The 41,612-nt window shown below is 63.0% G+C and carries 34 protein-coding genes, 1 other RNA gene and 1 pseudogene (1 of these 36 only partly in view); 15 read left to right on the top strand and 21 right to left on the bottom strand.

The annotated features are described in order from the left end of the window. Positions 1-569 precede the first annotated feature (569 nt). From RCH11_RS10995 to RCH11_RS10975, 5 genes are all read right to left on the bottom strand, one after another. Positions 570-1,310 carry a hypothetical protein gene (locus RCH11_RS10995; protein ID WP_327057030.1) on the bottom strand — a complete coding sequence of 247 codons (741 nt, stop codon included), beginning with the start codon at positions 1,308-1,310 and terminating at the stop codon, positions 570-572. Positions 1,311-2,237: 927 nt separating this feature from the next. Next, positions 2,238-3,470: an MFS transporter gene (locus RCH11_RS10990; RefSeq protein ID WP_327057029.1), complete on the bottom strand. Its 1,233-nt coding sequence runs from the start codon at positions 3,468-3,470 to the stop codon at positions 2,238-2,240. A 139-nt stretch (positions 3,471-3,609) separates the two neighbouring features. Beyond that, on the bottom strand, positions 3,610-4,443 hold the full coding sequence (locus RCH11_RS10985) for a nitrilase-related carbon-nitrogen hydrolase (protein WP_327057028.1): 834 nt from the start codon (positions 4,441-4,443) through the stop codon (positions 3,610-3,612). Then, positions 4,440-5,888: a purine-cytosine permease family protein gene (locus RCH11_RS10980; RefSeq protein WP_327057027.1), complete on the bottom strand. Its 1,449-nt coding sequence runs from the start codon at positions 5,886-5,888 to the stop codon at positions 4,440-4,442. Before RCH11_RS10980 ends, RCH11_RS10985 begins: the two co-directional genes overlap by 4 nt. A 419-nt stretch (positions 5,889-6,307) precedes the next feature. Beyond that, positions 6,308-8,347, bottom strand: a complete 2,040-nt coding sequence (locus RCH11_RS10975; protein WP_327057026.1) for a DUF262 domain-containing protein — start codon at positions 8,345-8,347, stop codon at positions 6,308-6,310. A 124-nt stretch (positions 8,348-8,471) separates the two neighbouring features. On the opposite strand from RCH11_RS10975, the gene RCH11_RS10970 reads away from it, so the two are divergent. Next, on the top strand, positions 8,472-9,245 hold the full coding sequence (locus tag RCH11_RS10970) for a hypothetical protein (protein WP_327057052.1): 774 nt from the start codon (positions 8,472-8,474) through the stop codon (positions 9,243-9,245). Positions 9,246-9,339: 94 nt separating this feature from the next. Here the strand turns inward: RCH11_RS10970 and RCH11_RS10965 are convergent, their stop codons facing one another. Continuing rightward, positions 9,340-9,969: a hypothetical protein gene (locus tag RCH11_RS10965; RefSeq protein WP_327057025.1), complete on the bottom strand. Its 630-nt coding sequence runs from the start codon at positions 9,967-9,969 to the stop codon at positions 9,340-9,342. A 250-nt stretch (positions 9,970-10,219) separates the two neighbouring features. On the opposite strand from RCH11_RS10965, the gene RCH11_RS10960 reads away from it, so the two are divergent. Continuing rightward, complete coding sequence (locus tag RCH11_RS10960; protein ID WP_327057024.1) at positions 10,220-11,179, top strand: sigma-70 family RNA polymerase sigma factor; 960 nt, start codon at positions 10,220-10,222, stop codon at positions 11,177-11,179. Between the two features lie 152 nt (positions 11,180-11,331). Here RCH11_RS10960 and RCH11_RS10955 read toward each other — a convergent pair whose 3' ends face one another. Then, positions 11,332-11,652: a DUF7882 family protein gene (locus RCH11_RS10955; RefSeq protein WP_327057023.1), complete on the bottom strand. Its 321-nt coding sequence runs from the start codon at positions 11,650-11,652 to the stop codon at positions 11,332-11,334. A 243-nt stretch (positions 11,653-11,895) separates the two neighbouring features. On the opposite strand from RCH11_RS10955, the gene RCH11_RS10950 reads away from it, so the two are divergent. The 5 genes from RCH11_RS10950 (at position 11,896) to rnpB (ending at position 17,307) form a co-directional block, all read left to right on the top strand. Then, the gene (locus RCH11_RS10950; protein ID WP_327057022.1) at positions 11,896-12,708 is read left to right on the top strand and encodes a DMT family transporter; all 813 of its coding nucleotides are present in this window, start codon (positions 11,896-11,898) and stop codon (positions 12,706-12,708) included. A gap of 31 nt (positions 12,709-12,739) precedes the next feature. Further along, complete coding sequence (locus RCH11_RS10945) at positions 12,740-15,247, top strand: cytosine permease (RefSeq protein ID WP_327057021.1); 2,508 nt, start codon at positions 12,740-12,742, stop codon at positions 15,245-15,247. Positions 15,248-15,308: 61 nt separating this feature from the next. Next, complete coding sequence (locus tag RCH11_RS10940; RefSeq protein ID WP_327057020.1) at positions 15,309-16,142, top strand: Nif3-like dinuclear metal center hexameric protein; 834 nt, start codon at positions 15,309-15,311, stop codon at positions 16,140-16,142. Positions 16,143-16,161: 19 nt separating this feature from the next. Beyond that, complete coding sequence (locus RCH11_RS10935) at positions 16,162-16,902, top strand: zinc ribbon domain-containing protein (protein ID WP_327057019.1); 741 nt, start codon at positions 16,162-16,164, stop codon at positions 16,900-16,902. Positions 16,903-16,932: 30 nt separating this feature from the next. After that, positions 16,933-17,307: RNase P RNA component class A (gene rnpB / locus RCH11_RS10930), an RNA gene on the top strand. 22 nt (positions 17,308-17,329) lie between these two features. On the opposite strand, the gene RCH11_RS10925 is transcribed toward rnpB, so the two are convergent. From RCH11_RS10925 to map, 5 genes are all read right to left on the bottom strand, one after another. Further along, the gene (locus RCH11_RS10925; protein WP_327057018.1) at positions 17,330-17,965 is read right to left on the bottom strand and encodes a nucleoside/nucleotide kinase family protein; all 636 of its coding nucleotides are present in this window, start codon (positions 17,963-17,965) and stop codon (positions 17,330-17,332) included. Between the two features lie 477 nt (positions 17,966-18,442). Next, a complete protein-coding gene (locus RCH11_RS10920) occupies positions 18,443-19,123 on the bottom strand; it encodes a response regulator (RefSeq protein ID WP_327057051.1) in 681 nt (226 codons plus the stop codon). Next, on the bottom strand, positions 19,123-21,651 hold the full coding sequence (locus RCH11_RS10915; RefSeq protein WP_327057017.1) for an ATP-binding protein: 2,529 nt from the start codon (positions 21,649-21,651) through the stop codon (positions 19,123-19,125). Before RCH11_RS10915 ends, RCH11_RS10920 begins: the two co-directional genes overlap by 1 nt. A gap of 6 nt (positions 21,652-21,657) precedes the next feature. Then, the gene (gene ppgK / locus RCH11_RS10910) at positions 21,658-22,407 is read right to left on the bottom strand and encodes a polyphosphate--glucose phosphotransferase (protein ID WP_327057016.1); all 750 of its coding nucleotides are present in this window, start codon (positions 22,405-22,407) and stop codon (positions 21,658-21,660) included. A 40-nt stretch (positions 22,408-22,447) separates the two neighbouring features. Continuing rightward, complete coding sequence (map, locus tag RCH11_RS10905; RefSeq protein WP_327057015.1) at positions 22,448-23,314, bottom strand: type I methionyl aminopeptidase; 867 nt, start codon at positions 23,312-23,314, stop codon at positions 22,448-22,450. Between the two features lie 33 nt (positions 23,315-23,347). Here map and RCH11_RS10900 point away from each other — a divergent pair, with 33 nt between their 5' ends. Beyond that, the gene (locus RCH11_RS10900; RefSeq protein WP_327057014.1) at positions 23,348-23,518 is read left to right on the top strand and encodes a methionine aminopeptidase; all 171 of its coding nucleotides are present in this window, start codon (positions 23,348-23,350) and stop codon (positions 23,516-23,518) included. Between the two features lie 106 nt (positions 23,519-23,624). On the opposite strand, the gene panB is transcribed toward RCH11_RS10900, so the two are convergent. Both panB and RCH11_RS10890 read right to left on the bottom strand, forming a co-directional pair. Beyond that, the gene (gene panB, locus RCH11_RS10895; RefSeq protein WP_327057013.1) at positions 23,625-24,461 is read right to left on the bottom strand and encodes a 3-methyl-2-oxobutanoate hydroxymethyltransferase; all 837 of its coding nucleotides are present in this window, start codon (positions 24,459-24,461) and stop codon (positions 23,625-23,627) included. Between the two features lie 29 nt (positions 24,462-24,490). Continuing rightward, positions 24,491-26,221: an NAD+ synthase gene (locus RCH11_RS10890; RefSeq protein WP_327057012.1), complete on the bottom strand. Its 1,731-nt coding sequence runs from the start codon at positions 26,219-26,221 to the stop codon at positions 24,491-24,493. Positions 26,222-26,279: 58 nt separating this feature from the next. On the opposite strand from RCH11_RS10890, the gene RCH11_RS10885 reads away from it, so the two are divergent. After that, a complete protein-coding gene (locus tag RCH11_RS10885; RefSeq protein ID WP_327057011.1) occupies positions 26,280-27,635 on the top strand; it encodes a glutamine synthetase family protein in 1,356 nt (451 codons plus the stop codon). Positions 27,636-27,673: 38 nt separating this feature from the next. Then, positions 27,674-30,646 (top strand): bifunctional [glutamine synthetase] adenylyltransferase/[glutamine synthetase]-adenylyl-L-tyrosine phosphorylase, encoded by a 2,973-nt coding sequence (locus tag RCH11_RS10880; RefSeq protein WP_327057010.1) that lies wholly within the window; start codon positions 27,674-27,676, stop codon positions 30,644-30,646. 3 nt (positions 30,647-30,649) lie between these two features. Here the strand turns inward: RCH11_RS10880 and RCH11_RS10875 are convergent, their stop codons facing one another. Both RCH11_RS10875 and glnA read right to left on the bottom strand, forming a co-directional pair. Beyond that, positions 30,650-30,799, bottom strand: coding sequence for a hypothetical protein (locus RCH11_RS10875; RefSeq protein WP_327057009.1), 150 nt, complete (start codon positions 30,797-30,799; stop codon positions 30,650-30,652). A gap of 101 nt (positions 30,800-30,900) precedes the next feature. Then, positions 30,901-32,325, bottom strand: coding sequence for a type I glutamate--ammonia ligase (gene glnA / locus RCH11_RS10870; protein WP_327057008.1), 1,425 nt, complete (start codon positions 32,323-32,325; stop codon positions 30,901-30,903). 139 nt (positions 32,326-32,464) lie between these two features. On the opposite strand from glnA, the gene RCH11_RS10865 reads away from it, so the two are divergent. Beyond that, entirely contained in the window at positions 32,465-32,875 is a 411-nt protein-coding gene (locus tag RCH11_RS10865; protein WP_327057007.1) for an RDD family protein, read from the top strand. A gap of 24 nt (positions 32,876-32,899) precedes the next feature. Here the strand turns inward: RCH11_RS10865 and RCH11_RS10860 are convergent, their stop codons facing one another. After that, a complete protein-coding gene (locus RCH11_RS10860; RefSeq protein WP_327057006.1) occupies positions 32,900-33,616 on the bottom strand; it encodes a DUF4191 domain-containing protein in 717 nt (238 codons plus the stop codon). A gap of 120 nt (positions 33,617-33,736) precedes the next feature. On the opposite strand from RCH11_RS10860, the gene RCH11_RS10855 reads away from it, so the two are divergent. Further along, on the top strand, positions 33,737-35,254 hold the full coding sequence (locus RCH11_RS10855) for a protein kinase (protein WP_327057005.1): 1,518 nt from the start codon (positions 33,737-33,739) through the stop codon (positions 35,252-35,254). A gap of 465 nt (positions 35,255-35,719) precedes the next feature. On the opposite strand, the gene RCH11_RS10850 is transcribed toward RCH11_RS10855, so the two are convergent. Further along, positions 35,720-36,331, bottom strand: coding sequence for a hypothetical protein (locus tag RCH11_RS10850; protein WP_327057004.1), 612 nt, complete (start codon positions 36,329-36,331; stop codon positions 35,720-35,722). 213 nt (positions 36,332-36,544) lie between these two features. Further along, complete coding sequence (locus RCH11_RS10845; protein ID WP_327057003.1) at positions 36,545-37,360, bottom strand: phytanoyl-CoA dioxygenase family protein; 816 nt, start codon at positions 37,358-37,360, stop codon at positions 36,545-36,547. 71 nt (positions 37,361-37,431) lie between these two features. Here RCH11_RS10845 and RCH11_RS10840 point away from each other — a divergent pair, with 71 nt between their 5' ends. Further along, complete coding sequence (locus RCH11_RS10840) at positions 37,432-38,298, top strand: helix-turn-helix domain-containing protein (protein WP_327057002.1); 867 nt, start codon at positions 37,432-37,434, stop codon at positions 38,296-38,298. Positions 38,299-38,350: 52 nt separating this feature from the next. After that, a complete protein-coding gene (locus RCH11_RS10835) occupies positions 38,351-40,375 on the top strand; it encodes an alpha-L-rhamnosidase-related protein (RefSeq protein WP_327057001.1) in 2,025 nt (674 codons plus the stop codon). 355 nt (positions 40,376-40,730) lie between these two features. On the opposite strand, the gene RCH11_RS10830 is transcribed toward RCH11_RS10835, so the two are convergent. Together RCH11_RS10830 and RCH11_RS18185 are read right to left on the bottom strand one after the other, a co-directional pair. Further along, complete coding sequence (locus RCH11_RS10830) at positions 40,731-41,228, bottom strand: hypothetical protein (protein WP_327057000.1); 498 nt, start codon at positions 41,226-41,228, stop codon at positions 40,731-40,733. A 77-nt stretch (positions 41,229-41,305) separates the two neighbouring features. Then, positions 41,306-41,473, bottom strand: coding sequence for a transposase domain-containing protein (locus RCH11_RS18185; RefSeq protein WP_442789042.1), 168 nt, complete (start codon positions 41,471-41,473; stop codon positions 41,306-41,308). Between RCH11_RS18185 and RCH11_RS18180 the strand changes: the two are divergent. Then, positions 41,429-41,612 (top strand): annotated as a pseudogene (locus tag RCH11_RS18180) (Tn3 family transposase); its annotated part runs 35 nt beyond the window's last position; the annotation flags it as partial. The gene RCH11_RS18185 and the pseudogene RCH11_RS18180 overlap by 45 nt on opposite strands.

The following is a 41,612-nucleotide window of genomic DNA, read 5'->3' as shown; positions in this document are numbered from 1 at the left end:
CCGGGCGCCAACACCTGCCCACACCCCCCGCCCGCCCTGTCACTGCAATAACGCCGGGGGGGGGGGGCCCCCGGGGCCCCCCCCCCCGCGACAGCCCGGCACCGAAAGGCAATACCGGCGGCCCCCGAAGGCAATGTTCAACGGCCCCCGAACTCGCAAATACTCACCACAGCATATGACCCATCCCCCCACCGATGCAACGGTTTATCTTCCCTTGATATTTGTTCAATACGGGGTATCGCGCGCGCAAAAAAAAATTCCTGCAATTCTCGACTGTCTGAAAGATTATTGAAAATTCACCCTGGGTCGACTCCGCGCGCTCACGATTCAGCGCTCCCGACCTTCTGCTGGCGGATCCCCGCAACCGACCGCTGAACCGGAAAACGGCGCCCCAACTACGCCAACCCAGCCCACAGAATCCGCCGTGTTTTTTATTCCGTTTCGTGAGCTGACCCCAAGCTCACAAACGAGTGTCAGCGGAAAACGATCGAGTGTCACACCCTGGGGCGACGATCGGGACTAGCCGAAATGGGGCCTTCGAACACCCGGCCGGAATTATCGAAAATCCACTAACCAGAAATGATGATGGAAAAGATCTTCGGATTTTTTTGAATCGCAACGAATTCTTGAGCGTACCCAATCGCTTTTGCACGGGTCCAACTCTGCTGTGTTCTCAAATCGATGTTGGCGGGCATTGGCCCGATGTTCCAGTAGCCGCCCGGACGCGGAGCGTCGTTTTTTGTGAAGAACACCATGACTATCCGCTTCCCCGTAGCCGCGTTTTCCCGCAGTCGGACTCTGCCGAGCGCGACGCCAAGCTTTCCCGACTCGGCGCTTGAACTCGCATGATCCCAGTTCGCTTGTATCGCTTGAATCTCGGTGAGAATTCTCGATTGCACGACGTCGGGGAGGGGCTGTGACTTGTCGACGACCACGAACGACCCATTAGCAAGCTTGTATACCAGCTGGCCTGGGCGAAGAAGAGTGTCGGCTGAGACCACATCGCCGGGTGCGTGAGCAGCCATCGTTGGCTTTGGCGTGCCAGCATTCGGGATATTTGTCGGTTTTGGTACCCCAGTAACGGGGACGGGCGGTGGATTTGGCGTGCCGACAACGGGGTCGGGCGGTGGATTTGGCGTACCGACAACGGGTACCGGCGGCGGATTTGGCATACCAACGATAGGGATATGCGTCGATTCTGGTCGTGTATCCGACGCCAACGTGGTGCAACCCGAGACCCCTCCGATGAGCGCGACCGCGAGCAGTGCAACTGCGGCGAGTCTGACCATGCCGTGCGCAATCTCGATCACGTTCGCAGCCCCTCCGCACGGTCTCGTCTACTCGAGCGTGAGCTTATCTGGCACCCATTACTGGGTGGGTAGCACAGGCCAGTGAGTCTGTGACTGATCCGTTTGATTGGAGTGGCTGACTTCCCTGCCTGGCGTGGAGAAAGCATGCGGAATGCGGAATAAGAAATGCGGAATGCGGAATGCGAAGAAGAATACTGATCGCGGTGCGAGAGTCGCTGCATGAGCGAATGAGTGTCAACGCGGTGACCGTGCTGTGCGACCAGATCGTGATCACCGAACGAATACGAAAATGAACACTCCGTTGCTCTCGTGACCGCTTCGTTCCCCCGAGAGTGGTGAGAGCCACATCAGCCCCATTTTCTCTGCGTTCTGACGTGTGCAGAGATGACGAACAATGAGAATTGCGCGACACGGTACCCATGACTTTATCGACCGGATTAGACCTTGATCCAGGGGAAATGCGGGTCGCCACAGTACCCGTGACTGGTGAACTCAGCCGAACAGACCGAGAACACCCGTGGAGACTGCAGCTCCTCAATCGAGGGACCTTCTCCGACTAGTGCAGTGCTGCTTGCGGTATCTGCCGGGTGACGTCACCGAGGGTCGCTGCCATGAAGCGACCGTGATCCTCTCCAGGTTGGTCCGGACGCGACTGGTTCGATCGCCATTTCCCAGTGACAGAGCTTCGTTACGCCTGTCAGAAAGGTCTCTGGCTTTCGACCTGTCACGCTGGCTGTCTCTCATTCGAGAACCTGACCGCCTGTGATTCACGCTCGTGATTCAAGGTCGTGATTCAAGACCACAGCGCCCAGATCATCTCGCGCAGCAGCTTCGGAGTATTTTCGTCGATCGGGCGTGGCCGAAGGCGCTCATCGGCGCGTCAGCTCACTGCCGTGTATGGCTATCGCCTCGCCGATGATTCATCGTTCAGGTGCGGCGTCCCTGCACGAACGTTAGCGGTAGCGTCGCGAGCGAGATCGCGGCGGCGACCAGCAATGCCGGGGAAAAGGACAGTCCCGCAGCAATAGTGCCAACGAGCACAGAGCCCACGCCGGTGCCAGCGTCGAAGCCAATGTTCCAGAACGCACTTGCGGTGCCGTATTCCCTACGTGAAACAGCGCCAAGTGACAACAGCAGGGTGAGATTTTGAATGCCGCCATATCCGATTCCGACGAGAGCTAGCGCGATCAGGAAGAGAATGACTGTGGTGCCGCCGGGGTTCTCGACGGCGAGGGCGGTGAGTGCGAGTCCTGCAACGGTCATGAGCACGAGGGGCCACAAAAAAACCCGGGTCCCGTAGCGATCAGCGAGGGACCCGATCCGCCACCGGCTGACCGCTGCGGCAACGGTGAATAAGGCGAGACCTCCCGCCGTCGCCAGCGGTGCCGAACTCATTTGCGGAGCGAACGTGATGATTCCGCCACCCGCCAGAGTGGCACCGAGCAGGATGATCGTCGGTCGGGCCAGCCTGCTGGCAACCCGACGCCGCGACGGGTCGTCGAATACCCGACGCGAAAAGTCACTATCCGTGGCGTCGTCGGACGTATCGGCGAATTGCAGCCGTTCGACATCGTTCTCCCGCAGTGCCCGTGCGAGCCAGGGAGTGGCTGCGATTCCCAGGATGGAGGTGCTGCCAAGGGCGAACACGATCCAGTATCCAATCCCATCGACGAGCGATGGCCCCGCGGGCAGAAGTACGACCTGCGGGATGGCGATTGCCGCACCGTACGCTCCGATCGCGGCACCGTGTCGTGCTGGCGGGACGAGTTGGGCGAGGGTAGTGGATCCGGCGACGGTGAGAATTCCGAATCCAAACCCTCGGAGGACTGACATCGCAAGGATCCACCCGAGTTGGTCGGAGACCAGATGCAGCATGGAGGGGCCACCCAGAAACAGCAGGCCAGCGGCCAGGACCGGTGCGGTACCGAAACGCGCCAGTAGCCGAGGAACGAAAGGCTGGGTGGCGATTGTGGCAAGCAGGAGGAGCCCGTTGACGACGCCTGACCCGGCTGCATCCGCACCGCCATGTACCGCCCACAGCGGAGAGACCGGAAGGAGTGCTGCGTAGCCCGAGAATCCGGCAGCGGTAATCAGGAGCAGCGCCGGCATCCCCCGCTCACGCCACACCGGGATGCGCGGTGCTGGGTAGCGTTGGCTCACGATGGCCAACCCTATCTGGCCGTCATGGCGCGGCCGCCTCACCAAGAACAGGGGAGGGGAAAACCTGGAGTTGGCTCGCGAAGCAGGTGTGTGCGAAATCATGGCGGCGCCAACGCCTGCGGCGCTTCGACAGTGGAGATCAGCGTCTGTTGTAGAGATCCAGTCGACGGTCGGCGTGGACGTCGTTCAGCGGGCTTATTGATTTGTCGCGAGCGAGGGCGAGGTCGACCGTGACCATCGCTGTGTGCTCCTCGCCAAGCTGGATGGAGGTTATCGGATATCCGTCCGCATCGACTATCACGGTTCCACCCAGCCAGTCCTGGCCACGCTCATGCCCGACTCGGTCGGCTACCGCGATGAACATGCGATTGACCGCTGCATCAGACTGCACCCGGACGATCTCCCCGGGACGCTCAGCAGCCGGTCGCGGGTAGAGCGGCCAGTTCACCGGTGCACACAGGAGATCTGCGCCGTCGAGTGCGATCCGGCGCACCCACTCCGGAAATTCGAGGTCGTAACAGATCATCAGTCCAAGGCGGCCGTACTGCGTATCTACGACCGGGGGATACCCGTCGCCCGCTATGAACCCGCAGCTCTTTTCGGTGTTCCACAGGTGTGTTTTGCGGTAGCGGGCCAACACGCCGTTTCGGTCAACAATCACAGCCGAGTTGTATACCTCGTCGCCGGCTGCGAGTTCGCTGAAGCCGCTTACGATCACGATGCCGAGCTCCGACGCTGTGCGCACCAGCTCGCGGATATACGGCCCGTCGAGGGGCTGGGCCGACGCGAGCAACTCTTCACGGTCTGCGAACATATAGCCGCAATTCGCGAGCTCTGGGAGCACCACGATATTGGCACCCCGACCGGCGGCATCCCTCACCTCCACGTCAATGCGTTTCAGCGACTCGGCGGCGTCACCGATCACGGGCGCCAACTGGATGCAGGCGATCGTGACCAGCCCACCCTCCGTCATTGTGCCGCGCCCTCGAGTTCTGCGTCACTTTTCACGCGTGCTTTTTCCTCTTCCTTACGGTCGAAGCTGCGTGAGAAAAGCAGGTACAGCCCTCCCGAGACCACGAGCCCGATCGCGAATGAGAAGTCTGCGCCACCCAGCATTTGCGCGATAGGGCCGACAAAGAAGCTCACAGAGAAAAAGGGAATCATCACAAGGAAGCCGACCGAGTACGCCACCATACCGCGCCACGCCCACCGTCGATAGAGCCCATTAGGCTTCAGGATCTCCGCAATCGCATACTTGCCGCGCCGAACGAAATAGAAGTCGACCAGGTTGACGGCAGTCCACGGCACGAGGAAGTACAGCATGAGCAGAACGAAGCTGTTGAAGCTGCTCACGTAGTTGTTCGGGATGACCAGAGCGATGACGACAGAGGTGACGCCCACCACGATGAGGCCGATGACCCGCAGCCGCACGGTGGGCCGCACGGCAGTGAATCCGTCGATCGCGCTCGATCCCGTGAGCATCGCGCCATAGGCGTTGACACCCATGATCGAGATGAGTGCGAGCACGGAGACAAGCACAGTTATCGTGCCGAAACCGGGGAAGAGCAGGTCGCCGATTTGGTGAAGGGCGAGGATCGGATCGGCGTTGGGAATATAGCTGGCCAGCAGAGCGCCGAGCGACATGAGCCACACCGCGGACAGGGCTGCTCCCGCATAGACGGAGGTGATGAGTTTCGGAGCCGAGACGTCCGCAGGGAGGTAGCGCGTGTAGTCAGAGACGTAAACGGCATAGCTGATGTTGTAGCCGGCAGCGATTGAGAATTGCACGAGGAACGCGACGGTGTTCCATCCGGATGTCGCCACCGCGGCCCCCTGCACGACAGGTACAGAGGAGAAATGGACGATCGCGACGATGGTGATAATCGTGAAAACGACGATGAGCAGGTAGGTGAGCCAGCGCTGCACGAAATGCAGCAGATCGTGGCCGACCACGGCGATGATGATGGAGACCGCGATAAGTAGCGGGTACCACAGGATTTTGCTGGCCGGCGCGATGAGCCCGATACCCTGCGTGGCGAGGATCGTATCGAACACCATGAAGCCCACATAGACGAAGACGGTTGCGGCGAACGGGACAATGGCCCCGCGGCTGCCGAATTGAGCGCGCGACTGGATCATCTGCGGTAAGCCCATGCGTGGCCCTTGATTGGCGTGGAAAGCCATGAAAAAGGTTCCGAAACACGCGCCGAGCAGAATAGAGAGCACGCTGAACCACACGCTCAGCCCCATCGACGGGCCAATGAACCCGGTGACCAGCGTCGGCAGCACGAAATTGCCGGTGAACCAGAAGGGCCCCTGGTGCCAGACCTTGCCGTGGCGTTCGGAGTGTGGAATGTAGTCGATTGAATGCTGTTCAATCACACTCTCGCGTTTGCTGTCGAGGGTAGTGTCCGACATCTTTGTCCTTTCGGGTTCTGGTCGTCAGCACATCGCACAGCGAAGAAAACGCCAAGCACCACGATGTTGGCGTCCGGAACATCGCGCAACTGGGTACGACGAGCGAACGTCTCCACGCCGGCGTACCGCGGGTTAGCGCTCGCATCGGGTGGACCGACTGGTGGGTGGGACATCGGCGTTTCCCGCTCGTTTTCTCGGACAGTGAAGTACTTATGTGCAACAGGTGATGCGTAACAGACAACTCTGATCCCGCCAGCATGATCGTGGCAGATGGAGAAGTCAAGACCCCGAGCCGCTCACCCGGATCAATTGGTGGGAGGCGTCGGCCGAGATCATCTGGATGATCCTGCCCACATCGTGGAGTGGGTCTTCGCACTCACCGGCTGCAGCTACCGATGCTTGTGCCCGAAAAACCTCTGCTACATCGCGTCGCCAATGTAGGAGTATTTGACGAATACCTCGGAGGCGAGGCCGGATTCTTCGAGCACTCCCTGCACCGCGGTGAGCATGTACTTCGAGTCCCAGCCCATGTAGAGAAAATGTGATTCGTCCAGCTCGTCCCACTGGCCGTTCCATGACTTGGCGCCGAAGATCGGCCCACTGCGTCGCGCGCTGAAGGCCACAACATTTTCGTGCGAATCGGCCCAGAGCCGCTTGAATACCCGATTAAACAGCGACTTGACGTCGTGGACCTCCCAGTGTTCGCCACGGTATTCCACGTATTCAAACTCCCGCTGCCAGCCGCGCGGCCATCCGCGCCTCCGCTGGGCGTCGAGAATCGGTGTGAGCCCGTCATCGTCGATATCGACGGTCGCCGGGCGCGCCCAGATCGCCAGGAAGTCGATGCTGAGCCGGGCAGTGCGATCGCTGATGCCGGCGGTTCCCCATGCGGGTATGTGGGCGAGCATACGGGTGGACGGGATGCTGCTCTTCTCGTACAGTGCGCGCTTCTCGGGGAAGGATTCGTCGAGTGCGCGCTCGGCTAACGACGACTCGAGGAGCGTGAGATTACCGAGAGTCTCTGCGAGAGCACGATGGCTGTTCTGCTCGTCGTCGGTGTATTCCGCCCACGCTCGGGACCCGTCCCCGCTCCAGGTGTCGGCCGGTGCCAGCGGGAAGATGTGCTCCACGTCCAGTTCGAGAGGGCCATCAATGCCAGCGAGCCGCCCCAGAACGTACGTGCTGTGCGGGAGGACTCCGTACTTGAGCGCGACGCGCACCCGCGCATCTGATGGGGTGATTCGGGCGATCGCGCGAGCCAAGGTATCCGCTCTCGCTTCTCGTGCTCGGCACAGGCGTCCCACCAGCCGGTCGTTATCAAGTCCGACGATCGTGCGTCTTAACAAAAGGGACTGAACCTGTTCCAGCGTTTCGATGAGGGCGTTCGCGTGCTCCGTGCCGCGCGAGTGGTCGCGGTAGGCGCGCATCATGAGCGGGTACATCCCCCGACCGAAGGTGTTGGTGAAAGCGAGCTGACGGGCTACCTCACTGTCTGCCGCGTGCGCCGGTTCCAGCAAAATGCGGTAGATCTCCGAGTACTCCCGCCACTCGGCGGCATGCTCTCGAAGGGACTCGAGGTCCAGTCGGGGAAACCTTTGCCGAAATGCGGCGTAGACGCCACGTCCGCCAGTGGTACCCACCTCGTGGCCCGTCGTCATGACCAGATAGTGCTGCCAGAAGCTGGCGATCGACTCTCCGGTGTTCTGTTCGATCGGTACCCAGAACGAATCTTCGATCTCGCTCTGCTCCGCGTGCGAGAGTCCCATCAGCACGTAGTTATGGATCAACTCGTGATCCCGCAGGGGCTCGCCGGTGGAGTTCAGGCTTTCGAAGATCTGCTGGGCGTTCGCATCCGCGCCAAGAGTGATGGCGACATGCTCCAGCCGCTGTAGTCCCGTCCAGATGCGTACCACCTCAGCCGCAGGAACCTGGCTTCGGAAGAAGGCGTAGTTGTCGTCGAAGCGCGAGTCGCGGATGTCGGTGTCCACCAGTCGACGGTCGAGCACGACGCTCTCGAATATCTGGGCCCAGGCACGGTGCGGTCGGAGCTTGGTGCGCGCGGGGTCGGCGTCGCGCACCAACACCTTTTCGAGGTCGGCGGCGAGTGCCGGGTCGGCGGCCAGCACCGGGTCGTGCAGCACGCTGTGATGTAGGGCGGCGACAAGCAGCATGAGGGTCGTGATGCGCTGCTGGCCGTCAATGAGTACGAGCTCGAAGGCAGCCCTTCCGGTGCTGTGGGACGGCTCGGTGCTGGCGGAGGACAGGATCGATCCGATGAAATGCATGTGGCGCTCGTCCGAGTCGGCGGCGGTTCGTATGTCGGCGAGCAGTTGCTCACAGGCGCCGATGTCCCAGCGATACTGGCGTTGGTAGACGGGAACGACGATCGTTGTATCCGCGGCGGAAAGCCAGCGAATCGTGTTGACCGCGGTCGCGTCGATATTCGTGGCAGTTCCCATAATTGACTCCAGCCTATTCTGACGACGGCGCGGATCAGAGCCGACAGGGTGCCAAATGTTAGGCTTACCTAAGTTGGGCCTGTTAAAACGTGCTGGCCCCTGACGGAAGGTCATGATTCGCATCATGGGTTATATCAAGTCCGCCGCTCTCGAAGAGACCGGTTATGTCGTACTAGATCGCTACAACCAGGAGCTCGACCCCAAGGAATGGCAGGATATCGAGTTCGTCGACTGGAAGTCGTCGGGTGAGACGCAATTCGCACCCCTCACCAGTGCGAAGGGTGAGATCGAGGTCAACGGTTTCTGGAACCACAAGCCGCCGCGCACCGACAAGGACGGCGTCTGGATTCCGTCGCAGGTCGAGAAAGCGCCGAACCTCGTGCGTCGCGCGCAGGAACCTGCCGCGAACGTCGGCCGATGCCGCGTCATCGAGTTGCAGCCGAATGTGTACGCTGACACCCTGTACAACCTGCACCAGGACGATAACAACCGCCTGAATCCGGATGGCACCGGCTGGGTCGTGCGCGGATTCTTCAACCTCACCGACGACAAGGACAGCTACTTTGTGCTGCGCGAGAACCGCACCGATCCCAGCGTCGAATATCGGATCGCGCTGCCGGCCGGTTCCCAGCTGATCATAGACACGCAGCGTCTGTGGCATGCGGCCACCCACGTGGGCAGCGAACCGCGCTACTGTCTGATCACCTCGTGGGAGTCGGGCCCCGCGCTCGATGCCTACATCGCGAAGCACAACGGCGTCAGCCGCGTGCCCAATGTCGAAGTACCCCAGGACATGCTGGATGCCGGTCAGGCCGAACAGGCCAGGCGCATCGCGGCACGTGCAGCCTTCTATGCGGCCAAGGGCCAGGCGGAGAAGACTGCGATGAGCGAGGCCTGATCCTCCGATAGTTCGTCAGAAAGGCCCTGGTCGCAAGACCGGGGCCTTTCGTCGAATTCCCCGAGTTCTGCCGAGTTGGGGAATGGGTGCCTTGTCACCATGCGTTGGCGGGGGAAGCTACGACCGCCACCGGGGATGTGTGCCACCGAGAGCCGTTGCCGTAATGGCTTGACGCCCAGGGTGACGCCCAGATGGCCTGCTCGGTGATGGACGTCGGGGCGGAAACCGCAAAAGCTTCGACGATTGTTGCAAACGACGGATTGCGCTGCAGGTTTTCTGCGGCCTTCTGGGCGGCAATCACAAGATTTGCATAGCTGCCGGTGCCACCCCCACCGCCGGACCCGTAGCCGTTGTTCATGGGGTTGTTACGGTTCCACCAGTTGTCGGCGCCGTTCTCCTGCCGCATCCAGCGCACCATCACCGTCACGTTCGCTTCGGACTGTGGCCAGCCGCCGGAGAGCAACACCATTTTCGCCCAGTCGTAGTTGGTGCCGCTGGATGCGAGGGATTCGACTCCAGCGGTCGCCGAGTAGCCGTCGCGAGACCCGACGCCGATCGAAACCCGTTCCGACACGCGGAGGGTCTGCGGGTGAGCGGCGATGTAGAGCGCGAGCTGGCCGGAGGCATCCGGGGTGGCGGGCGGCGCGATGGCGAAGAGGGCGAACAGCGAGAGCGCTGCGAGGGATGCACCGACGGAAAGCCACCTCCGCCGTGGCGCTCGCACGACCCGACGTGGCCGGAGTGCAGCACATCGTGAGGAGGGAATGTGTCGAGGAGAGGGCATGGTGTGTCGCTCGGTAGGACCCCGCTGGATCCACCCGGCTCAGAGGAGGCTACCAGAGGACGTTGCACGCTCACGATGTGGACCAGTAACAGCACGCGGGCGCCTAGCGGGATACCGCCTTCGATGTCAAGCCCTGGGCCCGAAATTCTGCATTCCCATACTCTGAAGCCAACGAGAAAAGGGGTCAGTCATGACGATCAATGCTTACGAAAACGATGGGTCCGCCATCGAATGGCCCCGCGGCGCGGCGCAAGTATCCGTCGACCCCCTTCGCGATTACCTTCAGCGGATCGGGCGCGCTCAGCTCCTCACTGCCGAAGAGGAAGTGAGCCTCGCGCGCCGAATCGAGATCGGAGTGCTGGCAGGGGAAAGGCTCGCGGCGCTGCCTGAGCTCGACAGCAAGTCGAAGCGGGAACTCCTCTGGCTGGCCCGTGACGGGGACGCCGCCTACCAGCAGTTCGTCTGCGCGAACCTTCGGCTCGTCGTGAGCATCGCCAAGCGGTATGCGGGACGGGGGCTGCCGATCATGGACGTGATCCAGGAGGGGAACCTTGGCTTGGTTCGCGCTGTCGAGAAGTTCGATTACTCGATCGGTAATAAATTCTCTACCTACGCCACCTGGTGGATTCGCCAGTCGATCCTCCGCGGGATTGCGGACTCGAGCCGTATCATCCGCATTCCCGTTCACACTGTCGAGAAGATGGACAAGCTGGACCGAGTGCGCCGCGACCTCACCAACGAACTCGGTCGCACTCCCACAATCGAGGAGGTGGCGGACTCTGCCCAAGTCACCGTGGCGGAGGTCATCAAATTGGCGAAATCAGACCACGACACCATTTCGTTCGGCATCCCCATCGGTGACGACGGTAATACGGAGCTCGGTGACCTCATCGAAGACACCGACACTCCACAACCTCACGAGTCCGTTGAGCTCGACCTGCGGCATGACGACATCCGGCGCAAGCTGGACGCACTGCCGCCTCGCGACGCCACGGTGATCCGTCTACGGTTCGGTCTTGAAGGGCGCCAAGCACTTACGCTCGACGAGGTTGGGGAGCTCTATGGCATCACCCGCGAGCGGGTTCGCCAGTTGGAGACCCGCAGCCTCAAGCGCTTGCGCAGCGAAGACCTGCATTCCTACCTTGCTTAGGTCCGAGCGCTAAAGGGGCGGTTCGGTGTTTTCCAGTCCCGTGCCGTCTTGCTCGGCGATGGTCTCTTCGAACGTGAGGTCGCCACTCGCCGAGGTGTGTGAGAGTTCCACGTTCGATTGGGCGCGGCCATCGCCCCCGCGGCCCACGTCTCTCACTCTTCGGGTGTCTTGCTGAGAGCACCGACCTCTTCGGTGAGCTGGAGGCCCTGGGCGCTGTTGGAGGAGAGCGTGAGGGCTTCGAGCCACTCGCGGTTGATCTTGGCCATCCGTCCACCGTCGTAGCGGAAAACCAGAGGGATGGCCGGGTCGAGCCAGATCACGCTGCGTCCATCCCCGACGCTTTGCTCGTCACGCCAAGAGAAGAAGAAGCTTTCGTCGCGCCTCAACTTGAGACCGATGACCAGCTGCAGGTGCGCGAGAACGCGGTCGTCGAAAATCACTTCGATAGTCTGGCCGTAGAGCAACTTACCCACGCGTGGTCTCCCATTGTGCCGGTGAATCGAGGAGCGCCGCCCTCGGTCGTGAAGTGAACATTACTACGTCGACCATCGGGGAAAAATGATTGGCGGAGAACTCGACTTTGGTAATCCTTCCAGCTCGCAACTCGTGCTGCCATTCCCGGTCAACCTGCGCTGCGTAACGCAGATACGGGGCAGCCCATAGAGTCGGACCTCGTGGGAATGACTGTCTGGGGTGCGCGCGAATCCAGGCCGCCGATGAATCGAGCGGCACTCGCACTCGTTCTCTCGTCGATCCTCTGGGGGACCACCGGCACGGCCGCGAGCCTCCTGCCTGCGGACGTGAGCCCCCTCGCCGTCGGTTCAGCGACAATGGGCGTTGGAGGAGTACTGCTCTTCGGTATCTCCATGCGACCGGCCATCTCAGCACTTCAGGACCCCGCTGCCCGCCGCTGGTTGCTTGTCGGAGCCGGCGGGGTCGTCGTCTATCCTCTGGCCTTCTACGGGGCGATGAACTTGGCAGGGGTGGCGATAGGGAATGTCGTCGCTCTCGGCTCTGGTCCGGTGTTCGCGGCCTTCTTCGAGTGGGCCAGGGAACGTCGGCGGCCCGGACGCGTCTGGGTCGCCTGCACGGCGACCGCGATCATTGGCATCGGCCTGCTCGCGCTCGGCGGCTCGGCCCGGGGTGACCGCCCCGAGGCGAATGTCGCCTCCGGGGTGATTCTCGGGCTCGTCGCCGGTAGTGCCTTCGCGCTCTATACCTATGCGTCATCACGAGCCATGACCCTCGGCTTACCGTCGCGTGGCGTGATGGGAGGAATGTTCGGACTCGGCGCGATGGGACTTCTGCCGGTGCTGCTGGTCGCCTACCTGCTGTTCGGTATCGCCCTTGGCACCCTTCGAAGCAGCGCTGCGACCACTATCGCCCTCATTGAGCCGCTCATCGCCACGGTTCTCGCTGTGGTGGTGGTGGGGGAGCGACTCGGTGCGGTCGGATGGGTTGGGCTTGCACTTATCCTCGCGGGAGTAATCGCGCTGAGTACGGCCCGTTATCCTCATAACCGACCGTGAACCCGTATCATCTTGGGCATGGAAACTGGGCATGGATACTGACGCCGATCCGGAGGCCAGCGTCGAAAATGGCGCCCGCCGGGCGACCTTCCTGCCGTCTACTGCAGAATCACGGACAGCCGCTGCGGTCGACAACTCGGAACGTTTCGATGACGACGTGCTCGCGGCGGCAATGGCTGATGAGACCGCACGTCTCGGACTCACCGGCGCTATCTCGATCATCGCTCTTCCCACAACACCGTCCTCCAGCCGGCCTGTCCCTCTGCCACCCGCTCGCTCGGTCGCGACCGGTCTCACCCCCCCGCGCACGCCGACAGGGGAGCAACTCTTCACAGTGGGCGGTCTCGATCTGCCGTCCGTAGACGCCGAGACTGCGCTTGCATCTTCGGTCTCGGTCACTGCAATACCCGCCCTGTCACTGGCCGAACTCCCCGCCCCCTCTGGTCAACCGGTCGTGCTCGACGCAGAATCGGCGCCGGCTGCGAATGGGACGCGGCTTCCGACTCGTCGCTCACTTCGTGACGCGGAACTGGCACGCAGCCGAGAAGAGCACGTGAGGCGAAGTGCGGGTCCCGGTCCGAATGCGGTGTCTACACCAGCTCCAGCCCCTGCCGTCAACGGCACGGCACCGGCACCGGAGGTCGCGATTTCGCCGGATTTTTTCCCGGCGCCGGGCGCTCCTGAACAGGCAGGGGAATCCGGTGACACCCCATCGGTATCCACAATATTTGACTGGGCGGATGGCGCGCCGGCCCCCGCCCCAGCCCTGTCGGCGCCCGAACTGTCGGCCTCGAATCCGCCGTTCTATGACCTCGTCGAGCCACAGCCCTATTCCGCCGGTCCCGCGGTCTTCCCGTTCGAAAACCGTGCGAAGGACTCGGATCTTGCCTCAAGCGCAGAGCCGGCGTCTCAACCCTCACGACAAATAGATCCCTTTGCCGCCCTGAAGGCGGATAACGGATCGCGGGGGAGTGACGGTTCGGGTGCAGAAGACTTTGAAGCAACCGACGCGGCTGCCCTCGCCGCTCGCGCGAAGACGAGTCCCTGGCTTCGACCCACTTCCATCGAGGTCGCCGAGGCCGATCCTGTCCACCTGGGGGCTTTCGCTCCCGAGTCGAGCGGACCGGCCCCGACCCCCTTGGACCAGCGGGTCGGGCGGGCATCCCGACTCTTCTGGCTTTGGTTCGCCGCGAATTCATCGGTGTTGAGCCTCGCCTTCGGCGGTGCACTTTTCTCCCTTGGCATGAGCCTGCGCCAGGCAGTCGTTGCGACGTTCATCGGAGTCGCGATCTCTTTTCTCCCCCTCGGGCTCGGCACTCTCGCGGGCAAGTGGAGTGGGCAGCCGGTCATGGTGGTCTCCCGGGCCACTTTCGGTCATCTCGGCAACATCATGCCGGCATCGATCGCACTCCTCAGCCGACTGTTCTGGGGCGCGGTGCTGTTATGGATGATCGCGGCGGCAACCGCCCGGATCCTGGTCGGCGCGAAGCTGGCCGGTCCGTTCACAGAGTTGCAGGTGATGGTGATTGTGATGGCGGTCGGCTTCCTGCTCGCCCTGGTCGTTGCCTACTTCGGCTATGCACTTTTCGCGCGCATCCAGTTTGTTGTCGGCATCCTCTCGGCCGCGCTCGTCGCCTCTTTCGTCGTCATCACCTGGCCAGCGGTCGACCTCGCGACAGCTCTGACAGTGCGCGACGGACCGGTAACTCTTGTGGTGACCGGGGTCGTGCTCGTATTCAGCTTCGTCGGCTTGGTCTGGGCGAACAGCAGCGGCGATCTCGCACGCTACCAACGTCCCAGTTCGTCGGGCGGCGCATCGATGCTCTGGGCCTCGTTCGGAATGACGGCGCCGGCCTTCCTGTTGATCGGGTACGGCGCGGTGCTCGCCGCGTCGAGCGCAGCGATTGCGAAGGGACTGGGCACGAGCCCGATCGACACCATTGCCGGCCTTCTTCCGAGCTGGTATCCGGTGCCCCTCATCGCCGCCACTGCTCTCAGCCTTCTCTCCGGGGTGATCCTCAGCATCTATTCCGGCGGCTTCGCCCTGGGGGCCATGGGACTGCGAGTCACCAGAAGTGGTGCAACGGTCATCGTAGGAGTGCTGGTATTCGCAATTGCGATCGCCCTCGGGTTTACGGTGAGCAACGTCGTGATGGTCTTCCGCGATTTCGCGACCACGCTCGCGGTGCCGGTCGCCGCCTGGGCGGGTATCTTCTCGTGCGAGATGATCCTGCGGCGTCGACGTTTTGACACAAGGTCGCTTCTTGCCCGTGGGGGGATCTACCGCGACGTCAACTGGCTGAACCTCGCGATGCTGGTCGTGGCATCCGCGATCGGCTTTGGCTTCACCTCGGCAACGCTGATGGGGCTGCGCTGGGAGGGCTACCTCTTCACTGCGGTCGGAGTGTCGGTATCGAGCCCGCTTGGCGAAACTGACCTCGGCGTGCTCGTGTCCCTTGCGCTCGGATTACTCACCCCGTTCGTCGCCGGAGTCTCGACGATCCGCCGCCAGGAGCGTCGGCAAGCGTCACGCGCCTGACAACAGGGGTCATGGCGGTGCTCCCACACCGGCCGCCCTGTTACGAAACTAAGATGGGCGAATGCCTTTCACCGCTGCCGCTAGGACCGTTGCGGATGTCTGTGCCGTCGTCGAACAGCTCTGGCCGATCGCCGGTGCGGAGAGCTGGGATGCGCCCGGCCTGCTCTCCGGGGGGCCCGGTGCGACTGTAACTTCGCTCCACCTCGCCGTCGACGCGGTACCGGATGTCGCGGATGAGGCGGTCGCTGCGGGCGCCGACGTCCTGCTCGTGCATCATCCCCTGCTCTTGCGGGGCGTCACCACCGTCGCCGAAGATCGGTACGCAGGCGTTGTGCTCGCCCGTCTCATCCGCGGCGGGTGCGCGCTGATCGCGGCCCATACCAATGCGGATGTCGTTGAGACCGGTACCTCGGCCGTCCTGGCCGCACACCTTGGTCTGGTCGATGCTGTGCCGATCACCGCCGGTGCGACGCCGTCTCGTGGTATCGGGCGAGCCGGCCGACTTCCGGAACCGACCACGCTGGGCCGACTGGCCCGTCAGCTCGCGGAGATCTTGCCAGCGACGGCATCGGGTATCCGCGTCGCCGGAGATTATGATCGCGTCATCGAAACGGTTGCCCTGTGCGGCGGGGCGGGTGACTCGCTTCTCGCGGAGGCCGCGGTGCTCGCGGCCGACGTCTACATCACGTCGGACCTGCGTCATCATTCCGCGTCCGAGTCGAGGGAGAACGCGAAGGTCGGCGCCGGGCCCGCGCTGATCGACATATCGCACTGGGCGAGCGAATGGCTCTGGCTCGATGTCGCTGCGGAGGAACTTCGCACCGCCCTTCCGGGCGTCACCGTGACGGTGAGTGACCTGCGCACCGACCCCTGGGATTTCACGATCGTCCAATGACTAACCGAATGAGGCACCCATGGCGCTGAAAGCCAGCTCGACCGACCAGGCTCACCTTCTCGAACTGCAAGCACTCGATACGCGAATCCAGCAGCTCGACCACAGGGCGAAGATGATTCCGCAACTGGCGGTACTCGCCCGTCTCGGGAGCGAGTCGACGACGCTTCGGGGAGAGACGCTCAGTGCGACGGGTGCACTCGAGGATGCCCAACGTGAACTCGGTCGAATCGAATCCGATGTCGAACTGGTCGAGGCACGTATCAAGCGAGACACCACCCGCCTGCAGGCCTCGTCGTCGGTCAAGGATGTCGCCGGGCTCGAGAGCGAGCTCTCCGGCCTTAACCGCCGTAAGTTGGAACTCGAGGAGATCGAGCTCGGAGTGATGGAACGGGTGGAGGCACTCGAAGCCGCCTCGCGAGAGCTGCGGGCGAAACACGACGAGTTGCAGGCAACGATCTCCGGCACCGAAGCCGAGAAGGACGAGTCGCTCGGGGGCCTCACCAGCGAACGCAGCCACGCCGCGGCCAACCGTTCGACCATCGCTGGAAAGCTCCCCGAAGAACTCGTCGCGCTCTATGAGCGCCAGCGAGCCCGATACGGCCAAGGCGCGTCCCTGCTGCGGGGAGGAGTGTCCGAGGCGAGCGGCCTTGAGCTCAACGAGTTCGACATGGCGGCGATCCGTGCCGCGGCGCCGGACGATGTGTTGCTCTGCCCGGAGAGCAGTGCGATCCTCGTCCGCACGGGGGAATCCGGCCTATAGCCGCGCGCTGGGCTAGGCTGTCATCTCGAATGGGTCGGCAAGACGGTCGCGTTATCCCTTCGGGGGTACCGAGGAACGTCCGGGCTCCACAGAGCAGGGCGGTGGGTAATTCCCACCCGGGGTAACCCGCGAGAAAGTGCAACAGAAAGCAGACCGCCGGGACTTTTCGAGGTTTCGGTAAGGGTGAAACGGTGGTGTAAGAGACCACCAGCGGCCCGTGTGATCGGGTCGGCTGGGTAAACCTCGCCCGGAGCAAGGTCGAACAGGGAGCGTTACGGGCGGCTCGTCCAGTTTCCGGGTAGACCGCTAGAGGTGTGCGGCAACGTACATCGTAGATAGATGGCCGTCGATGATACATCCTCGGATGTGTCGGGACAGAACCCGGCGTAATAGCCGGCCCATTCACTTCCTCGTCACTCATTCGCCATCAGGCGCCCGAAATCTGGCGATCTGCGCGATACCGGGTCGACTCGATGTAACGGGCGTTCGCTTCATCCGGTCCGGTGGCCCATGCGGTAGCGGCCTCCCTGGTCATTCCGAAGGCGACGTGGCGTTCGATGAGGCGCTCGACCCGGAGTTCACGCGCGGTGTCGATGAACCAGATTTCATCCACCAGGGATCGGATGCGGTCCCAGCCAGGCGCAGTCGAGAGAAGATAGTTGCCCTCGGTGATGACCAAGTCGATGGCGTGTGGCACCGCGATGGAGGCGGCGATCGGCTCCTCGAGACCCCGCCGATAGGAGGGCGCGTACACCGTCGGTTCATCGCGAGCGCGCAGACGCTGGAGGAGCGAGACATAGCCGCCGACGTCGAAGGTATCGATCGCTCCCTTGCGATCGCGGAGCGGGGTTCCCTTGATGATCTCGTTCGCGAGATGGAAGCCGTCCATGGGCACGACAACGCTTCGCTTGATGCCAAGGGCATCCGCCAGGCTGCGAGCAAAGGTGGACTTGCCGGTTCCGGGTGCTCCGGTGATACCGAGGATCTGGCGCGTGCCGGACGAGTGAAGGCGAGCCCGGATGTGGGTGACGAATTGCATCAGGTCGGCGGGTGTCTGGCCCATCGGTCGGTCCTCGATTCGGTGCTGGGTTACGTTGGCGTGGGGCGATAAAGCCTACTCAGGAGTGCAGACAGTTCCGTTTTCCCACCGGGGAAAGGTTGAGCCACGCACCGAACGGCCTCATCTAATGCGCCGTGATGGCAGAAGTGAAGCAAATCGCTGCAAGCTCCCGGCCCTCGACTTGCAATGGCGGTGCAGATTCCCGTGCCGAACAGCGAAAGAGACGCACAGTCGAATGTTTGTGAGCGCCGACTGAAAATAGTGCCACCAGCCAGTACGGAAAGTGCGATGTCAAGCAGGAATTCGCCCCCTGTGTGTGCCGGAGAAGCACTCGGACCGGGAGATCGCGCGTCTGGTCGGGCTGTCGGCAGCGCCGCACGGCCAGGGACGTGACCGGGTCTGCGGGGTGCGAGCATCCATCGGGCAGACGCACTCACGGTGCATCCGTGGCCCATTCTTTCCGGCGTCTAAACGCCGGAGCTATGCATCCGGCGCGAACCGGTAGCCCATGCCCGGCTCCGTCAGGAAAAAGCGTGGTCGGGATGGCTCTGGCTCGAGTTTTTTGCGGAGCTGGCCCAGGTAGAGGCGTAAGTAGCCGTCTTCCTTCTCGTATGTCGGACCCCAGACGGTGGTCAGGAGAAAATGCTTGGTGATCAGGCGCTCTGGGTTGCGCACCAGTATTTCGAGAATGTGCCATTCGGTCGGCGTGAGCTTCACCACTCCCGATTCGGCTTTCGATACCGTGTGCGCCGCGAGGTCTACCGTCACCTCTCCGAATCTCACCACCGGCAGATCCGGCTCGGCGGTGGAGCGACGGCTGAGCGCGCGGATACGAGCGAGTAACTCGTCGATCGCGAATGGCTTCGTGACATAGTCATCCGCACCCGCGTCAAGAGCATCGACCTTGTCAGCGGAGTCGGTGCGACCGCTCACCACGAGGATCGGTACCTCCGTCCAGCCGCGCAGGCCCTCGATCACGCGGATCCCGCCGACGCCGGGAAGGCCGAGATCGAGAACCACGAGCTCCGGTTTGACCCGTGCCGCGACATCCAGTGCCTCGGGTCCAGACTCGGCCAGAAACACCTCGTAGCCCCGGGCGGCGAGGTTGATGCGAAGGGTCTTGAGAATCCGGGCGTCGTCATCCACCACGAGAATGCGCATCATGACTTCTGCCGGATGGGGTACTTTTCCGAAAGATGCAGGGGAGGCGATGGATCAGTCGCGGGCAGCGTCACCACCATGGTCAAACCTCCGCCGGGGGTGTCCTCCGCTTCGAGACTCCCGCCCATCGCCTCCATGAAGCCATTCGAGAGAGCAAGGCCGAGGCCAACTCCGGTGGTGTTGTCCGTGTCACCGAGCCGCTGGAACGGCTGGAACGCCTCGGCGAGCTTCGCCAGCGGGATTCCCGGTCCCCGGTCGATCACCCGAAGCTCCAATCGTGCACCGAAACTGCTCGCCGTGATGATGAGTGGGGCGTCATCCGGAGAATACCGAAGCGCGTTCGCCACGAGATTGACGATAACCCGCTGCAGCAGCACCGCATCACAGAGCGCCTCGGGCAGGTCGGCCGCGACATCCATCTGCACTCGTGTCAACGGCACTCGTAGTTCATCGAGCGCGAGAGGCACGATCTCGTCGAGACCCACCCGCGACAGCGATATCGGCAGCACACCGGCCTGGAGCCGACTCGCGTCCAGGAGATCGTTCACAAGATCGGCGAGGCGGTGCAACGACTCCTCGGCGGTTTGCAGCAGCTCATCGCGGTCGCGGTCGCTCCACGAAACATCCGTGCTCCGAAGACTCGAAACGGCCGCCGTCGCTGACGAGAGAGGAGTGCGCAGGTCGTGACCGACAGCGGCGAGCAGTGCCGTGCGCAACCGGTCCGCCTCCTCGAGTGGCCGGATGCCCTTGGCCGCCGTTCGCAGGTCCCGCTGCACCAGTGCTGCCTCGATTTGGGAGACGAAGGCATCGAGGATACGCCGATCCGAGGCCTGCAGGTCACGTCCGGTGAGTACGACGCTGCCGTCGTCGCCGAAGTCGACGACAGTGCGTTTCCCCTCCCCGGAGCCGGTCGACACGCCGGCTTCGAACAGTCGCTCGCCGCCGTACCTCACGACGACGCTTGCCATGCCGAATACCTCTCGCAGGCGATTCGCCAGCGCTTCGACGGCGTTTTCTCCGCGAATAATGCTGCCGGCAACGGTCGCGAGAGTCTCCGCTTCTGCGGCGGAGCGTTTGGCCGCCCTGCTGCGACTCGCCGCCTGGTCGACGACGAGGCTCACCAGTATGGCAATAACCAGGAAAATTATCAGCGCCAGGAGGTGCAGTGGATTGGCGATCGTGACCGTGTACAGCGGGTTGACGAAGAAGAAGTCGAGCAACAGCCCGGCCAACACCGCCGCCGAGACAGCGGGCCAGATGCCGCCGATGAGTGCGACCACCACGACGAGTAGCTGGAACGCCAACACATCGCTCGGCAGTGATTCGCTGCTGCGAAATCCACTGAGAATCCAGGTGAGCAGCGGAAGACCGACCAGGGTGAGAGCGAAACCGCCCAGCCGTCGCCTCACGGTAAGGGCACCACCGGTGCTTGGCAATTGGAGGGTGCCCGCCGACGCATGCGACACGATGTGCACGTCGATATCCCCGGATGCCCGGATCACCGTCTGGCCGATGCCCTGTCCGGTGAGGAAGGTGGTGAGTCGGCTTCGGCGGCTCACTCCAATGACCAGCTGTGTGGCGTTCACTCCGCGGGCGAACTCCACGAGGGCTGTCGGGGTATGGTCTCCGACCACCTGGTGGTACGTGCCGCCGAGGGATTCGACGAGCGTGCGCTGGTCGAGGAGGGCACCGGGATTTGACTCCGCGAGACCGTCGGAACTCGACACATGCACGGCCAGCAACTGGCCGCCACTCGTGCGGGCCGAGATGCGAGCCCCCCGACGGATGAGGGTTTCACCCTCCGCACCGCCGGGAAGCGCCACGACCACGCGCTCGCGGGCTTCCCACTTTCCGCGGATTCCGTGTTCGTTGCGGTAGGCCTGCAACGCGACATCCACTTCGTCAGCGAGCCAGAGCAGGGCGAGTTCTCGGAGCGCGGTGAGGTTGCCGAGACGGAAGTAGTTGCTGAGGGCGGCGTCTATGGTGCCGGCGGGATAGATATGACCGCCAGCGAGGCGAGTGCGAAGTGCCTCCGGGGTGAGGTCGACCACTTCGATCTGGTCAGCCGAGCGCAGCACGGAGTCAGGGATCGTCTCACGCTGAGCGACGCCGGTGATCGACTGCACCACATCGTTGAGCGACTCGATGTGTTGAATGTTCACCGTCGAGATCACGTTGATGCCGGCATCCAGCAGGTCGTGCACGTCTTCCCAGCGCTTCTCGTGGATGCTACCTGGCGCGTTTGTATGCGCGAGCTCGTCGACGAGAGCCCAGTCGGGTCGACGTGCTATCAGGCCGTCGAGGTCGAGTTCATCGAGCATCACGCCACGGTGGCCGACACTGCGACGAGGGAACAATTCGAGGCCCTCGGTCAAGCGAGCGGTCTCTGTCCGGCCGTGTGTCTCCACCAGCCCGACGACGACATCGAGGTTTTGGTTGAGCAGCCGGTGCCCCTCCTCCAGCATGCTGAAGGTCTTGCCGACTCCGGGAGCCGCGCCGAGGTAGACCTGGAGGATGCCCCGTGTCATCGACTTTTATTTGCCAGAAGCGAGAGCCGCTGCGCCAAGGATGCCCGCATTGTTGCGCAGTGTCGCCGGCACTATCGGAGTATCCAGACTCAAGAGCGGGAGAAAATCTTTGTACTGCTTTGACACCCCGCCGCCCACGATGAAGAGGTCGGGGTGGAAGAGGGCCACGAGCGTGTCGTAGTACTTCTGAAGGCGAACCGCCCATTCCTCCCAGCTCAGGTTCTCTCGTTCCTTCGCCGAATAGGCCGCCTTGGTCTCCCAGTCGACGCCCTCGAGCTGAAGGTGACCGAGTTCGGCGTTCGGGATGAGGACGCCCTTGTAGATGATGGCGGTACCAATCCCGGTACCGAGCGTGGTGAGGATCACGAGGCCCTTGTTCTTCTCCGCCGCACCGTAGAGGGATTCGGCATAGCCGGCCGCATCCGCATCGTTCACAAAGGTGATGTCCCGATCGAGTCCTTTTTCAAACAGCTTCTCCGCTTCCAGTCCGATCCACTTCTTTGAGACATTCGCCGCAGAAAGGGTGCGCCCCTTCACGACGACGGCAGGAAAGCACAGGCCGATCGGGAGCTTCTTGTCGGGAGAGCCGAGTTTCTTCAGCACCTCCTGCACCGTGAGCACGATGTCATCAGGCTCGCCGCCCTCCGGGGTAGGCAGCTTCACCCGGTCGCTGAGGAGCTTGCCTGTCGACACATCGACGATCGCCCCCTTGATGCCGGTGCCGCCAATATCGATGCCTACTGCTTTGTCAGCCATCTCGCCATTCTTCTCGTGTGTGGGATGTGTCTTGGCCCGGTCAGGGGAGTGTCAGCACTTCAGCGCCGCGTTCGGTAACAACCATCGTGTGCTCGAACTGGGCAGTGATGCTGCGGTCCTTGGTGACGACAGTCCAGTCATCCGCCCACATCTCCCACTCGATTCTGCCGAGGGTGAGCATCGGCTCGATTGTGAAGACCATTCCGACCACGATCTCCGTCGAGTAGGCGGGCGCTGCGTCATAGTGCGGGACGATGAGGCCGGAATGGAATGCTTCGCCCACTCCGTGCCCGGTAAAGTCGCGAACCACACCGTAGTCGAAGCGGCGCGCGTAGGACTCGATTGCTCGGCCGATTACATTGATCTCGCGGCCAGGGGCGACGGCCTTGATCCCACGATTGAGTGACTCGCGGGTGCGCTCTACCAGGTCGGTCACCTGCGGGGTGGCCTTGCCCACGATGAAGGTCTGGTTGCTGTCTCCGTGCACGCCGTTCTTGTAGGCGGTGATGTCGATGTTCACGATATCCCCGTCTTCGAGCACGGTGTCGTCAGGGATACCGTGGCAAATAACTTCATTCACGGAGCTGCAGAGCGATTTAGGGAAGCCGCGATAGCCGAGTGTCGAAGGGTAGGAGTCGTTGGCGACCATGTAGTCGTGGCCGATGACATCCAGTTCGTCGGTGGTGATTCCGGCTCGGATGTTCGCGCCGACAACCGCGATGGCATCCGCTGCGATCCGCCCCGACTCACGAATTCGACCGACCGCCTCCGCGCCATAGATATCCGATCCGGTGAAGCGGGAAGGCCCGGGTTTGCCCACGTATTCCGGACGCACGATGTGCCTCGGCACGAATCGGGTGGGGCTGACTCGGCCCGCAACCAGGTGGCCATTCGAATCCTTGGGCATGGGAGTAATTTTAGTAGCGAGCAAGGAGCTGACATGACGCAGTGGTATTACAACACCCGCACCCACGAGGTGGAAGAGGGCAAACAGTCGCTCGCTTCAGAGTTGGACGGTCCATTCGAGAGCAGGGAGGATGCCGCCCGTGCCCCCGAAATCATCGCCGAACGCGCGCGCAAATGGGCGGAGGATGACGCGAAGGACGAGTGACTGCGCCCGGCCCCGTCCGGGACTCTGCCGCCGAAAGTGACACACGTGCCGGAAAGGGCGGGCGCGCGTGGCACTTTCGGGCGCGGAGGCTGCCGGGTGCTGACCCTCAGTCCGTGTATTCGTGCTCCGGAGCTGGGTACTCGCCGCCGGCGACATCCGCGATGTAGGTTTTCGCGGCATCCGTCAGCACCGTGCTGAGATTCGCGTAGCGCTTTACGAACTTGGGGATGCGGCCAACAGTGAGCCCGGCCCAGTCGGTCCAGACGAGCAGCTGGCCGTCGACGTGGGGGCCGGCTCCCACACCGATCGTCGGGATTTGCAGTTCCGCGGTCACCTGCTTCGCGATGAGAGAAGGCACCATCTCGAGCACGACGGCGAAGGCTCCCGCGTCCTCAACGGCGTGGGCGTCGGCGAGCAGTTGCTCGGCACCTTTACCACGTCCCTGGATGATATGACCACCGAGGCCGTGTTCGCTCTGCGGGGTGAAACCAATGTGTCCCATGACGGGGATGCCCGCCGATACGATGCGACGAATCTGCTCGGCACTGCGCACACCGCCTTCGAACTTCACGGCGTGTGCGTGCGTCTCCTTCATGAACCGGAATGCGGTGTGAAGGGCCTCGTCGGGACCGGTCTCGTAGGACCCGAACGGCATGTCCGCGACCACGAAGGCGCGGGTCACGGCCCCCGCGACGGCGCGGGTGAGGGGAATCAGGTCGTCAACGGTCACGGGCAGGGTCGTCTCGTAGCCGAGTACATTGTTTCCGGCGGAATCGCCAACCAGCAGGAAGTCGATCCCTGCCGCGTCGAAGATGGATGCCGTGAGCTGGTCGTAGCTCGTGAGCCCGGTGATCTTCACCCCGTTCTCTTTCGCGCTCTGGAAGTGTCGGGTACGTACTCTCTTGAGGTTTGCCTGAGTTGCCGCTGCAGTGGGGTCGGTCATGCGGGCAATCCTAGCCTCGGGGTGCCCGCCTACCGGGTCGGACGATAGGTGATCGGCAGGCGCCGATCACGGCCGAAGGCCATGCCGCTGATTTTGGGGCCAATGGCTCCCTGTCGGCGCTTCCACTCCGAGTGATCGACCAGCTTTGTCACGAAGTCGACGGTGTCCGTATCGAAGCCGAGGTTGATCACATCCTCCCGGCCGAGCGCCTTGGTGATGTACGCCTCGAGGATGGCATCGAGTATTTCGTACGGGGGCAGCGAATCCTGGTCGGTCTGATCGGGGCGCAACTCCGCGCTCGGCGGCTTCTCAATCGAGTTCGCGGGAATCGGTGGTACCTCGCCTCGGGAGGTTGCAGAATCGTTGCGCCAGCGCGCCAGCTCCCAGACAAGCATCTTCGGCACGTCCTTGATCGGGGCGAATCCCCCGACCGAGTCCCCGTAGATCGTCGAGTACCCCACCGACAGCTCGGTTTTGTTACCGGTGGTGAGCACCAGATGGCCCTCGAGATTCGACAACCCCATCAGGATGATGCCGCGGATCCGTGCCTGCACGTTCTCCGCGGCAGTACCGGTGAGTTCCAGCTGGGTCTCGATCGGCAGCACGAGGTCGGCGATCGCCTCCGTCGAGTAGTGCAGGCCGATGTTTTCGGCGAGCTCGTCGGCATCCGATCGCGAGTGGTCGGAGCTGTAGCGGCTTGGCATGCTCACGCCCCAGACTCGGTCTGCGCCCAGCGCATCGGCGGCGATGGCCGCACAGACGGCAGAGTCGATTCCTCCCGACAGTCCCAGAATCACCGAGCGGAAGCCGTTCTTGTGCACGTAGTCCCGAAGGCCGAGCACGAGGGCGTTCCAGACCTGTTCGCGATCCTCCGGAAGGATGGCGAGGTCGGTCTCGAGGGCAGGCTGCTGGCCCGGCCCATCGGCGAGCGTGACGCGCGTGACACTGTCGGGCAGCTTCGCTTCGGTCGCAGCGGAAACCTCCACATCGACGACGAGCAGATGTTCGACGAATTGCGGCGCCCGAGCGAGGATGGTGCCCGCGCCGTCCACCACCACACTGTCACCGTCGAACACCAGGTCGTCCTGCCCGCCAATGATGTTCACGTAGGCCACGGTCGTGTTGGTCTCGATGGCCCGCCGGGTGACCAGCGGAAGTCGTACCTCGTTCTTATCCCGCTCGAACGGCGAGGCGTTGATCACGACCAGGAGTCCTGCATCGACCTCGAGTACCCGGGCGACGGGGCCGCCGTCGCGCCAGAGGTCTTCGCAGACGATCAGCGCAACATCCGCTCCCTTGATGCGCAGGACGAGCAGTTCGTCGCCCGGAATGAAGATGCGGTACTCGTCGAACACGGAATAGTTGGGGAGGTGGTGCTTGGCGTATCGAGCGGCGACATGGCCATGCTGGAGTACGCTCGCGCAGTTTTGGGCGATGGCGGTCGGCGCATTACTCGTGCCGGTGAGTCGAGGCTCGAACGGCCCGTCCGGATGCCCGACAATTACCGCGAGATCGCCGAGGCCCGCGTCCTGCAGCTCTTTCGCGAGCTTGTACACGGCGTTGTGGCACTCGGCGAGGAAGCTTGGCCGAGAGGCGAGGTCTTCGATGGGGTAGCCGCTGATCGCCATCTCTCCCACCGCCAGGAGGTCTGCACCCTGGGCGGATGCGCGATGAGCGGCAGCGAGAATCTGGGCGGAATTGCCGACCAGGTCGCCGACGACGGGGTTGGTTTGGCCAAGCGCCAAGCGGAGTCGGGGCATAGCCACTAGCCTAATAGCCGGGGAGGAAACGCCCCGCAGTGAGCAACAAGAGGAGCCCATGGACAAGCAGCGCGACTTCGTTCTCCGCACCATCGAAGAACGTGGCGTCAAGTTCATCCGCCTCTGGTTCACGGATGTCGTCGGTACTCTCAAATCCGTCGCGATCGCCCCGGCTGAGGTCGAGGGGGCCTTCGCTGAAGGTCTTGGTTTCGACGGTTCGGCGATCGAGGGCCTCACCCGGTCCTACGAGGCCGACGTGCTCGCGCATCCGGATCCTGCCACCTTCCAAATTCTGCCGTGGCGTGGAGAGATCGATCCCACCGCCCGAATGTTCTGCGACATCACGACTCCCGACGGCCAGCCCGCCGTTGCCGACCCTCGCAATGTGCTCAAGCGCACCCTCGCGACCGCCGCCGAGCGCGGCTTCACGTTCTATACGCATCCCGAGATCGAGTTCTACCTGCTCAAGAGTTCGCAGTTTGGCGAGGAAGGTCCCCAGCCCGTCGACCGCGCTGGCTATTTCGACAATGTACCGGGCGGCACGGCTCACGACTTCCGGCGCCGTTCGGTACGGATGCTTGAAGACCTCGGCATCTCGGTGGAATTCAGCCACCACGAAGCCGGTCCCGGGCAGAACGAGATTGATCTGCGGTACGCGGATGCCCTCACTACGGCCGACAACATCATGACTTTCCGAACGGTCGTCAAGGAGGTGGCGATCGAGCAGGGCGTCTACGCGACGTTCATGCCGAAGCCTCTTTCGGGTGAACCGGGCTCGGGAATGCACACGCACATGTCACTCTTCGAGGGTGACACGAACGCCTTCTACGACGGGGCCGGTCAATACCAGCTCTCGAGGATCGGGCGCCAGTTCATTGCCGGGCTGCTCAGGCATGCCCCGGAGATCACGGCGGTCACGAATCAGTTTGTGAACTCCTACAAGCGGCTCTGGGGTGGCTCATCCCAAAACAAGCTTGGTGAGGCTCCGAGCTTCGTCACCTGGGGCCATAACAACCGTTCCGCTCTGGTGCGTGTGCCGCTCTACAAGCCAAACAAGGGCCAGAGTGCTCGGGTGGAGTACCGAGCAATCGACTCCGCGGCGAACCCGTACTTGGCGTTCTCGCTGTTGCTCGCTGCAGGGCTCAAGGGTATTGAGGAGGGCTACGAACTGCCGGCGGAGGCCGAAGACAACGTGTGGGAGCTTTCGGATGCGGAGCGCCGCGCCCTCGGCTACAGCCAGCTTCCGGCAAGCCTCGATCACGCTGTTGCGCTCATGGAGGAGTCCGAGCTCGTGGCGGAGACTCTCGGTGAGCATGTGTTCAACTTCGTTCTGTTGAACAAGCGCCAGGAATGGCGCGAATACCGCGCGCAGGTCACTCCCTACGAGCTCAAAAGCAATTTGGAGATGCTGTAGGGGCACTCCCGGACACTGAGGTTTAGGACTCGACGTCAATGGCGCGCGAACAATCAATCCTGACCGACCTCGCGAAGCTCGGGTTCGCCGAGCTTGATCCGGCGGTCGTGCTTCTCGCAGAGTTGGACGACCTACTCGGAGGCATCGTGTCGCCGAGTGACTTCCTTCCTCTCTTCGCACACGCTGCAGATCCTGACCGCGCCCTCCGTGCACTCGCCGCACTCGTGCGACAGTCCCCGACCGAGACAATTGCGCTGGTCACCGATTCGTCGGCTTTGGATCGCCTGGTTCGCGTGCTCGGCGCATCGACCGGGTTGGGAGATTTCCTGCTGAGGCATCCGGAAGAGTTATCCGTGCTTTCCCACAGCTTCACGCGTCCCCCTCCACCCGAGTTCTACCGACTCGATCTCGCGGACTCGGTCTCCGCGATCGACGACTCATCAGAGGAGGCATGCTGGGATTCTCTCCGCGTGCGATATCGCCGCCATGTGACCCAGCTCGCCGCGTGGGATCTTGGGCAGGCGCAGCCGCTTGATGCACTCGATAGCATCGCTGCTGCCCTCGCCGATCTTGCGGCCGCGGCGCTCGACGCGGCGCTGATAGTGGCCCGTGCGACGGTGAAATTTCCTGTCGCCGAGGTGGCGGCGACCCGGTTGGCGATTATCGGGATGGGCAAGGCCGGCGCTCGTGAGCTCAACTATGTGAGCGACGTGGACGTCATCTTCGTGGCTGAGGGATCGGCCGATCTCCCCGACGGTCGAGCCGTTGAGATCGCAACCCGCCTCGCAATGGCCACGATGCGAGGCATACACGACTACTCACGGGAGCCCGCCCTCTGGGAGGTCGACGCCAACCTCCGCCCGGAAGGCAAGGACGGCGCTCTGGTGCGCTCCCTTGACTCTCACATCGCGTACTACGATCGCTGGGCGAAGAGCTGGGAGTTCCAGGCGTTACTCAAAGCCCGGCCGCTGGCCGGGGACCTCGTGTTGGGGCAACGCTTTGTGGATGCGGTCTCCCCGAAGGTCTGGTCGAGCGCCTCGCGCGAGAACTTCGTGGAGGGGGTGCAGCGCATGCGGGAGCGGGTGACCGACAACATCCCGAGCGCCGAGCTCGATTACCAGTTGAAGCTCGGACCGGGTGGCTTGCGCGACATCGAGTTCACCATCCAGTTGCTGCAGCTCGTGCACGGCCAGACAGATGAACTGGTTCGGCAGCGCGGCACGCTTCCTGCCCTCGTCGCCCTCGCTGACGAGGGCTACATTGGTCGAACCGAGGCGGCAGAGTTTTCCCGCGACTACCGGTTTCTCCGCCTGTTGGAGCATCGCCTTCAACTGGTGCAGCTGAGGCGCACCCACCTCATGCCGAGCGATCGGGACGCCGTGAGAGTGCTTGCGAGAGCGAGTGGCATCGTTTCAGTGGCCGGAGACCTGATCGAGCAGTGGAATCGCACCAAACTCGAGGTGAGGAGCCTGCACGAGCGGCTGTTCTATCGACCGTTGCTGTCGGCCGTCGCTGCGCTCCCCGATGGCGGCCTCACCCTCAGCAGCGAGCAGGCAGTCGCTCGACTTGCCGCGATCGGGTTCCGCGATCCGAAGGGTGCGCTCGCCCACATCGGAGCGCTCACAGGCGGAGTCTCCCGCCGTGCAGCGATCCAGCGGCACCTTCTCCCGGTGATGCTGCAGTGGTTCGCGGACGGCGCCGACCCCGATTACGGCCTGCTGGCATTCCGGCGGCTCAGCGACGACCTGGGGGAGTCCTACTGGTTCCTGCGGATGTTGCGCGACTCATCGGGAGCCGCGAAGCGCCTCACCAACGTGCTGTCGTCCTCCCGATTCGTCGGGGTGCTTCTTGAGCGCATACCGGAAGCAGCCGCCTGGCTCGATCGTGAGGAGGAGCTGACCGCTCGGCCGCTCGTCGCCCTACTCGAGGAGACTGCATCGACGCTCGCCAGGCACGACGATGTGGTGACCGCTTCCCTGGCCTTCCGCACCGCTCGCCGACGGGAGGTGCTTCGTCTCGCGATCGGGGCAATTCTCGGGCAGGTGCCTGTCGAGAAGCTCGGCCGGGCGCTCTCGGACGTGACGACCGCGCTGCTCACCGGGGTGCTGCACGCGCTGCGACCCGTTGACGACGGCATCGAGTTCGGCATCATCGCAATGGGCCGGTATGGCGGTCAGGAACTCGGGTTCGGGTCTGATGCGGATGTGCTCTATGTCTACCGCAGCACGACCGCTTCGAGCGAGGAGGCTGCGGCGCGTGCGAAGTTCCTCGTCTCGGAACTCAACCGTCATACCGAAGACCTCAGACTGCCGTTCGACCTCGATATCGACCTTCGTCCCGAGGGAAAGAATGGCGCAGTGGTGCGCTCGCTCGATTCCTATCGCGCCTATTACGCGCGCTGGTCACTCACTTGGGAGGCGCAGGCACTGCTACGCGCCCGCGCCGCAGTGGGGGATACCGCGCTCCTTGCTGACTTCGAGAGTCTCGCCGACGAGGTGCGATTCCCCATTGCGATCTCAGAGAATGACGTTCGTGAAGTCAAGCGGATTAAAGCGCGAGTCGAGTCGGAGCGACTGCCGCAAGCCGCGGATCCGGCCCGCCACCTCAAACTCGGGCGTGGATCTCTCAGCGACGTGGAGTGGTTCGTCCAACTCATCCAGCTACAGAATGGCGCGCGGGTTGCTGGGCTTCGCACCACTTCTACCCTTAGCGCACTCGAGGTGGCGTGTTCGGAAGGGTTCGTCACCTCGACGGACGCGGCAAAATTGCGGGATGCCTGGATATTCGCGTCGCGCGTGCGCTCGGCCATGGTGTTGTGGATGACGCGGTCTACGGATGTGCTCCCCACCGACCGCCAACAGCTCGACGGCGTCGCGCGTCTGCTCGAATATCCTCCCGGATCCGCGACCCAGCTTGAGGAAGACTATCTGCGTGTCACTCGACTCGCGCGCGGAGTCTTCGAGAAGCAGTTCTACGGCACTGCACAGGTATCCGGGCCGACGACCGGATGACCGTCAGGTGACAAAAAATACATAGATCGCGAAGATGACCCAGACTGCGGTGAGAAACAGCGATTGCGAGGAGAGTGAAAGACTCCGATACGACTGCACGCTCGACTCGTAGATGGCCCATTGACTGCCCACATCGTGGGTTGACTCCGGCATTGTTTCCCCTCAACTGGCTTTTTCGGCCAGCGTACTGGCTGTGCAGTATGCAGAAAGGCCGCACTCCGCCGAAGGAGTGCGGCCTTCTGTCGATCAGACGATCAGACGCTGAAGTACAGCTCGTACTCGAACGGCGTCGGACGCTGCGCCGCAGGGATGATCTCCGCGGAACGCTTGTACGAGATCCAGGTTTGGATCAGGTCGGGCGTGAACACGTTGCCGGCGGTCAGGAACTCATGATCGGCCTCGAGAGCGCGAAGAGCTTCTTCGAGCGACGCAGGTACCTGCGGGATGTTCTTCGCCTCCTCGGGAGGAAGCTCGTAGAGGTCCTTGTCCACGGGCTCGTGCGGCTCGATACGGTTCTTGATTCCATCGAGACCGGCCATGAGCTGCGCCGCGAACGCGAGGTACGGGTTGCCGGAAGCATCCGGAGCGCGGAACTCGATGCGCTTCGCCTTGGGATTGGTACCCGTGATCGGGATACGGATCGAGGCCGAACGGTTACCGGCCGAGTAGACCAGGTTGACCGGGGCTTCGAAGCCGGGGATCAGGCGGCGATACGAGTTGAGCGTCGGGTTCGTGAACGCGAGCACCGCCGGAGCATGTTTGAGCAGCCCGCCGATGTACCAGCGCGCGATGTCACTGAGCCCGCCATAGCCCTTTTCGTCGTAGAACAGCGGCACGCCGTCGTTCCAGAGCGACTGGTGGGTGTGCATGCCCGATCCGTTATCGCCGAACAGCGGTTTCGGCATGAAGGTCGCGACCTTGTTCCATTCGAGCGCGGTGTTCTTGACGATGTACTTGAACTTGAGAAGGTCGTCGGCCGCGTGAACCATCGTGTCGAAGCGGTAGTTGATCTCCGCCTGGCCTCCGGTGCCGACCTCATGGTGGGCGCGCTCGAGAATGAGGCCGGCGTCGATCAGCTTGAGGCTGATGTCGTCGCGCAGGTCGGCCTGCTTGTCAACGGGGCTCACCGGGAAGTAGCCGCCCTTGTAGGGAGTCTTGTTAGCGAGGTTTCCGCCCTCCTCGACGCGGCCAGAGTTCCACGCGCCCTCGTCGGAGTCGACGAAGTATGAGCTGGAGTTCTGACGAACGTCGTAGCGCACGTCGTCGAAGATGTAGAACTCGGCCTCCGGCGCAAAGAAGGCGGTGTCGGCGATGCCGGTCGACGCGAGGTACTTCTCGGCCTTCTTCGCAACCTGGCGCGGGTCACGGGCGTAGATCTCGCCGTTTCGCGGGTTATAGATGTCGAAGATCATAATGAGCGTCTTCTCGATACGGAAGGGGTCGACGTACGCGGTGGTCACGTCGGGGATGAGTTGCATGTCCGATTCGTGAATCGATGCGAAGCCGCGAATCGACGAACCGTCGAAGAGCTGTCCCACCGAGAAGAATTCTTCGTCGACGGTCGAGGCGGGAATGTTGAAGTGCTGCTGCACACCGGGGAGGTCGGTGAAGCGGATATCAAGGAATTTGACGTTCTCGGCCTTGATGAACTTGAGCACCTCTGAAGAATCACTGAACATGTGACTTGACTCCAATGGGGTTTGGTACTGGTACGGCGGCAAGCGCAGCCACCTGCGACGCTAGACGAGGGGAGTTTCGCCACGGTGTCGCTATTGTTTCGTGCATGTTACGTCGAGGCTGCGAACGTAGGATCGGAAAATGGTCGAGCCACGAACATCCGCCCCACCCAGCGATTGGCCCGGTCGACACTTCGGTCTACCGGCGGCCGGACCTCGGTCCATCGCCCGGTTCGGCCGCCGACTCGCCGCATTCGCCATTGATATCGCCCTCGGTGCGCTTATCTCCCTCGCGTTCTTCGAATATGACATCTGGGCGAGCATTGCCATTTTCGCAGTAACGCAAATAGTATTTTTGATTCTCGTCAGCGGAAGCGTCGGGCATCTCTTGTTGGGGATGCGCGTGGTTCCCCTGAAACCGGCATGGATCGGCGTCTGGCGGCCGATCGTGCGCACGGTGTTGCTTGCTCTGTTCGTTCCTGCGCTGATCACTGATCGCGACCGGCGCGGAATCCACGACCGCCTGGCGGGCACGGTGTTGGTGCGCCGTTGACAGCGCGCCCTCCCGGAAAACCGATCAGCGGGGGCGTGGCCCGCGTGCTCTGAGCGGGTCGACGCCCTTCGGAATCGGAAGCTGGTTCTTACCGAGGGAGGCGAGACGATTGCCGACGGCATGGATCTCGGACTTGTTGAGCGATCGCTTGAAACGCGCCATGCGGCCCGCGAGTTTGTGGAGCGGCACGGCGTCACTGTCTGGTCCGACATGCAGCATGTGAACGATGACGTTCGGAAGAATACGCGTCACACGACGACGCTCTTCGTCGAGCATCTTCTGCGTGCGGCTCTTGGGGCCTTCACCGATCAGTACGACGCCGCCGTTACCGACTGCTCGATAGACCGCGTCCTGGGTTTTGGGACTCACGGCAACCGGCATTTCGCTCGCGGTCCAGCCGCGACGGAGCGAACTCTTCAGCACTGCTCCGACGGCACCCGGCTGGCCTTCTATCTGCGAATATGCGGCGCGCTCCGCAAGCCGGCCAAGCACGATGAGGAAGAGCAGCACACCACCGAGCACTCCCGCGACGATCCACAGCACGAATCCAAAAATATTGTCGACGCCTGAGATGAGGAGACCTGCGAGGATGCCGGCCAGAATCGGTGCGAGAAAGGCGAGGAGAAACCACCAGATTGCGTTGGCGTCGTAGCGCCGAGTCATTTGGAAGACCTGGTACATCTGCTTGAGACGACCGGGCTCTTTCGCTGCCTTCGGAGCCGAAGTTTGGGTGCGTGCCATGGGTCAAGGATACGACCTGTCCGTGGCCATCTGCTCCCTCACCCTTCGGGCCGGCCTTCTCTGTCCACCATTCCGCCCGGCACGGGGCGGTGGATGCCTCTGGCCCCTGATACTCGCATCATGGAGACCGTCGGAGGCTATCGACTCGTGCGCAAACTCGGCGCGGGAGACCGCGCGGAGATTCACCTCGGGCATGCCGGGTCGAGAGAGCCGCCGACCGGTGATCGGATCGCCGCGATCAAGATCTTCCGGCCGTCCACAGACGAGATGAGCGTAGACCGCGAAATCGAGGCGCTCGCGCGCGCGTCGTCCCGCCATCTTCTGGAATTGAAAGACATTGCGACGGGTCGGGACGGGCGGCCATGCCTCATCCTTCCAAGACTCGGATCGGGCAACCTGGGGCGGCTGTTGGCCGTTCGAGACGACCTGGAGGCCGGAGAGGCGGTCAGTATCCTGGTTCCGCTGGTCGAAGCGGTACGGGAACTTCATCGGGTCGGTGTCGCCCATGGGGCGGTGGCCCCAGGATCGGTGCTCTTCGATGACCGGGGTGCGCCGGTGCTCGCGCGATTCGGCGGAGTCAGCCTGATCGGTGACTTTCCGGCGACCGACGGCGGGCACAGCCTCACCTCGGCGCGCCTGGATGAGGAACGACACGCCGTCGCTGACCGGGTCGGGCTGCGGGATCTTGTCGGCACCGTGCTCGATCGGCTCAGTGGGGGAGCGAACCCCCGGTCGCTCGCAGCGCTTCGGGACTGCGTGAGCGGGCCGCCGGGGACAGACCGGGAACTTTTACTACTCATCGACCTGCTATTCGACCTCGCACCGGCGCTACCGATTCGCCTCGATCACCACCTGACACGGCAGGAGTCGGAATTACGGTCATCCAATCGGGTGGACGGGCATCCGAACGGCGCGAGGGAAGATCTCTGGCTGAACAACGAGACCACAGAGGGAGCACTGCCGACTGTCAGCCTGCCCTCGGTCACTCTGCCGCCAAACAAGCAGCAAACAGGAGTGACCGATCGGGACGAGCATCCGCTGGCGAAGCTTCATTCTCGGGTCGCGGCGATCCTCTCGCCGGTTCGTACCCCGATCTGGATCGCAGGCGGTGCCGGGCTTGGTGCGCTGGTCGTCGCGCTCACAGTGATCCCCGCCGCTCACTCAGAGACTGCAATCGAGCCGTTTGCGAGCAGCACACCGCTGGCGACGCGGACCCCAAACGCATCCGACCGCCCGACCGAAATTGCGCAGTCGAAGCGGGCGACGCCCGCTTCGACTGCGCCTTCGGCCATCGAAGGGGAGGACCCGCTTGCCGCCGCGCGGGCACTTCTCATCGCTCGTGCCCGGTGCTTGACCGCGAAATCGACGGCCTGTTTCGACGCGGTCGACCAAGCCGGATCAGCAGTGATCGAGGCAGATCGCGATCTAGTCCGTCGGCTGAAAAAAGGGGTGCCGCTGCCCTCGGACGCCGCACTAGAGGGTTTCACGCCCCGCCTCATCCAGCAGCTCGGCGACTCCGCAATCATCCAACTGGTCGCCGCTGATGGTAGCCCGATGACCGAAAAAAACCCGGCCCCCCTTCTCCTGGTGAGAAACGAGGCCGGATGGCGTATCCGGGATATCGCGCTCGGCCAGTAGTACTTAGTCAGTAAGGGCTCGTTGGATACCAAGTCATCCCTAGCTTTGCCGACATGGGCTCTGCACGTATCTGGCGAACAGAACGAGCCGCAGATTGCGCACTGTCCCCCGGGCAGCCCCTGCGCCCAATTGAGGCCGCGATCATCCCACGAAAAGCGTGGCGTTCGTAGTCGAAAGCGGCGACGCCTCGCACGGCCATTGTCGACGCGAACGCCGACGAGAGTATGGGCGGTTTACCGACGGGGAGCACACCAAGGTCGGGTCTCGCCGGGCGCGCCTCTCCAGCGGCCAGCGCTAGCGCATGGCGCCGGCGCGAGCGCTCGCTGTCGCTATCCGACTCTCAGGGATCCGCACTACTGACCACATCGTTGACATCGATCAGGGCCGGATAGCGGAGGTGAGCGCGCACACTGACCTGATCGCATGCGGCGGCCACTACGCCAGACTGCGACGAGCGCAGGACCTCTAGTGCCAGATCGGGCTGAGGATGGTGGCGCGGCCTCCGATGACCCATTCGGTGACGAGCAACTCGCCTGTCGCCAGCGCAGCGATGCCATGCGGGCTGCGCAATTGGGGAAGGGTGAGGTCCGGCGCGGTGACCTGATCACCGGCCCGAGCGTTGGGCCAGACTGTGTCCGCTGGGACCGACGCGTCGCGTACGCTCGCGATAATGTCCGCGACCCGGTTCACCCCGACCACTGCGGCGAACAGTTCTGATACCCACAGGATCTCGCCCGCAATCGTGAGCCCCGAGGGGGAGGTCAGAACGTCGTGGCCGAACGTGTCGAGATACTCCCCGCCCAGGGTGAGCGCGACGATGCGATGGTTTCCGCGGTCGGCGACGAGCAACCGTGGCTCGGCACCGCGCGGGTCGACGACCAGCCCGTGGGGGGTTGAGAGCATGGTGCCGCTGGCCGAACCATCCGTGGTCCAAAGCAGCGTGTCGTCGTCGAAGGCGTGCACCAGGTTGTCGCCATAGCCATCGGCGACCCAGACACGACTGCCGTCGGTCGCGACCGCGGTCGGTCTCCAGGAGACGGTTGGGGGTTCGAGCTCGCGCGGTAGGGCGCCGCCCAATCAACGAGCACGACCCGTCCAGACGTTGTCCTTACCGACAGGACGCCATCGCGATCGTGCTCACCACGCCAGCCGAATCGACTCGATGGATACCGCGCCCGTCCGCCGCGCCAAGGTAAAGGATGTCATCGGGTCCCACCGCAGCGCCAGGGTGTGCGAAATACGGGGAGCCGGCGTCCGGAAGTGTGATCGGAGTCCACGCGAAGCGCACGGTCAGTGCGGCTCCGCGGGCAGCCAACCTTCTCCGCAGGCACCTCCGTCGACAGCCTCGGTGACGATGATCTCGTCACCGCCTGGGGTGAGGAGCGGGTTGTAAAAGCGCGCGATTTCGGTGCTGGTCTGCGGCACATAGTGGAAGATCAACGAGCGCCGGAAGCGATCGTTCGAGCGGTTTGAGAACGAGCCGTGGACCATGCTGCCGTGGAAAAGCAGCACGTCACCGGCGCTCATATCAGTCTGCTCGGCAATCATGCCATCGGGAAGCCGCACCTCCACGTTGGTGAAGGACTCGGCCTGGTCTGCGTCGTCCGGGCACACGAGTTCGTAGCGGTGGGAGCCGGGTACGACTTTGAGTCCGCCGTTCTCACCATCGCAGTCATCGATTGCGATCCACACCGCGATGCAGGTTTCCGGGTGAGCCTGCAGGAAGAGGTTGTCCTGGTGCAAGGCTTGGCCGCGGGCACCCGGCGGCTTGAAGTAAAACATCGACTGGGCGCCAAAGACCGGACCCATAATTTCAGTGACTTTAGCCATTATTCGGGGGTCGAGCATCCATTTCCGTGACAGTCGCCCGACCTCGAGCTCGGGGCTTCGGTGGGGATGCACGAGCCGCGGGTAAAGCTCGAGGGGGTCACCCTCTGGCACGTGGTCGTCGTAGCCAACAGACCGGTCACGAGCGAGTTGGTTCATGAACGCTTCGCGGATTTCGGCGACTTCAGCCGGGTTGAGCATGGAACGGATGTGCAGCACTCCAAGGCGATCGAACTCTTCCGCGAGAGAGGCCTCGGTGTCATGGATAATATTCAACATACGAGATAGCTTTGCCCGTATACCGTTGTATTCCCATGTAACTTCATGCGCGCTTTATGGAAGATGCTGCTATGCGTACGCCGGAATCGCGCGAGGAAAGCATGCATCCTGTCGTGCACCGGCTCACTCCCGGCTACTTCAACGAGGGTCCCGAGTACTCCACGTGGCGGACCAACGGCACCACGGATTACCTGCTTATTCACACCATTGCCGGATCGGGGAGGCTTGGTGAGATCAGCGTGGGCGCTGGCGATGCCGTGCTTCTGCGGCCTGGCGTCCGCCACGACTATTCGACGGCCGAATCAGCGACTCGGTGGGAGTTCGCCTTCGCGCATTTTCACCCCCGTGCCGACTGGATGCCGCTGCTCGAGTGGCCTGCCGCCACCGGAGGCGTTTGTGTGCTTCACACCGAAGGCGAGCTGCACCATCGGGTTACAGCGGCGTTGCGATCCTGCGTGCGCGCGAGTACCGGTGGCCTTCCTCGAGCCGAGCTCTTCGCCGTGAATTCGCTCGAGGAGGCGTTGCTATGGCTCGATACACAGAACCCGCTGACCTCGCTGATGGATGAGCGCGTGCTGCGCGTCATTGAGCACATCGGCGCCCACATCGCCGAGCGGCTCGGCGTGGTTCGGCTAGCTGAGGTTGCACACATATCGCCCTCGCGGCTCACCCGCCTCTTCAGCGAACATCTCGGTGTCAGTCCTCAGCGCTATGTCGAGCGAGAGAGGATGTTGCTCGCCGAGCAACTCTTGGACCTTACCAACCGGCCTATCGCCGAGATCGCAAGGGAGGTCGGCTGGGATGACCCGCTTTACTTCTCTCAGCGGTTTCACCACTTCGCCGGGGTCAGTCCGAGCACATACCGCCGCGACGGACGTCTGGCCGCGCCCCTCAGAACAGTTGAGGGCACGGCCACCTCTCGTGAAACGTTACAATGAGGGCGCGCAGCGGAAGTCTGGCTGTTCGTCCTTTCACAAGAGAGAAGCATCCATGTCGCACGGCCTCGTTCCTGGCGAAATCCGCCGCTCCGTAGGCGAGCACTTCGCCGACCGCGCTGTCTGGCTCCCTGGCGTGGTTGAGGGGGATACCCACGTTGGCTTCCGGGTGAACTTCGTCCTCGCCTCGGCGGCCGACGTCGTCATTGACGTGCAAGCGTCCGCCGACTTTCGGCTGTGGATTGACGGTGAGACCTTCGTCTCAGGGCCGTTCCGGTATGCGACAGCGCTCCCGGAGTTCCATCGAAAGCTTGTGAGGCTAGAGGCTGGAAGGCACACCATCGCGGTGCAGGCGACGGGAGGGCGCCTACGGAACCGAGTCTTTGCCGATCTGCCGGGGTTTGTGTGGGTAATGGCGACCATCGCTGGCACACCAATCGAGTTGAGCTGGAAGGCGCGCCAGCTGTGGGAGTACGCCTCCACTGGCCTCAGGGTGAGTCCTCTCCTGGGGTGGATGGAATGGCGCGACGCCGCGCTCGATCCGACTTGGAGAGTGGAGGAGCCAAGTATTGATTGGACCGATGCCCGTCCGGTCCTCGAACTCCGGGACTTGTTAGGCCCGTCGACGCCGGGAGTAGTGAGCCTTCCCAATTGGCCAGTGGTCACCCCGCTCGAGATTGCGAGCGGAGAATACAGAGAGACATTCACCGGATACCGTTGGGATGACCCGGCGATGCAATTCGTATTGGCGGACCGCTCGCCCACCGAGGATGCCGACGGCGTCTGGTTCCTGTATGACGTGGGCCGTATCCGCATCGGGGCACTTGAGTTCACAGCGCAGGTCGAAGAGGAAACCTATGTAACCATCGCCTACGGCGACCGGCTGAGCCCTGACGGTTCGCTCGCACCGGTGACCGGTCTTGCAACCGGCCCGACCCGAATGATCCAGCACTACCATCTCCGAGCCGGGAGCGAGAGGCTGGAGCCGCTCCAGTCGCTTGGAGCCCGCTATATCGAACTCCGAGTGCACTCGACGCGGCTGGTCAGCGTGAACGACCCGCAGTTCAGGGAGCGCGACTTTCTGGGACAACAGGTGGGCTCTTTCACCAGCGGAGATGCGCTTCTCGATCGCATCTGGCTGGTGGGCGCCGATACGCTCCGCGGGAACGCTGAAGATGCCTTGGTCGATTGCATTCGTGAGAGAGCCGAATGGATTGGAGATATCGTCTCGTCGAGTATCGACCTGTTGGGGGTCGCGTGGGGCGATCTCGGACTGGTGCATCGCGCCCTGCTGCACGCAGCGGCGGGCGCGAATGATCACGGGCTAGTGGCCGGCTGCGGCCCCGGTGATCTCATCTACGTCGGCACCTACGCCGCTCAGTGGATGGCCGCGTGCTTACAGGTGAGCGAATACACCTCTGACCTCGCGCTGCTGCGCGAACTCGAAGACTCCGCGGCGGCGAACATTGCGGAACTGGTGCGACTTGTCGCTCCTGACGGAAGCAACTCGCTCCCTTGGCCATTTGTGGACTGGGGTTATGAGCCCGCGGCGGATGCTCCCGACGTTGCGGCGCTGTGTCACGTTCTCCTGGGGGTGAAGGCATTCATCAAGTGGCAGGTCCTGCTGCACGGCGAGTGCCACTCAGAGTGGGAGACGCAAGCATCGAGGCTGGAGCGCCTTATACGCGCGGAATTGTCCGACAGTTCGAGGGGGATCGGATACCACGCGGCGACCATGGGTTTCTTAGTGGGAGTGCTGGCTGCAGAGGTCGCCGCGCCCATCATCCTCGAACACTTCGAACGCGGATTTCCGTTTGACCCGGACGCCCCGCGGCTACGCGACCCCGGCAGGGTCGACCCCTCTACTGTTACGCCGTACTTCACGAACTTCTCGATGCGAGTGCTATTCGAAGCGGGGGAGACGGACGCCGTCCTGGACTTGTGGCGTCGCGGCTGGGGTTGGATGCTCGACCAGGGAGCGACAACGTGGTGGGAGGTCTTCGATGATCGCTGGAGCCACAGTCACTTCTGGGGAAGTGCCCCGACTTGGCAGATGTCACGCTACCTCCTCGGCGTCTAGCCGACTTTCGACCCCGAAATACCGACCGTCGAGATCCGTCTGTACCCCGGTTCCTTGCCGCACGCGGAAGGGCGGGTAGCACTGTCAGCGCACACGTCGATCGGCGTGTCCTGGTGCCGCACCGCCACGGGAATCGAGCTCGTCCTCGACGCGCAAGCGCCGATCGCTGTCCGCGGCTCTGGCAGGAACCGTCTCCTCGACGCCGGTCACCACGTGCTCGCGCTGGAGTCGATTGACGGGGTCTGCTTCCGTTGAACGAGATTCCCGAGGCCGGTCGCGCTTGGTGAGGCTGATGATGGCGTGGCGCCAGGTGGCACCCGCGATGTCAAAGTGTTGGGGGAAAAAGCGCCCTGAGTCACGGAGCGCGTAGTGACAGCAGAGGTACCCCCCCCGATTTCCTGCTGGACCCGATCTCCCACCCCCTGGATGCCACGGTGGCGAGGTCCTCCGCAGTGGACTTGGTGGTATACAGGATCGCGGTGAGTAGCCGATCTAACTCGGGATTCTCCCTCCCGTCATCGATTGTGTAGTCGATCACCCGCACCATCAACGGCGCCATCCTGCGCCTGTCGGTGCCCGACGTGGGGATGATCAGTGCCAGCCAGGGCCCGTCGGCGCACACCGTGGTCCCCGGCTTCAGCCTGCCGACCAGATCCCGGGACAACGCGATCTCCGACTTCGTGCGCGGCCCGATCTCTGCATCGAGGATGGCATGGGTGCCACACTCGGCCAACCCGACCAGCCGGCCCTGCGGAAACGTGGCATACTCGCCCCAGATCAACGCCGGACGGCCGAAGAAGTCGACATTCGAGGGAGTGTCAGGCAGATCCAGGTCCGTTCCATCAATCGCCACGAGCCTCCGCCCCGCTAACAAGGAACCCCGGGTCTCCGGCCCGGCCAACGGGATTACCATCCTCGTGAACACGTCAATCACGCCATCAGCCGAGCCGGCAGCGACCGATTGCGCTGCGCGGTCCGCCCGGCATCAGCAAGCACCTGCTCCACGACCTCAGCAGAAAAGACCCGCGTCAGCAAACCGCCAACTACCCTTCCATCTTCTTCGACGACGATAGCGGTCGACGAAGAATCCTGGCCCATCTCAACCGCACCGAGGGCCGCCATGCGCTTGCCCGAGATATCTTCCGCGGCTACCGCGGTCGCCTTCGCCAACGCTGCGGAGAGAGTCACAATGACCGGCTCGATGTCCTCGTACTCGTCGTCACCGAAATCGTGCGGT

Origin of the sequence: Glaciihabitans sp. GrIS 2.15 (assembly GCF_035984695.1) — a bacterium.
Taxonomy (GTDB): Bacteria; Actinomycetota; Actinomycetes; order Actinomycetales; family Microbacteriaceae; genus Lacisediminihabitans.
The sequence above is the reverse complement of the archived record's forward strand: the minus strand, read 5'-3'. Positions and strand labels throughout refer to the sequence as shown.

What these genes read in the sequence shown, in the direction of transcription:
- RCH11_RS10985 (WP_327057028.1), bottom strand. Translation starts at nt 4,443, where the DNA reads ATGACGGAGGGTGGGCTGGTCACGATCGCCTGCATCCAGTTGGCGCCC.
- RCH11_RS10980 (WP_327057027.1), bottom strand. Translation starts at nt 5,888, where the DNA reads ATGTCGGACACTACCCTCGACAGCAAACGCGAGAGTGTGATTGAACAG.
- RCH11_RS10975 (WP_327057026.1), bottom strand. Translation starts at nt 8,347, where the DNA reads ATGGGAACTGCCACGAATATCGACGCGACCGCGGTCAACACGATTCGC.
- RCH11_RS10970 (WP_327057052.1), top strand. Translation starts at nt 8,472, where the DNA reads ATGGGTTATATCAAGTCCGCCGCTCTCGAAGAGACCGGTTATGTCGTA.
- RCH11_RS10960 (WP_327057024.1), top strand. Translation starts at nt 10,220, where the DNA reads ATGACGATCAATGCTTACGAAAACGATGGGTCCGCCATCGAATGGCCC.
- RCH11_RS10950 (WP_327057022.1), top strand. Translation starts at nt 11,896, where the DNA reads ATGAATCGAGCGGCACTCGCACTCGTTCTCTCGTCGATCCTCTGGGGG.
- RCH11_RS10945 (WP_327057021.1), top strand. Translation starts at nt 12,740, where the DNA reads ATGGATACTGACGCCGATCCGGAGGCCAGCGTCGAAAATGGCGCCCGC.
- RCH11_RS10940 (WP_327057020.1), top strand. Translation starts at nt 15,309, where the DNA reads ATGCCTTTCACCGCTGCCGCTAGGACCGTTGCGGATGTCTGTGCCGTC.
- RCH11_RS10935 (WP_327057019.1), top strand. Translation starts at nt 16,162, where the DNA reads ATGGCGCTGAAAGCCAGCTCGACCGACCAGGCTCACCTTCTCGAACTG.
- RCH11_RS10925 (WP_327057018.1), bottom strand. Translation starts at nt 17,965, where the DNA reads ATGGGCCAGACACCCGCCGACCTGATGCAATTCGTCACCCACATCCGG.
- RCH11_RS10920 (WP_327057051.1), bottom strand. Translation starts at nt 19,123, where the DNA reads ATGCGCATTCTCGTGGTGGATGACGACGCCCGGATTCTCAAGACCCTT.
- RCH11_RS10915 (WP_327057017.1), bottom strand. Translation starts at nt 21,651, where the DNA reads ATGACACGGGGCATCCTCCAGGTCTACCTCGGCGCGGCTCCCGGAGTC.
- ppgK (WP_327057016.1), bottom strand. Translation starts at nt 22,407, where the DNA reads ATGGCTGACAAAGCAGTAGGCATCGATATTGGCGGCACCGGCATCAAG.
- map (WP_327057015.1), bottom strand. Translation starts at nt 23,314, where the DNA reads ATGCCCAAGGATTCGAATGGCCACCTGGTTGCGGGCCGAGTCAGCCCC.
- RCH11_RS10900 (WP_327057014.1), top strand. Translation starts at nt 23,348, where the DNA reads ATGACGCAGTGGTATTACAACACCCGCACCCACGAGGTGGAAGAGGGC.
- panB (WP_327057013.1), bottom strand. Translation starts at nt 24,461, where the DNA reads ATGACCGACCCCACTGCAGCGGCAACTCAGGCAAACCTCAAGAGAGTA.
- RCH11_RS10890 (WP_327057012.1), bottom strand. Translation starts at nt 26,221, where the DNA reads ATGCCCCGACTCCGCTTGGCGCTTGGCCAAACCAACCCCGTCGTCGGC.
- RCH11_RS10885 (WP_327057011.1), top strand. Translation starts at nt 26,280, where the DNA reads ATGGACAAGCAGCGCGACTTCGTTCTCCGCACCATCGAAGAACGTGGC.
- RCH11_RS10880 (WP_327057010.1), top strand. Translation starts at nt 27,674, where the DNA reads ATGGCGCGCGAACAATCAATCCTGACCGACCTCGCGAAGCTCGGGTTC.
- RCH11_RS10875 (WP_327057009.1), bottom strand. Translation starts at nt 30,799, where the DNA reads ATGCCGGAGTCAACCCACGATGTGGGCAGTCAATGGGCCATCTACGAG.
- glnA (WP_327057008.1), bottom strand. Translation starts at nt 32,325, where the DNA reads ATGTTCAGTGATTCTTCAGAGGTGCTCAAGTTCATCAAGGCCGAGAAC.
- RCH11_RS10865 (WP_327057007.1), top strand. Translation starts at nt 32,465, where the DNA reads ATGGTCGAGCCACGAACATCCGCCCCACCCAGCGATTGGCCCGGTCGA.
- RCH11_RS10860 (WP_327057006.1), bottom strand. Translation starts at nt 33,616, where the DNA reads ATGGCACGCACCCAAACTTCGGCTCCGAAGGCAGCGAAAGAGCCCGGT.
- RCH11_RS10855 (WP_327057005.1), top strand. Translation starts at nt 33,737, where the DNA reads ATGGAGACCGTCGGAGGCTATCGACTCGTGCGCAAACTCGGCGCGGGA.
- RCH11_RS10845 (WP_327057003.1), bottom strand. Translation starts at nt 37,360, where the DNA reads ATGTTGAATATTATCCATGACACCGAGGCCTCTCTCGCGGAAGAGTTC.
- RCH11_RS10840 (WP_327057002.1), top strand. Translation starts at nt 37,432, where the DNA reads ATGCGTACGCCGGAATCGCGCGAGGAAAGCATGCATCCTGTCGTGCAC.
- RCH11_RS10835 (WP_327057001.1), top strand. Translation starts at nt 38,351, where the DNA reads ATGTCGCACGGCCTCGTTCCTGGCGAAATCCGCCGCTCCGTAGGCGAG.
- RCH11_RS18185 (WP_442789042.1), bottom strand. Translation starts at nt 41,473, where the DNA reads ATGGGCCAGGATTCTTCGTCGACCGCTATCGTCGTCGAAGAAGATGGA.